Source organism: Brachybacterium zhongshanense (assembly GCF_055385755.1).
On the sequence record NZ_AP043790.1, the window covers coordinates 1,297,959 to 1,354,078 of the forward strand.

The following is a 56,120-nucleotide window of genomic DNA, read 5'->3' on the forward strand; positions in this document are numbered from 1 at the left end:
GGGCAGCACCTTGGCGGCACCCGCCTGCTCCGCCTGCCCGGGGACCCCCGTCGCGGGATCTACACCGCCGCGCGATCCGGCCGATCCGCCCATCCGGCGATCCGCGCCTTCCGCAGCGCCCTCCAGGAGGCCGCGCGCCGGGAGCGCCCGGCCGTGCGCATCGACCGCCTCGACCGCTGAACGCGGCGCCCGTCGAGGTGCGGGGCGGTGAGGGCGATCATGCTCCGAGCGGGATCTCGGCGAGCACGTCGTGCAGCGGACCTCCGGACCGTCCCGCACCCGGTCGCGAGGAGACCAGCTCGAGAGAGCGCGCCCGCCATGCGGGACCGCGGTACACGCTCAGAGCGCCGACCGCCTCGGCGAGCATGAGCTGGGCCGGATCGGGGAGCTGCTCCTCCCCGCGCCGGCGGCGGGGCGGCCGTGGCGCCCTGGCGGAGACCCGAGCGACCGTCAGATGCGCCCTTCGGCGCTCCTGCTCCCTCGCTGCCCCGGCTCGAGGTCCGGGACGGCCCTGGTCCAGCAGATCCTCGCGCATCAGCGCGCCCAGCGGCGCGGTGTCGCCACCCACGCCCATCCACAGGGTCCGGCTGCTGAAGGCTCCGGCCCCGCTCAGATGGAGGGACGGGCCCTCGTGGAGCGGTGCGAGATGCTCGAGGTCGGCGACGACGTCCTCGAGAGAGCCCTCGGGAACGCTCGGTGAGAAGGCGAGGGTGATGTGCCACTGCTCGGGGTCCGTCCAGCGCAGGGTCAGGCCCGAGCCCGCACGGATCGGGGCGAGGGCGAGGGCGAGATGATCGGCCGCCTCGGGCGAGGGACGCAGAGCGACGAACAGGCGCATGGCTCCAGTGTGTCCCGGTCCGCCGACGAGATATCTTGATCTCGAGACGAACCGGTCCGTCGACGGCGAGGAGCCTGCATCCATGAGCACGCACAGCTGGGACCCCCAGCAGTACCTTCGCTTCGGCGACGAGCGCTCCCGTCCGTTCGACGATCTGCTCGCCCGGGTCGAGCCGCACATGCCGGAGGAGCCCCGGATGATCGTGGACCTCGGGGCCGGACCTGGGACGCTCACGGTGCGGCTCGCCCGCCGCTGGCCCTCGGCCCGGGTCATCGCCGTCGACGCCAGTCCCGAGATGGTCGAGGCCGCCGCCGAGCTGCCGGGCATCGAGGCGCAGCTCGCGGACCTGCGCACATGGGAGGCGCCGGACCCCGTCGACCTGCTGATCGCCCATGCGAGCCTGCAGTGGGTGCCCGAGCATCTCGCGCTGCTCGAGCGCCTGGTGGGGATGCTCGCACCGGGCGGCACGATCGCGCTGCAGGTGCCCGGCAACTTCGCCGAGCCCAGCCATGCGCTTCTGCGCGAGCTCTCCTCCCGGGAGCCCTATGCGAGCGCGGCCGCGGGCGTCGCCCATCCCGATGCCCATGACGCGCTCGACTATCTGCGCGCGCTGCAGGACCTCGGCTGCGCGGCCGACGCCTGGGAGACCACCTACCTGCACGTCCTGCATGGACCCGATCCCGTCTTCGAGTGGATCAGCGGGACCGGTGCCCGTCCGCTCCTGCAGAGGCTCGAGGGCCCGCTGCGGGAGCGCTTCATCGCGGAGTACAAGCAGCTCCTGCGGGAGGCGTATCCCGATGACGGACGCGGCGTGGTGCTTCCCTTCCGCCGGGTCTTCGCCGTCGGCCGTCGGCCGTAGACTCGGAGCACCATGCAGCAGAAGCTCTATCGGGACGACGCGATCGTCCTGCGCACCCATCCGCTCGGCGAGGCGGACCGCATCATCACGCTGCTCACCCGCCGGCACGGCAAGGTGCGGGCCGTCGCCAAGGGCGTCCGTCGCACCGGCAGCCGCTTCGGTGCGCGACTGGAGCCCTTCACCCTCGTCGACGCGCAGCTCCACGCGGGCCGCTCCCTGCACACCGTCACCCAGGTGATGACGATCGAGGCGTTCGCCGCGCCGATCAGCGCCGACTACTCCCGCTTCACCGCCGCCAGCGCGATGCTCGAGACGGCGGACCGGCTCACCGACGAGGTCGTGGACCCCTCGCAGCGGGGGTTCCTGATGCTCGTCGGGGCGCTGCGCACGATGGCCGCCGGAAGGATCAGCCCCGCGCTCGTGCTCGACTCCTACCTCCTGCGCACCCTCGCCCTCTCGGGCTGGGCGCCCGAGCTGCGCGTCTGCGCCTCCTGCGGCGCGCCCGGCCCTCACCACGCCCTCGACATCCGCGCCGGGGGGCTGGTGTGCACGCCCTGCCGTCGGCCGGGCGCGATCGCCGTGCGGCAGAGCGCGATCGAGCACATGATCTTCCTGCTCGCCGGGGACTGGGACAATGTGGTGACCGCCGACGACACCGTGGTGCACGAGGCGGGTCGAATCGTCGCGGACACCGTGACCTGGCATCTCGAGCGCTCAGTGCGCTCGCTGAGCTACGTCGAGCGCTGACCGCCCCACCGCCGCGCCGCGCGCGCCCGATCCCGGAGGACCCCATGCCCGGCGCTCCCGCCCACGGCCATCTCGAGCCCTACGACCACCCCAGCGGACAGCGGCCCCCCTCGCTGCCGGCCGAGCTGGTGCCCGGTCACGTGGCCGTCGTCATGGACGGCAACGGACGCTGGGCCAACCAGCGGGGCCTTCCGCGCACTGCCGGCCACGAGGCCGGTGAGGCCGCCCTGCTGGATGTGGTGGCCGGGGCGCTCCAGATCGGCGTGACGCATCTGTCGGCCTATGCCTTCTCCACCGAGAACTGGAAGCGCTCACCGGAGGAGGTGCGCTTCCTGATGGGCTTCTCCCGCTCCGTGCTGCGCCGACAGCGCGACACCCTGCACTCCTGGGGCGTCCGGATCCGATGGATCGGGCGCGAGCAGCGCCTGTGGGGCTCCGTCATCAAGGAGCTGAAGGAGGCGGAGGAGCTCACCCGGAGCAACACCCGCATGACCCTGTACATGTGCGTCAACCATGGGGGGCGCGCCGAGATCGTCGACGCGGTGCGCGAGATCGCCGAGCTGGCGCGCGCGGGGCGCATCCGGGGCCGCGGCATCACCGAGGCCAGCTTCGCCAGGCACCTCACCGATCCGGACATGCCGGATGTGGACCTGTTCCTGCGCACCAGCGGTGAGCAGCGCACGTCCAACTTCCTGCTCTGGCAGGCGGCCTATGCCGAGCTCGTGTTCGTGCCGGAGCTGTGGCCCGATGTCGATCGGGTGGTCCTGTGGAGAGCGATCACGGAGTATGCCCGCCGTGACCGCCGCTACGGCGGAGCCGTCGACGCGCCGACCGCGGAGTCCTGACACCGGGTCCTGGCACCGACTCCTGGCACAGGGGCCGGCCGACGGCGCGGAGGCGACGGCGCGCGGCCGACGAGCGCACCGCGGGCACGAGCTCAGGCGGTCGTGGGCTCGCCCTCCGTCTGCTCCCTGCTCTCCTCGGCGCGCCGTCGTCCTGCTCTGCGCCGTCGCACCAGCAGGACGATCGCCAGGACGGCCAGCACGGTCACCGCGGCCGCGACCCAGGGCTCGAACAGGAACAGCCTGATCCAGGCCAGAGCGACGGCGAGGCCGACCGTCGCGTGGATCACCGCCCAGGCGAACCCGCCGACGGCCAGGGCCGGAAGATATCGGCGCAGCGGCATCGCGTTCATGCCGGCGGCGGCGTTGACCGCGGTCTGGAAGCCGACGGTCAGGAAGCTCACGGCGACCACCGGCGCACCCCAGCGGTTGACCGTGTCGGTCGCCCGGACGACCCGATCCGAGGACAGGAATGCGGCGATCCGGCTGCGCATCCCCGTGGGCGCATCGCCTCCGTCGACCTGCCCGCCCTGGGCCGCGAGGGCCTCCGGGCCCGTCGCCAGCCGGCGGAATCCGCGGCCGACGGAGTAGGTGCCGCCTGCGCGCATGATGATCACGCCGTAGAAGAAGATCGTCGCGGGGACGAGAGGGAGGGACTGGATCCAGTCGATCATCGTGCGGCATGCTCCGTGCACAGACCGAAGACCTCGAGGGTGTGGTCGAGGTCGGTGAAGCCGTGCTGCCCGGCGATCGCGGTCATCGCCGCCTCCAGCTCGGGAGCCAGGAACTCGACGGTGTGCCCGCATTCGCGGCAGACGAGGTGGTGATGGTGGCCGCTGGCCTCGCACTGCCGGTAGAGGGACTCGCCCTCATCGGTCACCAGCACGTCCAGGCGGTCGTCCTTGGCCAGCGCCTGGAGGTTCCGGTACACGGTGGCCAGGCCCACGGTCTCGCCCACCGCCCGCAGCTGCTCATGGATCTGCTGGGCGCTGCGGAAGTCGTCCTGCTGCGCGAGAGCCTCGAGGATCGCCGAACGCTGCCGTGTGTTCCGTTGCATAGGCCGATTGTCCCCTGACCCGCTCCTGCCCGCCATGATCGACATCTCCTCCCTCCAGGCGCGCCGATGCGCGCTCACCTCTGCGCAGCCGACCCCGTGCCGGTCCTCGCGCCCGCAGTCCCGGACGCCTCTGCGGTCCCGGGAGCATCCGTCGCGAGAGCTCCTCGGGTGCGGACAGCCCTGACGACCATCCCGAGCACGTACGCCGCGATGGTCAGCAGGACGATCACGCCTCCCGGCGGAAGGTCCACGTACACCGTGATGACGAGCCCGGAGATGGCGCACACCACGGCGATCGCCATGGCCGTGCGCATCGTCCGGGCGAAGCCGACGACCATCTGCTGGGCCGCCGCGACGGGCACGATCATCAGCGCCGAGACCATCAGCGCGCCGACGATGCGCATCGACAGCGTCACCGTCAGGGCGGCGATGATCGCGACGAGCACGTTGGCCGCCCGCACCGGCAGGCCGGAGGCGAGGGCGAACTCCTCGTCGCCGGTGACGGCCGACAGGAGGCCGCCGAGGCCGAGGCCGATGCCGAGCACCACCACGGCGAGCACGACGGTGATCGCGAGGTCTGAGCGGGTCACCGTGGACAGCGAGCCGAAGAGGTACCCCATGAGGTTCTGGGAGGTGCCGCCGGCCAGCTTGATGATGACGACGCCGCCGGCGATGCCGCCGTAGAACAGGATGGCCAGGGCGACATCGCGGCTGGTGTGCCCGATCTCCCGCACGTACTCGATGGCCAGCGCACCGATCACCGAGGCGGCGAGGGCGCCGGGGATCGCGAGCAGGTCTGCCGGTGAGGCGCTGATCCAGGCGCCGACGAGCCAGCCGATCGCCACTCCCGTGAGGGCCACGTGCCCGAGGCCGTCGCCCAGCAGAGACAGCCGCTTCTGCACCAGGAAGGTGCCGACGACGGGGGCGGTCAGTCCGATCAGCACCGCGATGATCAGCGGGTATCGGAGAACGTCCGAGGTGAGGAGGTCCAGGGGAGAGATCATGCGGGGTGGATCTCCTGTCCGAGGCACTCGTCGATCTCGTCGACGGGGCCGAGGTGGTCATGGCCGGGGTCCAGGTGCGGTCGCTGCGCGGGCGGACCGTCGTGCACGACCCTCCCGTGGTCGAGGACCACGGCGCGGGTGATGTCGCCGGCCAGCGCGCCGGTCTCGTGGAGTACCACGAGGATGGTCGTCCCCCGGGCGCTGAGCTCCCGGAAGAGGTCGGCGATGAGCTCCTGCGTGATCAGATCGATCCCGGCGAAGGGCTCGTCGAGCACCAGCAGCTCGGGCTCGCGCACGAGCGCGCGGGCGATCATCACCCGTCGGCGCTGCCCGCCGGACATGCGGGTGATGGGACGGTCGGCGAGATCGGCCATGCCCACCGCCTCGAGGGCCCGCAGGATCCGCGGGTCCCTCCTGCGCAGGATCCACGAGCGGGATCCCAGCAGCCCCGTCGCGACGGTCTCGCGTGCGGTGGTGGGGATCGATCCGGGGGCGGGGTTGTCCTGGGGGACGAAGCCCAGACGGTCGTGCGCCGTCAGACGCCTCGAGGGCGAGGAGAACAGCAGCGCGGTGCCCGAGGACAGCGGCAGGATGCCCAGCACGGCGCGGAGCAGGGTCGACTTGCCCGAGCCGTTGGCGCCCATGAGCGCGACCAGCTCCCCGGGGCGCACCGTGAGGTCGACCCCGTGGAGGATCTCGGAGCCTCCGAGATGGACGTGCGCGTCCTCGACGACGATCAGCGGCGTCGGACGGTCGGCGCCGCTCACGACCAGCTCTCCACGAGCTTCTGCGCGTTCTCCCTCATGACCTGGAGGTAGTCCGCGGATTCGTCGAGCTGGGTCTCGAGGTTGTCGAGCTCCTCCGAGGCGACGCCGACGGTGTCGGCGAGGGTCTGGGCGACCTTCGGCGAGGCGGTGGTCTCGAAGAAGATCGTCGTCACCCCTTCCTCTTCGATGATCGCCTCGAGCTGGAGCAGCCGCTGGGGAGAGGGCTCGGTCTCCGGGTCGACGCCCGTGATGCCGACCTGCTCGAGGTCGAAGCGGTCGGCGAGATAGGCGAAGGCCGTGTGGCTGGTGACGAAGGTGCGGCTGCCATCGACTGCGCCGAAGGACTCCTCGAGCTCGGCGCTCAGCGCCTCGAGGTCCGAGCGGAGCTCCGCAGCGGCGGCGGCGAAGTCCTCGGCTCCGTCGGGATCGATCTCGGCGAGCCGGTCGGCGATCGCATCGCCGATCTGCGCCATCCGGTCCGGATCATGCCAGACATGCGGATCGGTGCCGGAGATGCCGTGGTCGTGAACGTCCTCCGAGCCCTCGCCGCCGCCATCGCTCTGCTCGGCGTCGGCCTCCTCGGCGGTGTCCTCGTGATCATGGTCGTGCTCGTCCTCGCCGGAGGAGGCGAGCATCGTGATCACCGCGGAGACATCGAGCACATTGTCGGTTCCGTGGGAGGAGATCGCGTCGTCGACGGCGGTCTGCAGCCCCGGGATCTGGAGGACCAGGTCCGCCTCCTGGACCTCGAGGACCTGCTTGACGGAGAGCTCGAGGCCATGGGCGTCGGCTCCGGGCGTGGAGTAGTCGGTCACGGCGACGCGCTCGCCGCCGATGCGGGAGGCCAGGAAGCTCATGGGATAGCAGGTGGTCACGATGGAGACGCCGTCCGCCCCGGAGCCCCCGGAGCCGGAGCAGGCGGCCAGCAGCCCGGTGCCGGCTCCGAGGCCGATCAGGGTGAGCAGGGTCCGTCGGGTGGGGGAGTGCGGGAGCGACATGACAATCATTCTCACCAGTGTGGTCCTCCGCCGCAAGCGGGCGAGCGTCGGGCGGCGCTGTTCGTGGGGACCGTCACAGGATCGGCGTCGGTATGCTGGTGCAGTTCCGTTCGACCCGTCACCAGGAGAATCCCCGTGGCCAAGGCCCCCGCCAGCACGCTGGACAACGTCATCGCCCTCGCCAAGAAGCGCGGCTTCGTGTTCCCTGCCGGTGAGATCTATGGCGGAACCCGATCGGCATGGGACTACGGGCCGCTCGGCGTGGAGATCAAGGAGAACATCAAGAAGCAGTGGTGGCGCACCTTCGTGCAGTCGCGCGCGGACATGGTGGGCCTGGACTCCTCGATCATCCTCCCCAAGCGCGTGTGGGAGGCCTCCGGTCATGTCGCGACGTTCACCGATCCGCTGGTCGAGTGCCGTCAGTGCCACAACCGCTACCGCGAGGACCACCTCATCGAGGCCTTCACGGAGAAGAAGGGGCGCGCTCCCGAGGGCGGCCTGGCGGAGATCGTCTGCCCCCATTGCGGCACCCGGGGCGAGTTCACCGAGCCGCAGCAGTTCTCGGGCCTGATGAAGACCTTCCTGGGAGCCGTCGACAACGAGGCGGGGCTCCACTACCTGCGTCCGGAGACCGCGCAGGGCATCTTCGTGAACTTCAACAACGTGGTCACGGCGGCGCGGATGAAGCCCCCGTTCGGCATCGGCCAGGTCGGCAAGGCCTTCCGCAACGAGATCACGCCCGGCAACTTCATCTTCCGGACCCGCGAGTTCGAGCAGATGGAGATCGAGTTCTTCACCCCGCCGTCGGAGGCGGACGAGCACTTCAGGACCTGGGTCGAGGACTGCTGGAACTGGTTCGTCGACCTGGGCATCGACCCGGCGAACCTGCGACGCTTCGACGTCCCGGAGGATGAGCGCGCCCACTACAGCGCCGGCACCATCGACCTGGAGTACCGCTTCGGCTTCCAGGGCTCGGAGTGGGGAGAGCTCATGGGCATCGCCAACCGGACGGACTTCGATCTGGGCAGCCACACCGATGCCTCCGGCACGAAGCTCCAGTACTTCGACCAGGCCGCCAACGAGCGCTACACGCCGTACGTCATCGAGCCGAGCTTCGGCCTGACCCGGTCGATGATGGCCTTCCTCGTGGACGCCTACACCGAGGACGAGGCTCCCAACACCAAGGGCGGCGTCGACGTGCGCACGGTCCTCAAGCTCGATCCGCGGCTGGCCCCGGTCAAGGCGGCGGTGCTCCCGCTGTCCAAGAGCGAGGACCTCGTTCCGCGGGCCGAGTCGCTCGCCGCCCGGCTGCGGAAGCACTGGAACGTCGACATGGACGTCTCCCAGGCGATCGGCCGCCGCTACCGCCGCCAGGACGAGATCGGCACCCCGTTCTGCATCACCGTCGACTTCGAGACGCAGGACGATCAGTCCGTGACCATCCGGGAGCGCGACACGATGGCGCAGGAGCGGGTGGCCCTCGACCAGGTCGAGTCGTATCTCGCGTCTCGCCTGATCGGCGCCTGATCCCGCGTCCTCCGCCCTGCGCTGATCAGCGCAGGGCGGAGGACGGCCCGGGGGACGGCCGGGCCGATGATGCTGGATGCATGTCTGCTGAACCCGCCCATCCCGTCGTCGACAACACCGCCGCCCACCTGCTGCACCATCGGACCCTGCTGCTGGATCGGGAGCTCGATCAGGACAACGGCGCTCGCCTCTGGTCCCAGCTGATCCTCCTCGCCGCGGAGGATCCCCGCACGGACATCACCCTCCTGATCAGCTCACCGGGAGGGCTGGTGCCCGCGATGCTCGCGATCAGCGATCTGATGGATCTGATCCCCTGCGATGTGCGCACCGTGGCTCTGGGGATGGCCTACAGCGCCGGACAGTTCCTGCTCACCCACGGCACGCCGGGCAAGCGCCTGATCCTGCCCCACGGGCGTGTGCTCATGCATCAGGGATCGGCCGGCTTCGGGGGCAGCGCCCCAGACATCGAGCTGCAGGCCGAGGACCTTCGTCGGAACCGTGATCTGCTGATCCGCATCACGGCGCAGCGCACAGGGCAGAGCGTGGAGACGATCGCCCGGGACTCCGAGCGGGACCGCATGTGGGATGCGCAGTCGGCGGTCGACTACGGCTTCTGCGACGGGATCGTGACCTCGCTCGAGGAGATCCTCCCGCAGCCTCCGTCGGGGAGCGTCGCGACGTCGATCGGGTACGTCGGTCAAGGGGCCGTCCCTCCGCAGGGGCCTCTCGGATCGCCGACGGGCGGACCGACGAGCGGATCGACGGGCGGGCTGCGATGAGCACCTACACCATCCCCAGCGTGATCGAGCGCACCCGCACGGGCATGGAGCGCAGCTCGGACGTCTACTCGCGGCTGCTCTCGGACCGGATCGTCTACCTCGGCACCCCCGTGGACGACGGCGTCGCGAACACCGTGATCGCCCAGATCCTGCATCTGGAGAACGAGGCCCCGGACGCTCCGATCCACCTGTACCTCAACTCCAGCGGCGGTGACGCGCAGTCCGTGCTCGCCATCTACGACACCCTCGCGTATGTGCGCTCGACCGTCTCGGTGACCTGCGTGGGACAGGCCGTCGCCGCTCCGGTCGTGCTCCTCGCAGCCGGCTCCCCGGGGCTCCGCTCCGTCCTCCCGCACACGCGCATCGTCCTGCACCCGCTCGAGGCGGAGGGCCGCGGCGCGGTGCCGGACCTGATCCTCGCGACCGAGGAGGTCCAGCGGATCCGCCGGGCGCTCGAGACGCTGATCGCCGAGCGCACCGGGCGATCCCTCGACGAGGTCCGTCGGGACCTGGAGAGGGAGCGGGTGCTCGATGCTCAGGAGGCGGTGGCCTACGGGCTCGCCGACGAGGTGCTGATCAGGCGGCCGACAGCAGCGTGAGCCCGGCCTGCACGGAGGCCGACGTCCGACGGCCGCCGCTCAGCTCACGCAGCCTCGCCGGTGCTGGTGCCGTCTCCGACGTCGAGGTCAGCTCGAGCATCGTCGCAGAGGCGATACGCGCGAGCAGCCGCGGGACTGTCGTGCCGAGCGCACCGGCGATCGCGGCCAGCAGCTCCGAGGAGGGATCCTTGCGCCCGCGCTCCACGTCGGACAGGTGCTGCATGCTGACTCCGGCCTGGGCGGCGACCTGAGCGAGGGTCCGCCGCTGTCCCTGCCGCGCCGCCCGCAGCTCGGCGCCGATCAGCTCGCGCAGCAGCGGTTCCAGGTGCTCCGGGTGCTCCGGATATCCTTCCATGTCGGGAGCGTACCGATGTCCTGGCGGGCGCGCGCCGGCCTCTGCTGTGAGCGGAAGGCCGCCGCGCGCCGACGGACAGGGGCGGCGGTCATGCGCCGACGAGCGGATCAGGGGGTGCGGAGCTCCAGGCGATCGCCCGGCTGGACGCGGACGACGGCGACTGCGCCGGCGGCGAGGACGATCCCCCCATCCGTGCGCTGCCCGGAGACCAGATCGAGCCCGTCCCCCTGCACGGTGACGTCGTCCGCGCCGTGGTGGAGCAGGAAGAGATGGTCGGCCGAAGCACTGCGCCGACGCACCGCCTCGACACCGAGCTCCGCCGCCCCGGCGAGGACGGGAGAGACTCCGGCGGCCCTGGCCTCGGCATCGAGGAACGCGTCCTTGGAGGCCTGGTCCAGTCGTGCCGAGAGGTAGATCGCCCGGCCCGACCCACGGGCGGCACCGGTGATCGCGGGCAGTCCCGCCACCGCACCGTCCGCATAGGTGGCGATGACCTCGGCGTCGTCGACGCGGACCCGCTCGATCCACTGGACGGCGATCGAGCCGTCGGAGAGGGCGACGGCCTCGTCGTCGGCGAGGGGGAGGTGCTGGGTCACGCGGATGCCCAGCAGATCACGCAGCGCTGCCGGGTATCCGCCGAGGCCGACGCGCTGATGCTCGTCGACGAGACCGGACAGGTAGGTGACCACGAGCCGCCCGCCCGCCTCGACGTACTCGCGCAGCCAGGAGGCCGTCTCCTCGGTGACGACGATGAGCGCGGGCACCACCAGCAGCGGATACCGGGAGACGTCGGCCAGCGGGCGGACGAAGTCCGTGGCGTAGCCCGCACGCCAGAAGGCGCGGTGAGCGGCCCGCACCTCCTCGCGGTAGGTGAGACCGTCATGCGGCATGGTCGGGGTCTCCATGGTCCACCACGAGTCCGCATGCCACAGGATGCCGATCTCCGCAGGGTTCAGCACTCCGTCGGCCGGGGGAGCGGTCACCTCGGAGATGTCCTCGAGGATGCGTCCGAGCTCGACGACGCTCTCGAACTGCTCGTCGTCGCCGCCGGCATGGGGGACCAGGGCGCCGTGCCACTGCTCCGCGCCGCCGGCGGAGGCCCGCCACTGGAAGAACAGCGCCGACTGCGAGCCGCGGGCGATGTATCCCAGTGCGTTGCGGATCATCCGATCAGCGGTCTTCGCGAAGGTCCGATCGGCGGTGATGATGCCGCGGGCGTTCTGCTCCATCAGCACCCAGGGCCCGCCAGCCCAGGAGCGGGTGAGATCGGAGCCGTAGGCGACATGCGTCTCGCCGTCGGGACCGGGAGTGTCGAGGTAGTGGTCGATGGACACGACGTCGAGCTCCTCGGCCCAGGACCACTGCTCCAGGTGGTTCCAGGTGGGGAGCATGAAGTTCGTGGTGACGGGGGCGGTGGACCCGGAGGCGCGGATCTCCTCTCGCTGCTCTCGCATCGCAGCGAGCATCTCGTCGGAGCTGAAGCGGCGGAAGTCGACGGCCTGGGCGGGGTTGTGCAGGTACTGGGTGTCCCGCGGAGGGAGGATCTGCTCGAAGTCGCTGTAGCGCTGGGACCAGAAGGCGGTCGTCCAGGCATCGTTGAGTGCCTCGATGTCGTGGTAGCGGGCTCGCAGCCAGGTGCGGAAGGCGGCTGCGGCATGAGGGCCGTGGTCGAGGGTCCCGTACTCGTTGTGCACGTGCCAGCCCCGCAGCCCGGGATGGTCCCCGAAATGCTCCGCGAGAGCACGGGCGATGCGGCGCGATGCCTCGCGGTACGACGGGGCGGAGATCGCATAGGTGTCGCGGGAGCCATGGGAGAGGACGGCTCCGTCGGGTCGCACCGGCATGGCATCGGGGTGAGCGAGGGTGAACCATGGCGGCGGGGATGCCGTCGGGGTGGACAGGAGGAATCCGACGCCGGCCTCTGTCAGCATCTCGATGGCCTCGTCGAGCCAGGCGAAGTCGTAGGTCCCCTCGGAGGGCTCGAGCTTCGACCAGGAGAAGACTCCGAGGGTGACGGTGTTGATGCGCGCACGGCGCATCAGCTCCATGTCCTCGGCCCAGATCTCCCGGGGCCACTGCTCGGGGTTGTAGTCGCCGCCGAAGAGCAGCTGCGTCGGGGCGAAGGGCTGGGAGGTCATCGTGGCTCCTGGGATCCGGTGGAAGGACTGGTCGGTCGTCTCTGTGATCATGCCGTCATACCTCGGGGATCACCCCTTGAGACCGCCGCTGACGAGATCGAGCCGCCAGTAGCGCTGGAGCACCAGCATCATGATGATCAGCGGGATCACGGACACCGCGGCGCCGACGATCGCGAGGCTGTAGAGCGAGGGAGTGCCCGAGCCCTTGGAGAGCAGCGTGTACAGGCCCACGGTCAGCGGGTAACGGCTCTCGTCGGAGAGCATGATGAACGGCAGCAGGAAGTTGTTCCAGGTGCCGACGAACTGCAGCAGGAAGATGGTCACCATGCCGGGCACCATCATCGGCAGCACCATGGATCCGAAGATCCGGGCCTCTCCCGCGCCGTCGAGGCGCGCCGCCTCGAGCAGCTGGGTGGGGATGGCGCTCGCGGCGAAGACCCGCGCGAGGAAGATGCCGAAGGGGTTGATCAGCGACGGCAGCAGGACCGACCAGTAGGAGCCCGCGAGACCGATCTTCGCGAGCAGCAGGTACTGGGGGACGGCGAGGATGATCCCGGGAAGGAGGACGCCGGCGAGGATCGCGACCATCCAGATCCGCTGTCCGGGGAACTGGAACATGGCCAGCGCATATCCCGCCATCGTCGAGACCAGCGTGGCGACGACCGACCCCAGTCCGGCGTAGATGACGCTGTTGAGGACCCACATCAGGAACTGGCCGTCGTTGTAGGCGAACAGGTCGCGCAGGTTGTCCAGGAGCGCTGTGCCGGGCGCGAAGGTGAAGGTGCTGAACAGCTCGCTGTTGGACTTCGTGGAGGCGATGACGACCCAGGCGACCGGGACCAGGCAGTAGATGGCGCCGAGCAGCAGGATCCCGCTCGCGACGAGCGGACGGCGTGCGGGTCGGCGCTGTCCGTCCGAGGCGGGGGCACCGGGCGACGGCAGAGGACGCGAGGGCTGTGTCGTGGTCGGGCTGAGGGCGGTCATGCGCGGTCATCTCCTCCGAAGGCGCTGCGCTGGGTGGCGCGCAGCAGGATGACGGACAGGATCAGGGTGCCGACGGCCAGCAGCACCGACGAGGCGGAGGCGAGCCAGATGTCGTCCCGCGCGAAGGCGTCGCGGTAGATCTTCATGAGGGGGACCCAGGTCTGCGAGATCTCGGTGGTCATGGGCCGGAGCGTGGTGGGCTCGCCGTAGAGCTGGAGGGTCCCGATCAGGGAGAACAGCCCCGTCAGCACGAGCGCAGGGGCCACCAGGGGGATCTTGATGCGCCAGGCGATCGTCCGCTCCCCGGCTCCGTCGAGTCGAGCGGCCTCGTAGATCTCGTCCGGGATGCCTCGCAGCGAGGTGTAGATGATGATCATGTTGAACCCGATTCCCGACCAGATCGCGATGTTCGCGATGGCCGGATAGAGCGTTCCCCCAGTCAGGACGGAGACCCCGTCGAGCCCCAGCTGCTCGAGGATCCAGTTCAGAGGACTCGTCGAGGGGAGACAGAGGAAGCCCCAGAGCAGGGAGGCGATGACACCGGGCACCGCGTAGGGGATGAAGATGGCGGTGCGGGAGAACTGCGCCGCCCGCACCCGGGGGAGGTCGAGCAGCAGCGCGAACAGGAGCGCGCCGCCCAGAGTCAGGGGGACGGCGATGACGCCGTAGACGAGCAGACGCCCGAAGCCCGCGAGGAACTCGGCGTCGGTGATCGCCTGGAGGTAGTTGGTCAGGCCCACCCAGGTCTCCGTCTGGAGGCCGAAGGGGCCGACGTCCTCGATGCGCATCCCGCGCACGCTCAGATACAGCGCGTAGACGATCGGGATCGCCAGGAAGGCCAGGAAGAGCAGTCCGGCGGGGAGCAGGAAGAGGTGCGGTGCGAGCCAGCGACGGGAGCTGGCGCGTCCGGAGGTCGCGCGTCGTGACCGTGCGGCTGTCGGCAGTGTGCTCATCGTCCGGTCACCTCGTATCCGTCGTCCTGCATATCGGCGACGACGGCTTCCTGCACCGTCTCCAGCGCATCGGTCAGCGGAGCTCCAGCGGTCACCGCTGCGGACATCGCATCCTCGAAGGCCGTGGAGGCGACGTTGACGTTGGGGCCCCATGTGCTCTCGGGAAGGGTGCTCGCCGCGATCTGCGCCGCGATCTCCCAGTAGTCCTCCTGGTCGGTCATGAAGTCCGGAGGGTCGCCCTCGAGGGCGATCTCCTGTCCGACGGTGGCGGCCGGATAGTTCCCCTCCCGGATCTGGATCCGACAGGCCTCCTCGGCGGTGCCGATCCAGGTCGCGAAGGCTGCGGCCTCGGCCGGATGCTCGCAGTCGGTCGTGACGACCACGGCGGAACCGCCCTGGAAGGCGACATCGGCATCTCCGGGAGTCCACTGCGGGAGCGGTGCGATCGCCCAGTCGCCCGCCATGTCGGCGGCCACTCCCGCGATCACACCGGGTGCCCACATGCCTGCGGGGAAGGAGAGCACCTGGCCCTTGATGAGCTTCGAGTTCCATTCGGGGGTGAGGATGGGCTCCGCGGTCACCAGATCGCGGTCGACCAGGTCGCCCCAGAACTCCGCCACGGCGACGGACTCGGCACCGGCGATGTCGACGTCCCAGGAGATCCCTGAGCCGTCCCACCAGGTCGCTCCGGACTGCTGGGCGAGGCCGGCGAAGGCTCCGAACTCGGCAGGGGCGAAGGTCGCCAGGCGGGTGGTCGGATCGGCGTCCTTCACCTGCTCGGCCGCGTCGGCGAACTCCGTCCAGGTGCTGGGCAGGTCGATGCCGAGCTCGTCGAGGCGGGCGCGGTTGTAGGTGAAGCACTGCGGTCCGGCGTCCTGCGGGATCCCGTAGGTCTGCCCGCCGAACGTCGCCTGGTTCCAGATCCCCTGGCCGTACTCGGCCTCCACCCCTGCCACGTGGTCGCTGATGTCGGCGGCCACACCGGCGACGATGAGCGAGGGGAGGGTGGGGTACTCGACCAGGGCGAGATCGGGCGAGTTGCCGGCACGCGTGGTCGTGATGAGCTTGGCGGCCGAATCGTCGCCGCCGCCGGCATCGGTGTGGACGACCTGGATCTCCGGGTGCGCGGCGTTCCACGCCTCCACCAGGGGCTTCTGCGTGGCCCCCCAGCCCCAGAACTCGAGGGTCACGGGTCCCTCCCCGGTTCCGGTGCCGCAAGCGGCCAATGATGCCGACGCGATCGGCGCTCCCGCGAGGGCAGCGAGCAGCGTCCTGCGCTTCATGGTGCAACTCCTTCGGTGCCGTGCGCGGAGGGTGGACTGGGACCGCGCGGCCGTTCCGGGACGCAGTTTGTAGCAGTATGAAACAAAGTGTCAAGCCGACGGGATCGTCGGGCGTCGGGGAGGGCCCCAGGACGCCTTCCCGACGGGCCGATCAGACAGCGGGCCGGCCAGGAGAGGGGGCGGCCGGATGAGGCGGCGGTCAGATGAGGCTGTGCACCGCTGTCACCGCAGCACCCCATGCGTAGTCGGTGAACTCGAAGTCCGCGCAGACGATCCGGGGGACGACGGAGGCCGGGTCCAGTCGTGCACGGACCGCCTCCTCGACCAGCTCGGGCTGCCAGCGGGCGACGTCCAGCGCCTCCCCGGTGACGACGACGCGCTCGGGGTCGATGAGGTTCGCCAGCGCGGCGATCACGGCGCCGAGCGCGATGCTGGCACGGCGCAGAGCCGAGAGCGCACGCTCATCGCGTGCGGCGGCGGCATCCATCGCGGCCCTGAAGTCCGGCGCACCGGAGTTCCGGAGGATGGCCGGGACAGTCACATAGGAGGAGACGCAGCCGGGATGCCCAGCGTCGCAGAGGGTCTCGTCCAGGCCCATGGGGAGATGCCCGACCTTGCCGGGATGCCCGTTCGCGCCGTCGATCCGCACGTCGCCCAGCACCAGTCCGCAGCCGATGCCGGCACCCATGCCGATGACCGCGAGCGAGCTCGCGCCGTTGCCTGCGCCGAACCAGTGGTGGGCCGCCGTCAGGGCCTGCACATCATTGCTCACGGTCACCGGAAGCCCGGTGGCCTCCTCCAGCAGAGCCTGCAGCGGAGTGTCGTCCCACCCCAGGAAGGCCGACCCGGAGACCACCGCACCGTCACCGGGGACCCGACGCACGTCGCCCGCGAGGCACACCCCGATCGCGGGGAGCCGCTCGAAGCGGGCCTGAAGGCGTCGGGTCGTCGTCGCCATCAGCGCGACGACGTCCGGCACCTCTCTGCTGGGCAGCTCCTCGCCCTCGGTGTGCAGGACGCGCGCCGACAGATCCGTCACCGCGGTGTAGAGCGCGTCCCCGGTCAGCTTGAACCCCAGGAAACGGGCGCCGTCCTCGTCGATCTCCAGCATGTCGGACGGCCTTCCGCGCCCGCCATCGGGCACGGCAGCTCGCTCGCGCACGAGGCCCAGCTCGGTGAGCTCCCGGGTGAGCCGGCTCAGGCTCGCCCGGGACAGTCCGGAGCGCCGACCCAGATCAGCCCGGGAGCGGCTGCCGTGGACGAGGACGTCGAGCAGGATGGTGCGCTGCGCCTCCCGCAGCGTCGGCCACGCCCAGGGTGCGCCGACGCCCGACTCGCTGACCTGCGCGCTCGCCCCCGGTGCGCCGACGCCCGATCCGTCGAGGCCCGGAGTCGTCCCCACTGCGCTCACAGGGCGACGGCCAGATGCGGGACCACGTCCGCGGCGAACGCCTCGAGGACCGAGCACTGCTCCTCGACGCCGGCGCCGAACGGGAGCACCAGCACCAGCTCATCGGCCGCCCGGACCACGGGATCGGCGAGCAGAGAGCGAGCGACCGCCCCGGGGTCGTCGATCACCGCCTGGCCGAACACCGCTCCGCGTCCGCCGATCTCCTGGGCACGGAACTCACCGGTCGTGCCCGGAGAGGCGGAGCGCTCCCGCGGGATCAGTGAGACGTACCGCTCCAGGTCGCTCTCGGTGCGCACCGGGATCGCCTGTCGGCTCACTATCACATGCCCGTCGCCATGGCCCGCGGCGCGCGACGCCTCGCGGTACGCCTCGAGCACCTCGAGCTGGAGCACCTCGAAGGAGCGGCACGAGCCGTCGTCGGGCGCCATGGTCGCCAGCTGCAGCCCAAGCCCCAGCGAGCCCGCGAGCGCCGCGCGCTCGCTGCTGGCCGCGCCGTAGGCGAGGCGGGATCGCAGACCCGGTGACTGCGGCTGCACCCGCAGCGGCGCACCCTGCTCCACGCCCTCGATGTGGACATCCGCCCGGGCCACGATCTCTCCGTCCAGCAGACGGCACAGCTCGTGCAGCACCCTCTCGCTGTGCGCGGACACCTCGCCCTGGACCGCCCCGAAAGTCTCCGCGTAGATCGCGTCCTTGGCCGAGTACCCGGGGGCCACCCCGGGCCGGAGGCGTCCTGACAGGAGCAGGTCCGCTGTCGCGAGGTCCTCGGCCAGCCGTCCGGCGTTCTCGAAGCGCAGGGGGATCACCGCGGTGCCCAGCTCGATGCGCTCGAGGTGCTGCCCCAGTGCGGCGAGGAACACCAGCGGCGAGGACAGCGCGTCCTGGAGGTGCCGTGTGCGGACATATGCGACGTCGTATCCCAGGCTCTCCGCCTGACCGAGGATCTCGCGGCCCGCCTCCAGACCGGAGCTGCGGACCGAGCCGCTCTCGTCGAGGGCCACCCCCGTATGGTCGATCTGCGCCGCGACTCCGATGCGCGGGGGCCCGGGCGCATCGGCAGAGGCGGAGGAGAAGGGGCGGGGACTGGGCGTCGAGGTCATGGTCGTGCTCCTGATGCTGAGGACGGCCCCCGCGAATCCGGGAGCGACTCGCCGTCGGGGCTTCCCTGTCGTGGCTCCAGTGTGCCAGCGCGAACCCTCCCCTGTGACGACGCACGTCCCTCGGACACGCCGTCGGCGACCCCTGCGTCGCTCCTCCCCACTGGGCGAGGATCCACATCACGGTCGCACCTGCTCCCGTGCGAGCTCGTCGGATGGGATGATCGAGGGACGATGACCCTCCTCGACAGCGCACCCCTCGACAGCGCAGCGCAGAACCCCGACCACCCGGCACCGTCCGACCGCGGTGGGGCGGTCGGCGCCGCGCCGCATCGCCGCGGCCTCACCATCGGTCCCTACACGATCGATACTCCCGTCGTGCTGGCTCCCATGGCGGGGATCACCAACATGGCGTTCCGCCTGCTGTGCCGGGAGTTCGGTGCGCTCCACAGCGATGACGACGGCGGCCTCTACGTCTCCGAGATGGTCACCACCCGTGCCCTCGTGGAGGACCACCGCGAATCCTGGCGCCTGGTCACCATGGGGGAGAGGGAGACCCCTCGCTCCGTGCAGCTCTACGGGGTGGACCCGGCGACCGTGCGCCGCGCTGTCGAGATGCTCGTCGAGCGCGACAGGGCCGATCACATCGACCTGAACTTCGGCTGCCCGGTCCCCAAGGTCACCCGCCGCGGAGGCGGCGGCATCCTGCCCTGGAAGACCGAGCTGTTCACGCGCATCGTGTCGGCCGCGGTCGAGGCCGCCGACGGTCGGCCCGTCACGGTCAAGACCCGCATCGGCATCGACGAGGATCACCAGACGTTCCGGGACGCCGGTCTGATCGCCCAGGAGGTCGGCGCAGCTGCGATCGCCCTGCACGGGCGCACCGTCCAGCAGCACTATTCCGGCCAAGCTCGCTGGGACGCCATCGCCGAGCTCAAGCAGCTGGTGACCGGCATCCCTGTGCTCGGCAACGGCGACATCTGGTCCGCGGAGGACGCGATCCGGATGATGGAGGAGACGGGCTGCGACGGCGTCGTCGTCGGGCGCGGATGCCAGGGACGCCCCTGGCTCTTCGCCGATCTCGCCGCAGGCTTCGCCGGCAGGGATGACCGCGTCCGGCCCTCCCTCGGCGATGTCTCGCGCATCCTGCGCCGCCATGCCGAGCTCCTGATCGAGTTCTACGACGACGAGGGCCGCGCCCTGCGGGACCTGCGCAAGCACGTGGCCTGGTACTTCAAGGGGTATCCCGTCGGCGGCGAGATGCGTCACCGGCTGGCCACGATGGAGTCCCTCGCCGACCTCGACGCGAAGCTCGCCGAGCTGGACCCGGACGTCCCCTACCCGGGAGCCGCCGTCGAGGGCCCCCGAGGCCGTGCAGGCACGCCCAAGAAGGCCGTCTGCCCCGAGGGATGGATGGACTCCCGCGACCTGTCCGACGAGCATCGGGCTCGGCTCCATGAGGCCGAGCTCGACACCTCCGGGGGCTGATGGACCCCATGACCTCCTCCCGCACTGCATCGCGCGCCTCGGCCCGCGGAGCCGCACCGTCCGACGCCGACCCCGCACGCCCGCCGGCCGGCTATCGCCGAGAGGATCTCGACCGCTGGGCTCCGGAGCCGCCGAAGTCGCAGTCCCGCACGCCCTTCCAGCGCGATCGCGCGCGGGTCCTGCACTCTTCGGCCCTGCGCCGCCTGGGCGCGAAGACCCAGGTCCTCGGCGCCGGAGCCAACGACTTCGTCCGCACGCGTCTGACCCATTCCCTCGAGGTCGCCCAGGTGGGCCGTGACATCGGCCTCGAGCTCGGCTGCGATCCCGATGTCGTCGACGCAGCCTGCCTCTCCCACGATCTCGGGCACCCTCCCTTCGGCCACAACGGGGAGAAGGTGCTGGACGACATCGCCGCGGACTTCGGAGGCTTCGAGGGCAATGCGCAGACCCTGCGGCTGCTCACCAGGCTCGAGCCGAAGGTGATCGGCGAGGATCGGCCCTTCGGACTGAACCTCACGCGCGCCGTCGTCGACGCCGCGATCAAGTACCCCTGGGCTCGCGGCGAGGGACCGGACCCGTCGTCGCCGAAGTTCGGTGCCTATGCCGACGACCTCGACGTGTACGCCTGGGCCCGCGAGGGCGCCGTGCCCGGGCGGAAGTGCTTCGAGGCGCAGGTCATGGACCTCTCCGACGACATCGCCTACTCAGTGCACGACGTGGAGGATGCGGTCACCGGCGGCACCCTGGACCTGGGTCTGCTCGCCGACCCGATGGAGCGCGCCGCCGCGCTCTACGTCGTCCAGGACTGGTACATGCCGGGGGAGAGCATCGACGCGCTGGACGAGGCCCTGCGACGGCTCGAGGGGGAGCCCTACTGGATGCTCGGCTTCACCGGCACCATGCGCTCCGCCGCGGCGCTCAAGGACATGACCAGTCAGCTCATCGGCCGCTTCACCCGCTCGGTCATCAGCGCGACGCGCGCCGCTCACGGGCAGGATCCGCTCTCCCGCTACAGCGGTGACGCGGTGGTTCCGGAGGAGACCCGCCTCGAGATCGCGGTGCTCAAGGGGCTCGCGGCCGCGTACGTCATGTCCTCCGCGTCCCAGCAGCCGGTCTACGAGCAGCAGGAGGAGATCATCCGCGACCTCTTCGCGCAGCTGTGGAACACCGGCACCACGCACCTCAGCCCTCTGTTCGCCGAGCTGTGGGAGAGCGCCGTCGACGACGACGCCCGGCGACGGGTGGTCGTCGACCAGATCGCCTCCTTCACCGACGTCACCGCCCGGCGACTGCACGAGATGCTCTTCAAGGGCGGCATCACCCATGTCACGGCCGCGGACACCCCCCTGCCGGGGCTCGGATCGGAGCTGTGATCCGATGGCACCGGGTCTGATCCGCCGCGCCGACGTCGACCTGGTGCGCGAGCGCGCGCGCCTGGACGAGGTGGTGGGGGAGCACGTCACCCTGCGCACGGCAGGGATCGGATCGATGAAGGGCCTGTGCCCGTTCCACGACGAGAAGACGCCGTCGTTCCACATCCGTCCCCAGCTCGGTCACTGGCACTGCTTCGGATGCGGCGAAGGCGGGGACGTCATCTCCTTCGTCCAGAAGATCGACCATCTCAGCTTCGTCGAGGCCGTCGAGATGCTCGCCGGACGCTACGGGGTCCAGCTCCACTACGAGGAGGGCGGGCGGGACGCGGACCGGCCGGACTTCGGGACCCGCCGACGCCTGCTGGACGCCCATGCGATCGCCGAGGAGTTCTATCGCGAGCAGCTCGACGGGGCCGAGGCCGAGATCGGTCGACGGTTCCTCATGGAGCGGGGATTCGACCAGGACGCCGCCGAGCGCTTCGGCGTGGGCTACGCGCCCCAGGGCTGGGACGCGATCACCTCGGTCCTCAGGAAGCGCGGCTTCACGGACGAGGAGCTCGTCGCCAGCGGCATCGTCTCGCAGGGGCAGAGGGGGATCTACGACCGCTTCCGCGGCCGTCTGATCTGGCCGATCAGGGACATCACCGGGAACACCATCGGCTTCGGGGCTCGCAAGCTGCTGGAGAGCGACCAGGGTCCGAAGTACCTCAACACCCCCGAGACGGCGATCTACCGCAAGTCCCATGTGCTGTACGGACTGGACCTCGCGCGCAAGGCGATCGCGGCGGAGCACAGAGTGGTCGTCGTCGAGGGGTACACCGACGTGATGGCGGCCCACCTCGCGGGCGTGACGACCGCCGTCGCATCATGCGGCACCGCCTTCGGCTCCGAGCACGTCAAGATCGTCCGCCGGGTCATGGGGGACACCAACCCGTCGGCCGGTCTGCGGCTGAACTCCGACGGCCGAGGACTCGCCGGAGAGGTCGTCTTCACCTTCGACGGCGATGCGGCGGGGCAGAAGGCGGCGCTGCGAGCCTTCGAGGAGGACCAGCGGTTCGTCGCGCAGACCTACGTCGCCGTCGAACCCAGCGGCATGGATCCCTGCGAGCTGCGCATCGCTCGCGGCGACCAGGCGATCGTCGACCTCATCGCCTCCCGTCGCCCCCTGTTCGAGTTCGCCATCCGATCCGCGATCTCCCAGGTCGATCTCGACACCGTCGAAGGACAGGTGACGGCCCTGCGGATGGCGGCGCCGGTGGTCGCTCGCATCCGTGACCGAGCGATGCGTCCCGAGTACGCACGCCGCCTGTCCGGCTGGCTCGGCATGGATGAGCGGACCGTGCTGCGCGCCGTCCACGACGCCGCACGCAGCGCCGGACGCGGGGCTCCCGAGGCCGCGGCCGCGGAGCGCGGCACCCGGCAGCAGGCGGACGGCTCCGGTCCGGAGGGGGCGGATGGCGGGCCCGCGGTGCCCGTCGTGCGGATCGCCGACGTCGTCAGCCCCCGCGACCCCGTCGGCCAGGTCGAGGTCCAGTCGCTCGCCGTCATGATGCAGGCTCCTCAGCTGCTGGATGCCACCAAGGTCGGCGCGCTCCCCGACGACGCCTTCCACGTTCCTGCGCTCCAGGGGGTCTGGGATGTCATGCTCGCCGCCGGCACGCTGCTCGACGCCGTCGAGGGCACGCTGCACCCTGCCCGCTACCTCGACCAGGTCCTCGAGATCGCGGGCGAGACCGTGCGGCCGCTGATCGTCGAGATCGCCAACCTCTCCCTCCCCGCCCGCGACGAGAGCGGACTCGCCCGGCTCGCCGACTCGCTGCTGGACCGCCTCACCGAGCTGTCGATCACCCGCGAGTACTCGGTCCTCAAGCAGCGGCTCCAGCGCACCGACCCCTCCGACCCGGAGCGCTATCAGGAGATCCTCAGCCGCCTCGCGGAGGTTCAGGAGAAGCGGCGCGCTCTGCGTGCGCTGGACGACTGACGGTCCGACGGCGGCGCCGACCGCGCGACGGCCCCGTTGCCCGTGCCTCGTCGCACAGATCTCAGCAGGCTCCGTCGCGGCAGGTCAGCGCCGCTTCCCGTGATAGATTCTGTCGCGCCCTCCCTGCGGAGGACGCGGGCCAGTAGCTCAGCCGGTCAGAGCAGCGGACTCATAATCCGTCGGTCGCGGGTTCAAGCCCCGCCTGGCCTACCCACCAGCACCCGCTCCGAGCGGTGCTCCCGCTCCGCCCGCCGTCGACGGCCGGCCACGAGCGCTCAGCAGCATCCAGCGGCTCTCCGCCGTCGCGCCGGCCGAGGCTCAGGGGCTCCGACCCTCATCGCGACCGTCCTCTCGGCGGACACCCCTGTGACGTCGGCCCCGATTGCGCGATCCTGGTCCCCGCACCTGCGCAGTCCCGTCGACGCACGGGCCCGTGCGATCGTCCGGGGCCGACGGCGACTGACCGCGCAGATTGCTACTGTAACGCTCAAGTCCTTTGATCGCAGGATCGTCGACGGAGAGGCCCGTTCCATGGACAGCACACCGACAGCCGGCACCATCGGGACGCCGCGGGGAACCGGACGCGCCAAGCGCGTGACCATCGCGGACATCGCCCGACAGGCCGGAGTCACCGCTGCCGCCGTGTCCCTCGCGGTGAACGGACGTCCCGGCGTGTCGGACGCGACGCGCGCCAGGATCGTGAAGATCGCCAAGGAGCTGGACTGGGAGCCCTCCCATGCGGCTCGCGCGCTCGCCGGCGCCCCGGTGCTCACCGCGGGCATGGTCCTGGCGCGTCCTGCGGACGTGCTGGGCGCTGAAGCGTTCTTCGGCGCCTTCGTGGCTGGACTCCAGGAGGTCCTGAGCCAGGCCGACTACTCCCTGCAGATGAAGATCGTCGAGTCCACCGACGCAGAGATCGACACGTACCGCAGGTGGTTCGGTCAGCGCCGGGTCGATGGCGTGGTCCTCGTTGATCTGCGGGTCGATGACCCCCGCATCGCCGCGCTCGAGCAGCTCGGCGAGCCGGCACTCGTGATCGGCGGCCCGGGGCATCACGGCTCCCTCCCCGCGGTGTACGTCGACGACGCCCAGGCGACGCGCCTTCTCGTCGAGCACCTCGCCGATCGTGGGCACCGCCGGATCGCGCGCATCGCCGGCAACACCGAGTACCTGCACACCGCTCAGCGCGATGAGGCGTTCGAGGCGCTGTGCGCCGAGCTCGGGGTCGAAGGCAGCATCGAGGGCGCCGGCTTCGCGGCCGACGGCTCCGCGCGCGCGACGGAGGAGCTGCTGGTCCGCTCCGATCGGCCCACTGCGATCATCTACGACAGCGACGAGATGGCTCTCGCCGGTGCCGGAGTGCTGCAGGACCACGGCATCGCCCTGCCCGGCGGCATGGCGATCGCCAGCTTCGAGGACTCTCCGCTCGCCGCTGCGCATCGCCCGGCGATCACCGCCATCGGTCGATCCGCCGTCGAGTACGGACGGGTCGCGGCCGCTCGACTGCTGGAGATCGTCGGTGCGAAGGAGGGCGCGGGACCTTCCGAGGACCGTGTGATCGAGCCTCGTCTCCTGGTTCGCGCATCGACCTCCGAACCGCCCCAGGGGCATGAGGGGAACGACGCCTGAAGGGTTATCTAGGTCATATTCGCCGGTGAGAGCCGGTTTCGGTGTGCGGGGCCCGGGAGTCCTCTGATAGAGTCCTTCTCGTTGATCCCGCGTAGCTCAATCGGCAGAGCATTCGACTGTTAATCGAACGGTTACTGGTTCAAGTCCAGTCGCGGGAGCCCAGCAGGACTCGTCAGCCCCGGGAGAGCTCCCCGGGGCTGACCTGTTTCCCGGGCCGTACCGTCGGCCCTGCCCACCACAGCGCCCGAGGAGCCGGCCATGCCTGTCACGCCCGACGATCGCTTCGAGACCCCGGAGGCCTTCGGCCCCGGCAGCGTCTGGGCGGACCGCACAGGACCTCGCACCCTCATCGGCCGCAACCAGCGCGGCGTGGAGATCCCGATCGGGAAGGGCGAGGGGGAGATCGATCCCGGAGAGCTTCTCAAGCTCGCACTGATCGGATGCGCAGGCATGTCCTCCGATGTGAACCTCGCCCGCCGGCTCGGCGACGACTTCCCTCTGCGGCTCTGGGCCCACGGACAGTCCGACCCCGACCAGAACCGGTACGAGCGGATCGTCGAGCAGGTCCAGCTCGATCTCGAGGGCCTGACCGAGACCGAGGCCGCAGCCGCGGTGAAGGTCTTCTCGCGGGCAGTGGCCGCGGGATGCACCGTCGAGCGGTCCGTCGTCCCCGGCCTCGAGGTGTCCCACGAGATCCTCGGTCAGCCTGCTGCTCCCTCGGCTGCCGGTGCGTCCGAGGAGCCGAGACCCGCCGAGGGCACCGACGGCGCAGCCGGCGCAGAGGCAGAAGGAGCAGAGGCAGAAGAAGCAGAGGCAGAAGAAGCAGAGGCAGAGGGGGACCGTCGATGACCGTCCGTCCGATCCGCATCGTCGGGGATCCGGTGCTCCGGACGCCCTGCGACCCCGTCGGGGAGATCACCGATGCCACGCGCCGACTGGTCCAGGACCTCATCGACACCGTCGACGACGACGGCCGTGCCGGCGTCGCCGCGAACCAGATCGGCGTCACCCGCCGGGCCTTCTCCTGGAACCTCGAGGACCTCGGGGTCGGCTGCATCCTCGATCCGGTCATCGTCGAGCTGTCCGACGAGCTCCAGGAAGGGGAAGAGGGATGCCTGTCCGTCCCCGGTCTCTGGTTCCCGCGGACCCGCGCCGCCTTCGCGCGCTGCGTGGGACGCGATGTGGACGGCCACGAGATCGAGCTCGCGGGGGAGGGGATCACCGCGCGCCTCATCCAGCATGAGGTTGGTCATCTGGACGGCGCCCTGTACATCGACGGCCTCGAGCGCTCGGTCAGGAAGCAGGCGTTGCGCAGGATCAGGGAGAGCCTCTAGGCTCAGCACGCACCCGGTCGAGCATCTCGCGACCGGGCCGGCCACCGTTCGTTGGGGAAGACGCATCGGAGACCGGAAGGAACGAGATGACTCAGGGTGTTCTTCACATCCACTCAGCTCCGCGCGCCCTGACTCCGCACATCGAATGGGCGGCAGGCGGCGTTCTGGGCGTGCCGTGCCGACTGCGCTGGCAGGAGCAGCACGTCGGCCGTGCGCTGCTGCGCGCAGAGACGACCTGGCGCGGCCGGCCGGAGACGGGCGCTCTGCTTGCCAGCGCACTGCGCGGCATGCACGAGGTGCGCTTCGAGATCACCCAGCACGGGACCGCGACCTCCGACGGATCCCGGTGGTGCGGGACCCCGGACCTCGGCATCCACCACGCCGTCATCGACCATGCCGGCAACACCATGCTCACCGAGGATCACGTGCGCGCCTGCATGGACCGCGCAGATGGCGATCCTCGCGATCTGCGCAGGCAGCTCGGCATCGCGCTCGGGGAGCCGTGGGACGATGAGCTCGAGATCTATCGCCATGCTGCGGAGGGCGCTCCGATGCGCTGGCTCCACCGCGTCGGCTGATCGCAGAATGCGGAAGGGCCGCCCCCTGAGAGGCGGCCCTTCCGCAGTGCGGTCGGTGCGGTCGGGGACCGGTCAGGCGCTGGTGAAGACCACCGCGACATCGTGACCGCCGAAGCCGAAGGCGTTGTTCAGCACGGCGATGTCGCCCGTGGGCAGCTCGACCGGGGCATTCTGCGCGATCCTCATCGGCGTCTCCGGATCGAGGGTCTCGATGTTGATCGTCGGAGGTGCGACCCGGTGGTGGGCGGCGAGCACGGCGAACACCGACTCGAGCGCTCCGGCACCGCCGAGGAGATGACCGGTCATGGACTTGGTCGAGGTGACCACCAGCTGGTCGGTCTGGCCGTCGAGCGCCTGCGAGACCGCATTGAGCTCGCCGATGTCCCCGAGCGGGGTGGAGGTTCCATGGGCGTTCACGTGGACGAGGTCCTTCGCTCCGATGCCCGCGTCGTCGACGGCCTCCCGGATGGCGCGCGCCTGCCCGTCCTGGGAAGGCGCCGAGATGTGATGCGCATCCGAGGCCATGCCGCGACCGGAGACGTAGCCGTAGACCCGGGCTCCGCGCGCCTTCGCGTGCTCCTCGGTCTCGAGGACGAGGATCGCCGCTCCCTCGCCGAGCACGAAGCCGTCGCGGTCGACGTCATAGGGACGCGATGCACGCTCAGGATCATCGGTGCGGGTCGACAGCGCGCGGATGTTCGCGAAGCCGGCGAGCGGCAGCGGGTGCACGCAGGACTCCGTGCCGCCCACGACGACGACGTCCGCCCGACCGGCCCGGATCATGTCGAAGCCCTGGGCGACGGCCTCCGCACCGGATGCGCAGGCCGACACGGGGGTGTGGGCTCCCGCCTTCGCCCCCAGCTCGATCTCGATGTGCGCGCTCGAGGAGTTCGCCATGAGCATGGGCACGGTGAAGGGGTTCACACGGCGCGCGCCCTTCTCGCGGACCACGTCCCACTGATCGAGGATCGTCCATACGCCGCCGATGCCGGTGCCGATCACGACGCCCAGACGATCGCCGTCGACCTCCGGGGAACCAGCATCCTTCCACGCCTCGCGCGCGGCGATGAGGGAGAACCGACCCGAAGGGTCCAGCTTCTTGGCCTCGGGCCGGGAGAGCACGTCGAGAGGATCGATGCGGACCTCGCACGCGAAGTCGACGGAGAGGCCGTAGCGGTCCTTCCAGTCATTGTCGAGAGTGCGTGCCGTCGACGTGCCGGCGAGGGCGGCCTCCCATGTGCTGGGGATGTCACCGCCCAGGGGGTTGACGGTGCCGAGGCCGGTCACGGCGACACGGGGACGAGGAGCGGTCATGGCGGACCTCCGGTGCGTCGGGTCAGGGGGAGGAATGCATGACGCCCGGGACGCTGGGTCCCGGGCGCCTGGCGGACTTCAGGACTGGGCGCCCGCGATGAACGAGACGGCGTCGCCGACGGTGGCCAGGTTCTTGACCTCCTCGTCGGGGATGCGCACGTCGAACTTCTCCTCCGCGTTGACGACGATCGTCATCATCGAGATGGAGTCGATGTCCAGGTCGTCGGTGAAGGACTTGTCGAGCTTGACGTCCTCCGTGGCGACACCGGTCTCCTCGTTGACGATCTCGGCGAGGCCCTCGAGGATCTCGTTCTCGGTGTGTGCCATGGGGTTCTCCTTCGTGGAAACGGTGGTGTGGCGGTCACAGACTACCCGCGCCGCCCGGTGCGGCAGGGGAGCATGCCCGGAATGTCCGAGCGAGGTGACGAGGCCTACATGCCCCGTCGTCGTGATCGGTCCTCAGGGGAGCACGATCACCTGACCGGCGTAGGCGAGGCCCGCGCCGAAGCCGAACTGGACGAGGACGTCACCGCTGCGGGCGGCGCCCTCCTCGATCAGACGATGGGTGGCCAGCGGGATGGAGGCCGCCGAGGTGTTCCCCGTCTCGGCGATGTCCCGGGCGATGACCACGTCCTCGCCGAGGCCGAGCTGCTTGGCCAGCTCGTCGACGATGCGCATGTTGGCCTGATGGGGCACGAACACGTCGATGTCCTCGACGGTGAGCCCGGACTGTGCGAGCATCTCGCGGATCTTCTTCGCCGTGTGCCAGACCGCCCAGCGGAATACCGTGCGGCCGTCCTGCTCGAGCGTGGGCCACTCGCCCCTGCCGTCGCGGAAGTCGATGAGCGACCCGGTCATCCGGATGGTGCTCCAGCTGTCGCCGTCGCTGCCCCACACGGTCGGCCCGACGAGGGGCTCATCGCTGGGGCCGACGATCGCGGCACCGGCGCCGTCGCCCAGCAGGAACGAGATAGACCGATCGGTGGGCGAGACGAAGTCGGACAGCTTCTCGGCGCCGATCACGAGCACGTTGCGGGCGCTGCCCGACCGGATGAGGGCGTCGGCCTGGCCGATGCCGTAGCAGAACCCTGCGCAGGCGGCGGAGATGTCGTAGGCGATGACGTCGGGCCGACCGAGCTCCCCGGCGAGCAGCGTCGCGAGGGATGGGGTCGGGTAGGGGAAGGAGATCGTCGAGACGATGATCGCGTCGAGGGTCTCGAGGTCGATGCCGGAGCGCTCCACGGCCTCCCGCCCCGCCGCGAGGGCGAGGTCCTTCACCCCGACGTCCTCGCTCGCGCGGGTGCGCGTGATGATGCCGGTGCGCTGGCGGATCCACTCGTCGGAGGAGTCGATCGGTCCGACGAGATCGTCGTTGGGGACCGAGAGGTCGCCGCGGGCCGCACCGTAGGCGAGGACCTTGGAGCCCGCGACGGTGGGATGCGGACGCAGGGAGATCGCCATGGTCAGTCCTCCTCGACGGTCGGGGCGGCGGAGTCGTCGGAGGAGCCGAGGTGCTCGGTGACCAGTGCTCGGGCGGCCTCGAGATCGTCGGGAGAGTTCAGAGCGAGCGTCGCCACACCCTTGAGTTCGCGCTTGGCCAGACCCGTCAGCGTGCCGGCGGGAGCGAGCTCGATCAGGGCGGTCACGCCCCGGTCGCGGAGCGCTCCCGAGCAAGCCTCCCAGTCGACGGGCGAGGCCACCTGGTCGACGATCAGCTCGAGATACCGCGCACCGGAGCCGATCACCTCGCCACCGGCGTTGGAGATCAGCGGCAGGACGGGATCGACAGGGGAGAGCGAGGGGGCGAAGCCGGCGAGCTCCTCCCGTGCGTCGGCCATGAACGGCGTGTGGAACGCACCCGCGACCTGGAGCGGGATTACGCGGGCGCGGGCCGGCGCATCCTCTCCGAGCGCGGCGAGGGCATCGAGGGAGCCCGCCGCGACGACCTGGGCGGCGGAGTTGATGTTCGCCGGATGGAGGCCATGTCGCTCGATCGCCGAGATGACCTCGTCGCGGACTCCGCCGACGACGGCGGCCATGCCGGTGGGGGTCTCGGCCGCGGCCTTCGCCATCGCCCGCGAGCGGACGGCCACCAGACGCATGGCGTCCTCGTCGGACAGCACCCCGGTCAGGGCCGCTGCGGTGACCTCGCCGACGCTGTGCCCGGCGACGACATCCGCGCGGGGGGCGGAGGCGTCCTCGCGCAGCGCGGCTTCCGCCACGATGCCGGCGGCCACCAGCAGCGGCTGCGCCACGGCGGTGTCGCGGATGGTGTCAGCGTCCGAAGCGGTGCCGTGGCGGAGGAGATCGACGCCCGCGGCGTCGGAGAGGACGGCGAGGGTGTCGGCGACCCCGGGCAGCTCGAGCCACGGGGACAGGAAACCGGGCTTCTGCGAGCCTTGTCCGGGGCAGACGATGGCGAGCACGGGGACCTCCAGGGAGATGGACGGACGGGCGGGCGACCGGACTGCGGTGAGCTGCGGACGTGAGAGCGTCGCACACCCGATGAGGGAATGGGGGGGACGATCCGGCCACCGCGCAGGGTACCGGAACGCCGTCGGGACGCAGCGAGGTCCGCCCGTCCCGCGGGACGGGCGGACCTCGCTGGATCAGGAGTCGCCGCCGAAGGAGCCGGACTCACCGGCGTTGACGTTGGACAGGTCGTACTTGTCGATGGCCTGGCGCACGAGGGACGGATCGACCTTGCCCTCCCGCGCCAGCAGCTGCAGGGTCTTCACGACCATGGAGTGCGCGTCGATCTTCAGGTGGCGGCGGGCGGCCGGACGGGTGTCGGAGAAGCCCCATCCGTCTGCGCCCAGCACGCCGTACTGGCCCGGGATCCACTCGCGGATCATGTCGGGCACCAGGAAGTCGTAGTCGCTGGTCGCGATGAACGGGCCCTGGACGCCCTGCAGGCGCTGGGAGATCCACGGGGTGCGGAGATCCTCCGGGTGCAGGAGGTTGTGCTTCTCCGCCTCCAGGGCCTCCTTGCGCATCTCGGTCCACGAGGTGACGGACCAGACCGCGGCGCGCACGCCCCAGTCCTCGAGCAGCAGCTCGCGAGCATGGCGGGCCCACGGCACGCCGACGCCGGAAGCCAGCAGCTGCGCCTCGGGGCCCTCGCCCTCAGGGGCTGCGTCGAGCTCGTACATGCCCTTGAGCAGGCCCTCGACGTCGAGCCCCTCGGGCTCGGCCGGGTGCACGATCGGCTCGTTGTAGACGGTGATGTAGTAGAAGACCTCCTGGAGGCGGTCATCCTCTCCGTACATGCGCTGGAGGCCGTCACGGATGATGTGGCCGATCTCGTAGCCGTAGGCGGGGTCGTAGATCACGGAGCCCGGGTTGGTGTAGGCCAGGATCGGCGAGTGGCCGTCCATGTGCTGCAGGCCCTCCCCGGCGAGCGTGGTCTTGCCCGCGGTCGCACCGATGACGAAGCCCTTCGCCATCTGGTCGCCGGCGGCCCAGAAGAAGTCGCCGGTGCGCTGAAACCCGAACATCGAGTAGAAGATGTAGAACGGGATCATCGGGAAGTCATGGGTGGAGTACGAGGTGCCCGCGGCGGTGAACGCCGAGGTCGAGCTGATCTCGTTGATGCCCATGTGCTTGATCTGGCCGGAGGTCGACTCCTTGTAGGCCAGCAGCAGATCGCGGTCGACGGACAGATAGTTCTGACCGTCGGGGTTGTAGATCTTCGCCGAGGGGAACAGCGAGTCCATGCCGAAGGTGCGGGCCTCGTCGGGGATGATCGGGACCCATCGGTTCCCCGTCGCCTTGTCGCGCATGAGGTCCTTGACGAGCCGGACGAGCGCCATGGTCGTGGCGATCTCCTGCTTGCCGGAGCCTCGGCGGGCGACCTCGTAGGCCTTCTCGCCCGGGAGCTCGAGGGCCTTGTGGGTCGTGCGGCGGGAGGGCACTCCGCCGCCGAGCTCGCGACGCCGGCGCTTGAGGTACTGCATGACGGGGGCGTCGTCGGCCGGCTTGTACAGCGGGGCGTCGTAGACGCTGCCGGACTCGAGCTGCTCGTCGCTCACGGGGATCTGCAGCGTGTCGCGCAGGTCCTTGAGGTCCTCGAGGGTGAACTTCTTCATCTGGTGGGTCGCGTTGCGGCCCGCGAAGCTCTTGCCCAGACGGTAGCCCTTGATGGTGTGGGCGAGGATCACGGTGGGCTGGCCCTTGTGCTCCATCGCCGCCTTGAACGCCGCGAAGATCTTGCGGGTGTCATGGCCGCCGCGGTTGAGCTTCCACCAGATGTCGTCGTCCGACATGTCCTCGACCATGGCCTTGGTGCGAGGATCGCGGCCGAAGAAGTTGTCGCGGATGAAGCCGCCGGACTCGGCGCGGTAGGTCTGGAAGTCGCCGTCGGGCGTCATGTTCATGAGGTCCACGAGCGCGCCGTCGGAGTCCGCGTCGAACAGCGGATCCCAGCCCGAGCCCCAGATGACCTTGATGACGTTCCAGCCCGCTCCGCGGAACTGCGCCTCGAGCTCCTGGATGATCTTGCCGTTGCCTCGCACCGGTCCGTCCAGGCGCTGGAGGTTGCAGTTGACGACGAAGGTCAGGTTGTCCAGGTGCTCCTTCGCGGCGATGTGCAGCGCGCCGCGCGACTCGACCTCATCCATCTCGCCGTCGCCGAGGAACGCCCAGGTGTGCTGCTGGGAGGTGTCCTTCAGGCCGCGGTTGTGGAGGTACCTGTCGAAGGAGGCCTGCTCGATCGCGTTGACCGGGCCGATGCCCATGGAGACGGTGGGGAACTCCCAGAAGTCCTGCATCGCGCGCGGGTGCGGGTACGACGGCATGCCGCCCTCGTGGGAGAACTCCTGGCGGAACCCGTCCAGACGGGTCTGGTCCAGGCGCCCCATGAGGTAGGCGCGGGCGTAGATGCCGGGGGAGGCATGGCCCTGGAAGAAGACGTGGTCGCCGCCGCCCTCGTGGTCGCGGCCGCGGAAGAAGTGGTTGAAGCCCACCTCGTACATGTTCGCGATCGACGCGTAGCTGGAGAGATGGCCGCCGACGGACACGCCGGGGCGCTGAGCGCGGTGCACGAGCATCGCGGCGTTCCAGCGCAGGAGGTTGCGCAGCTCCCGCTCCATCGCCAGATCGCCGGGGTACTCCGGCTGCTCCTGCGCGGAGATGGTGTTCACGTAGTCCGTGGTGAGGGACTCCGGCAGGTCCAGCTCCTGATGGCGGGCATGCTGGATGAGGTTCTGGACGATCGTCGCTGCGCGCTCATCGCCGCGGTGCTCGACGAGGCCGTCGAACGAATCCAGCCACTCGCGCGTCTCCTCCGGATCAGGGTCCTGCGCATGGCTGGGCAGGTTGATGCCGATGGGACGAGGTGTCTCCTGCGAACTCACTCTGTCCTTCTCTCTATGGGAGGCGACGGACCGGCCCCCGGGGGGAGCAGGTGCACATCGCTGGACGCGCTCCGGGTGCCGTGGTTCCGCCCAGACTACAAGCACAGGAGCACGACCAGCAGGCAGAGGAGGCGTGGTGTGAGTGAGACCCCAGACACGCCCCGACGGCGCCCCGTACGAGGTCGTGACGCCCTCCCGATCCCGATGGTGCTCGTCCTCGGGCATCATCGGGCATCCGCGGGCGCCCGATGACCGGGGCCCTGCGCGCATCCCGCGGCCACGGCACGGCAACGGGATTCCTGCCCGCGGCGGCCCGACGGTGCGCGGCCTGCGGGCGTGGCATACAATCGGCCGCGCGCCGAACCGCTCGGACCCGGGGACCCGACGCCCGATGGGAGCGGCGCCGAAGATCGAGCCCTGCCCCCTTCTGAAGGAGTCCTTTCTTGTCACCGTCGGCCGACGCCCATCCGTCCAGCTCCATCGCGGAGGTGCTGGCTCTCGCCTCGGGTCAGATCGTCCAGGAGCTCGGATACGACGACGACGTCGATCTCGACCTGCGCGACGCCATCGAGGACTCCATCGGCGAGGACCTGGAGGACGAGGACTGCCAGGAGATCGTCGACGCCGTGATCATGTGGTGGCGGGAGGGTGACGGCGACCTCACGGACGCCCTGGTCGACGCTCCCACGACCCTGGCCGCCGGCGGCCCCATCTGGCTGCTGCTGCCCAAGGCCGGTCGCGACGGCCATGTGCCGCCGGGCGAGGTGCAGGAGGCCGCCGACATCGCGGGCCTGCGTGTGATGAGCACGATCAGCCTCGCCGCGGACTGGACGGGCACGCGCCTGTCGACCCGCAGCTGAAACCCGCGGTTCCGCTCCGCGGGCCCGCTCGGGGCGTTAGCTCAGCTGGTCAGAGCGTCTGGTTTACACCCAGAAGGTCGGGGGTTCGAGCCCCTCACGCCCCACTCACTGACACCTGATATCTCTGTGACCTGCATCGATAGGTCGTGGAGGCCCTCCTCGACGGAGACCCGAGCACGTTCTGGGCTCGATCATCCCGGCGTCGGTGGGTCGGTCATCGGGCATCTCCGGGCGGCCTATGGTCCTCCGGTGCTGCTTCGGTGGATCCTAGGATGGACGCGCGCCCTGGCGCGAGCTTCAGCCCGTCGCCCCTAGGAGGACCTCTTGTGGTCACCGATCAGCTCTCCCGCACTGACTTCTCCGCCCACTCCCACCCCGTAGGAGAGGTGCTCGAGCACCTCGACTCGTCGCCGGACGGCCTGAGCGCCGCCCAGGCCGAGGAGCGTCTGCGCCGCCATGGCCGCAACGCTCTTCCCGAGGGGGAGAAGCGGCCGCTCTGGAAGCGGTACCTCTCGCACTTCCAGGACATCCTGATCTACATCCTGCTCGCGGCGGCCGCCCTCAAGGCGATCACCGGCGACTGGGTGGACTTCGCGGTGATCGCCGTCGCAGCGGTCGCGATCGCGACCGTCGGCTTCATCCAGGAGGGCCGCGCCGAGGAGGCGCTCGAGTCCATCCGGTCGATGATGTCCCTGGACGCGCAGGCCCGCCGGGACGGCAACTGGGTCGTCGTGGATGCGGAGGAGCTCGTGCCGGGCGACGTGGTCCGCCTCCGGTCGGGGGATCGGGTGCCTGCGGATCTCCGGGTGCTGCGCGCGACCAACCTGCAGGCAGACGAGGCGGCGCTGACCGGAGAGTCCGTGCCCACGGCGAAGAGCACCCAGGAGGTCGGGGAGGACGCGGGCGTCGGGGATCGCTCCTCGATGCTGTTCTCGGGCACGATCGTCACGGCCGGGAACGGCATCGGAGTGGTCGCGGCGACGGGCGCCGAGACCGAGCTCGGCCACATCACCTCGATGGTCAGCGGCGTCGAGAAGCTCATGACCCCGCTCGCCGTGCAGCTGCAGCAGCTGGCGACCCGCATCTCCATCCTCATCGGCGTCCTCGCCTTCGTCATCATCGTCGTCGGCCGCCTGATCCACGGCTTCCCCCGCGCCGAGCTGCTCTCGGCCGCCATCGGCTTCGCCGTCGCCGCAGTCCCCGAGGGGCTGCCTGCACTGGTGACCATCACCCTCGCGCTCGGTGTGCAGCAGATGGCTCGCCGGCGCGCGATCACGCGGCGCATGAGCGCGGTCGAGACGCTCGGAGCGGTCACCGTGATCTGCTCGGACAAGACGGGCACCCTCACCCAGAACGAGATGACAGCCTCCGTCGTGATGACACGGGAGCGGACCGCTCGTGTCGAGGGCACGGGCTATGCGCCCGAGGGCACGATCAGGGTGGACGGCGATGCCGCGGATCTCTCGACGATTCCCGATCTCCGGGATCTCGTGGTCGCCTCCGCCCTGTGCAACGACGCCCGCCTGGAGCAGGGCGAGCAGGGCTGGGGGATCGTCGGCCAGCCGACGGAGGGCGCTCTCACGGTCCTCGCGGCGAAGGCGGGCCTCGAGCATCCGGGCCGACGCATCGCGCAGGTCCCCTTCGAGTCCGCCCACAAGTTCGCCGTCACGCTCGACGAGACGGACGACGGCACCCGGATGGTCCATGTGGTCGGGGCTCCGGACCGTCTGCTGGATCGCTCCGTCGCGGAGCGGACGGCCGACGGCGGAGAGGTCCCGCTCGACCGGCAGGCCTGGGACCGACGCATCGAGGAGCTCTCCGCACAGGGTCTGCGCGTGCTCGCCGCGGCGGGCCGCCCGAGCAGAGGGCCTCGTGACGGCTCCGTCGTGCTCGATGACGCAGCGGACCTGGTCATGCTGGGCATCGTGGGCATCATCGATCCGCCCCGGCCGGAGGTCTGCGATGCGATCGCCGAGGCGCACGGCGCCGGGATCCGCGTCAAGATGATCACCGGCGACCATGTCGGCACCGCCGTGGCCATCGCCCGTGATCTCGGCATCGCTCCGGCCCAGGGGGAGGTCCGGGCGCTGACCGGGCCCGAGCTCGAGGCCATGTCCCAGGAGGAGCTGCGGGTCGCCGCGCCCGATGTCGACGTCTACGCCCGGACGAGCCCCGAGCACAAGATCCGCATCGTCAAGGCGCTGCAGTCCCGCCGCGAGGTCGTGGCGATGACCGGCGACGGCGTGAACGATGCGCCGTCGATCACCCGCGCAGACGTCGGTGTGGCGATGGGCATCAAGGGCACCGAGGCCACCAAGGAGGCCGCCGACATCGTCCTGGCCGATGACAACTTCGCGACCATCGAGCGCGCGGTCGAGGAGGGGCGACGGATCTACGACAACATCCGCAAGTCCGTCGTCTTCCTGCTGCCGACCAACGGGGCGCAGGCACTGGTCATCCTCGTGGCGGTCATGGCGGGCCTCGCGCTGCCGCTGTCGCCGGTGCAGATCCTGTGGATCAACCTCGTCACCGCGGTCACCCTGTCGCTGCCTCTGGCGACCGAGCCGGTGGAGCCCGGGACGATGAGCCGACCGCCGCGGGATCGCGACGAGCCGGTGCTGGTGGGCCGGTCGTGGGCGCTCATCGCGTTCGCCTCGGTGCTGATCGGCGGGTCCACGCTGCTGCTGTTCCTGCATGAGCGCGGGACCGGGGCCGGCTATGCGCAGGCGCAGACGACGGCGGTGGCGATGCTCGCCTTCGGTCAGCTGGCCTTCCTCTTCTCCTGCCGCATCCTCGGGGGCTCCTCGCTCCGGCTGCGTGCGCTGCGCGGGAACCGGATGGTCTGGATCGCAGCGGGAGCGCTGCTGGTGCTCCAGCTCATCTTCACCTACGCCCCGTTCATGCACGTGTGGTTCGGATCGGCTCCGATCGGGCTGGCCGAATGGGGCAAGGTGCTCGGCTGCGCCGTCGTGGTATTCCTGCTCGCCGAGGTCTGGAAGGCGCTGCTGCGCCTCATCGCTCCTCAGCGCGGTACCGGTGGGGAGTCCGTCCGGGCGGCCGAGCGCACGCCGGAGCTCACTCTCCCGTCCGCGTGAGCAGATAGGTCAGGGCGAGCAGACAGGGGACCGCCAGAGCGGCGACGATCCAGATGAGCGCCGTCCGGGCATCTCGCGTCCGCTCGAGCGAGGTGCGCGGGCGGCGCTGCTGCGCGGCATCCTGGTCCCGGCGCCGCGCGGCGATCATCTGCATCACGGCGACCAGCAGGATCGCGGCGATCGCGAGGGCGAACAGCAGCAGGATCAGCGTGTCGATGTCTCTCACTCCCCAGCGTCACGGTCTGCCCGGACATGTCGGTCGGGGCCATGACAGGGTCTCACGGGCCCTCTGCCGAGCCTGGATGCTTCCTATACTGGCAGGGCCCGGTGCCGCCCGCCCGGCCGCGCCCGTCGAAGGAGGACATCCGCCTGTGAGCACTCCGATCAGCACGTTCGATGTGGAGGCCGTGCGCGCGGACTTCCCGATCCTCTCCCGCCGGCTCGACGAGGACACCCCGCTGGTCTATCTGGACTCCGGTGCCACCTCCCAGCGGCCCCGGCAGGTCATCGATGCCGAGATCGCCTTCCTCACGCACGACAACGCAGCGGTCAAGCGCGGCGCCCATCGCATGGCGGAGGCTGCGACGGACGCGTATGAGGGTGCTCGCGAGACCGTCGCCCGCTTCCTGGGAGCGCCGCGCTCCGAGGAGATCGTCTTCACGCGCAATGCGACCGAGGCGCTGAACATCGTCGCCGGTTCGCTGGGGTACGGGGGCAGGGAGACTCCCGCGCATCTGCGCGTCGGCGAGGGTGACGAGATCCTCGTGACCGAGATGGAGCATCACGCGAACCTGGTGCCCTGGCAGGAGCTCGCCCGTCGCACCGGAGCCACCCTCCGCTGGATCCCGCTCGCCGATGACTTCGCCCTGGACCTCTCCGGTCTCGGCGACCTGCTCACCGAGCGCACCCGGGTCCTGGCCTTCACGCATCAGTCCAACGTGCTGGGGACCGTGAACCCGGTGGAGACGCTGGTCGACGCGGCGCGCTCGGTGGGCGCGCTGACCGTGCTGGACATGGCCCAGTCAGCGCCCCACATGCCGGTCGACCTCGCCGCGCTGGGGATCGACTTCGCCGCGCTGTCCGGGCACAAGATGCTCGGACCCACCGGAATCGGTGTGCTGTGGGGTCGCAGCGAGCTTCTGTCCGCAATGCCGCCGTTCCTCACCGGCGGGTCGATGATCGAGCTGGTCACGATGGAGCGCACCACCTTCGCGGAGCCGCCCGCCCGCTTCGAGGCCGGCACTCCGCCGATCTCGCAGGCCGTCGGGCTCGCCGCGGCCTGCGACTACCTGTCGGCGCTCGGCATGGACGCCGTCGCCGCGCATGAGCGAGCACTCGTGGACCGCGCTCTCGCGGGTCTGGAGGAGATCGAAGGACTGCGGCTCATCGGTCCCGGACGGTCTCCCGAGCGCGCCGGTGCGATCGCCTTCTCCCTCGAGGGCCGCCATCCGCACGACGTCGGGCAGGTCCTCGACTCGCTCGGCATCGAGGTGCGGGTCGGCCACCACTGCGCGTGGCCGCTGCACCGCCGCTACGGCCTCCACGGGACCACGCGCGCCTCCGTCGCCGTCCACACCACCGCCGCCGAGATCGACGCCCTCATCGAGGGCGTCTCCCGCACCGCCGACTTCTTCCGAGGACTCTCGTGACCCCGCTTCCCAGCAATCCGCTCAGCTCGCTGTACACCGAGCTGGTGATGGACCATGACCGCAATCCTCTCCACGCGGGCCTGCGCGAGCCCTTCGACGCGGAGGTCCATCACGTCAACCCCACCTGCGGGGACGAGATCACGCTGCGCCTCTCCCTAGACGGTGCAGGCGAGGGGCTGCGGATCGCGGACGTCTCCTACGACGCCGTCGGCTGCGCCATGAGCCGGGCGTCCGCATCGATCATGGCGGACCTGCTGATCGGGCGGACCGTGGCGGAGGTCGAGCCGGTGCGTGAGCACTTCGAGCAGGTCATGGGATCCCGGGGCCGGATGGAAGGTGATGAGGACCTGATCGGCGACGGCGTCGCGCTGCTGGGTGCCGCGAAGTTCCCGGCGCGTGTGAAGTGCGTCCTGATGCCGTGGAAGGCCTACCGCGCCGCGCTGATCGAAGCGCAGACGCTGGGGGAGCGATGACCGCGGTCGGCGAGGTCCTCTCCGTTCTCGAGGGGGCCTATCCGCTGGGCTGGGCGGAGAGCTGGGACCGCGTCGGCCTCGTGCTGGGGGAGCGGGATGCGTCGGTCGATCGGGTGCTGCTGGCCGTCGACCCGACGGTCGCCGTCGCGCGCGAAGCGGTGAGGAGCGGCGCCGGGCTGCTCATCACCCATCACCCCCTCCTGCTGCGGGGCGCGAGCCTCCTGCCGGCCGACCAGGGCAAGGGCCAGGTGGTCACCTCCCTGCTCCGCTCCGGCATCGCGCTGTGGTGCGGCCACACCAATGCGGACCGCTCCACCCGGGGCACCGTCGGGGCCTGGGTGCGCGCCCTCGCTCTGCGCGATCACCGTCCGCTGGTCCCGCCCGCCCGGGACGCGACCGGCGCGCACGGTTCGACCCTCCATGGGCTGGGCGCCATCGGTGAGCTGGCCGAGCCGACGACCGTCGGCGATCTCACCGCACGGATCGCCGAGATCGTGCCGAGGACCGCGCGCGGGATCCTGCACTCCGGCGATTCCCGTCGGCAGGTCCGCACCGTGGCCGTGTGCCCCGGAGCCGGCGACTCCCTTCTGGAGACCGTCGCCGAGACCGGGGCCGACGTGTACATCACCTCCGATCTCCGCCACCATCCGGCACTCGAGCATCTCGAGTCCGCCGCCGACCCGACGGCGGTCCCGGCGCTCATCGACGTCCCCCATGCCGCGAGCGAGGCGCTGTGGCTGCCGGAGCTGTCGCGGCTGCTCGAGGAGGCACTCCCGCACCTGGAGATTCTGCGGAGCAGCCTGGTGACGGACCCCTGGCGCGGGCGCGCCTGAAGGCGTCCGAGGGGGCGACGGGCGAGATGACGGATGCGATGACGGACCCGCCCGACGGACGGATCCCTCGGCTGGTGCTGATCAACGGCGGAGCACGTGAGCGGGGCCGGAAGCCGGGCGAGGGAGCTGGCCCTCGTGCTCGTCGAGGAGCAGATCGGCCGTCGGGGAGACGTCGTGCTGGGCCAGTACCTCGCGCGGCCGGAGTTCGCGGTCGCGCTCGAAGCGCTCGCGGTCCGCTGCGGGGTGGAGTTCCGGGAGGTGATGCTCGAGACGGAGGCGGGCGTCCTGCGGGAGCGCCTCGCCGCTCGAGCACGGCACCCGGATCGGCCGGAGCACGCGGTCAACAGCGCCCTCGTGGGACCTGAGGACGCGGAGGCGCTGATCGCGTCCCTCGAGCGGGTGCGCCGACGACGTCCGGGAGCACTCGTCGTCGACGCCGACGGGACGGTGGAGCAGACGCTCGCGGCGCTCCTCGATGCCCTCCGCGCGACGTGAGGGGCGCCGTCGCCGTCGGCCGAGCTCAGGCCGTCAGCCGATCCGGTCGACGATCACGAGACGGTCGCCGTCGATCTCGACGCGCAGCCGCTCCTGGCCGCGGGTGCCATGAGGGCCTGCGTCGCGCAGTCCCTCCCGCAGGCTGTCGACGAGCTCATCCGGGTCCGACGGCGGGGTGGGCGCGGCGAGCAGCAGGTCGGTGACGATGCCGCGATAGCGCTTCGCGTCATGGGAGATGACCTTCCGGCGACCGTCCTTCTCCTGCACAGGGGCGACGTCGAGGACGGTCACGTGGCCCCCGCCGCGCACGCGCATCATCGAGCGATAGGAGCCCGAGCGGCAGTCGACGACGACAGGGGAGTCGCCCTCGGCCTGCTCGGCCACCAGGCGCTCCGCATGGGCGGCGAGCCGCGGACCCCACCAGGACCCTGCCCTGCCCAGCCGCGAGACCTCGGAGGTCGCAGAGAGCCGGTAGGCGGGGATGCGATCGGTCGCGGCGTCCACCACGCCGAACAGGGCGCTCTGGACGAGGACCCGGCGATCTGCCGGGATCGGGCGGCCGGGGTCCAGCTGGTCGTAGAGGACTCCGGAGTAGACGCTCAGCGGAGCCGAGGCGGGCTCCTGGTCGATCTCGGCCATCCGGTCGACGAGCTCCGGAGAGGACGGGGGAACCCCGAGACGGGCGGCGCCCTCGGGCGTGCGAGCGGTGCGGATCGCGGCTCGCAGCATGGTGGCGCGGTCGGCACTGAGGGCCGGCTCCGCAAGAGCGTCGAGGTCGAAGCGCTCTGCGGTGTCGGGTCGGGTCTTGGTCTCCGAGGGCGGAAGCAGGATCAGCACGCCCTCATTCTCGGGCGTCGAGCCGGCGGCTCCCGGGACGGACGCAGGAGAGGTTGCGCACGTCACCGCTCAGGTCCCGCCGGACGCGGGCGCTTGGCTCCGCAGCAGCGGCGTCGGCGAGCCATGGCATCGGCGAGGGTAGGATGTGCCAGGACCAGTCGGCCGAGCAGTCGCGTCCTCGGGGCCTGCCCCGAGGCCGAGGAAAGTCCGGGCTCCGTCCGGCACGGTGGTGGGCAACACCCACCCGGAGCGATCCGCGGGACAGTGCCACAGAGAGTAGACCGCCTCCTCGCCCTCGGGCGGGGCGGCAAGGGTGAAAGGGTGGTGCAAGAGACCACCGCGGCCCCGGTGACGGGGTCGGCAGGGCAAACCCCACCGGGAGCAAGGCCAGACAGGGAACGTCCGAGGGTGCCGGCCCGAGTTCCCGGGTAGGCCGCTGGAGGTCGTCGGCGACGGCGATCCGAGATGGATGACTGCTGATCACAGAACCCGGCTTACAGGCCGGCTGGTCCCCGATCGTGAGGACGGGCCCGGGGAGCGCATGCTCCCTGGGCCCGTCGCGGTCGTTCCCGGATCGTCGCGATCAGCCGACCAGCCGATCAGCCCTTGCCCTTCGCGGCGGCCTTGGCCTGGCGCTTGGCCTCGTGACGGGCGAGGGCCGCGGCGCCGATGATGCCTGCCTCGTTGCGCAGCTTGGCCGGCACGATGGGCGCCCGCAGCTCGAGCAGCGGCAGGAACCTCTCATGCTTCTTGGAGACGCCTCCGCCGACGATCATCAGGTCGGGGCTGAAGAGGAACTCGAGGAGGGCGTAGTACTCCTGGAGCCTCTCGGCCCATGCCTCCCAGTCGAGATCGTCGCGCTCGCGTGCGGAGTCGGCGACATGCTTCTCGTAGTCGGAGTCGCCGAAGGGGATATGGCCCAGCTCGGTGTTGGGCACGAGCTCACCGTCGTTGAACAGCGCGCTTCCGACGCCTGTGCCGAGCGTGGTCACGAGCACGACGCCCTTCTGCTTGCGGCCCGCGCCGAACTCCATCTCGGCGATGCCCGCGGCGTCGGCGTCGTTGACCACGAAGACATCGTGTCCGGTCCGCTCGGTGAACAGCGCGTCGGCATCGGTGCCGATCCAGGCGTCGTCGACGTTTGCCGCGGTCTGGGCGATCCCGCCCTGGATGACCGCAGGGAAGGTGACGCCCACGGGCATGCCCTGCTCGATGCCGAAGCTGTCGATGAGGTCGCGGACGGTGTCGGCGACCGCATCCGGCGTGGAGGGCTGAGGGGTGGGGATGCGCAGCCGGTCGTCGGCCAGCTTGCCCTTCCTGAGGTCGACCGGGGCGCCCTTGATGCCGCTGCCACCGATGTCGATGCCGAACGCCAGCTTCTGCTTCGCCTTGCTCATCGCATGTCCTCGTCCCGGTCCGCCGGGTTCGGGGTCGCCCGTACGGCCGACCTGCGCACAGTGTGCCAAAGATCGCGCCTCGGGACTGCAGCGGTTCATCGGAGGGCGCGCGCACGGGCGACCGCCGGTCCCTCTGGATCAGGAGACCGCATCAGGAGGCCGCCGCTCCGGAGGACCGGGAGCGCTCACACGACGGTGAGGATCTCCGGTCCCTCGGCGGTGATGACCATGGTGTGCTCGAACTGGGCCGTGAAGCCGCGGTCCTTGGTGACGACGGTCCAGCCGTCGTCCCACTGCTCCCAGTCCTGGGACCCGATCGTGACCATCGGCTCGATCGTGAAGGTCATCCCCTCGGCGATCACGTCGTCGAACATCGGAGCGGAGTCGTAGTGGGGGATGACCAGCCCGTTGTGGAAGCCCTCGGCGACGCCGTGGCCGGTGTAGTCATGCACCGACTCGTAGCCGTGGCGGGCGAGGAACTTCTCGATGACGCGGCCGATGACGTTGACCTCGCGGCCCGGCTTCGCGGCCCGGATCCCGCGGTGCATCGACTCCTCGGCGCGCTCGACGAGGGCCTGCGCACGGGGATCGACGTCGCCGACCAGGAACGTCGCGTTGCAGTCGCCGTGGACGCCGTGCACGTACGCGGTGACGTCGACGTTCAGGATGTCGCCGTCCTGCATGACGGTGGAGTCGGGGATCCCGTGGCAGATGACCTCGTTCAGGCTCGTGCAGCAGGACTTCTGGAAGCCCAGGTATCCGAGGGTCGAGGGATAGGCGCCGTTGTCGATCAGCACCTCGTGGACGACCTCGTCGATGCGGTCGGTGGTCACCCCCGGTGCCGCCGCCTCGCCCGCCGCCCGGAGAGCGAGCGCAGCGATGCGGGAGGCCTCACGCACCCGCTCGATGATCTCGGGAGTCTGGATGCGGGGTCCGGAGTCGGAGACCGCCTCGTCCTTGTCGACGTACTCGGGCCGCTCGATCCGTGCCGGGACGGCGCGGCGGGGCGAGAGGGTGCCGGGCACCAGCAGCTCGCGGCCTTCAGGACGGATCCACACCTGCTCTACAGTCATACCCACCAGTGTCTCACCGACGAGGGAAGGAGCCCGCCATGAGCGAGCCCACGCAGTTCTTCTACAACCTCGCGACCGGCAGCGTCGAGGAGGGCGCGCAGTCACCGGGCAAGGACCTCATGGGCCCGTATGCCACGCGCGCCGAGGCGGAGAGGGCGCTCGAGAACGCTGCGACCCGCAACGAGGAGTGGGACGAGGAGGACGCAGCCTGGGACGAGTGACAGCGTCCTGTCGGCGGCGATCCGGCCGTCCTGCACCCCTCACTCGAAGGTGTGCTCCGGACCCGGGTAGGTGCGGGCGACGACCTCCTCGCGGTATGCCTCCGCCGCCTGCTGTAGCTCGCGACCGAGGTTCCCGAAGGCCTTGACGAACTTCCCCTCGAACCCCGAGAGGCCCGCCATGTCCTGCCAGACGAGCACCTGCCCGTCGCAGTGCGCACCGGCACCGATGCCGATGGTCGGGATCGCGAGCACCTCGGTGATGCGCTCGGCGACCGGCGCGGAGACCAGCTCGAGGACGATCGCGGAGGCGCCCGCCTCCTGCACGGCCAGGGCCTCCTCCGCCAGATGGTCGGCCGCGGAGGCCTCGCGTCCCTGGACGCGGTGCCCCGAGAGCGCGTTGACCGACTGCGGCGTGAAGCCGAGGTGGCCCATCACCGGGATGCCGGCGTCGACCAGGGCGCGGATCTGCGGGGCGATGGCCCTGCCGCCCTCGAGCTTGACCATCTCGGCTCCTGCGCGGACCAGCTCGACACCGTGGCGGACGGCGTCGACGGGACCGGTCTCGTAGCTTCCGAAGGCCAGGTCGGCGACGATCAGGGGGCGGGTGACGCTGCGGGCCACGGCACCGGTGAAGGTCAGCATGTCCTGATGGGTGGTGGCGGTAGTGCTGGAGTGGCCGAGCACGGTGGTGCCGACGCTGTCGCCGATCAGCAGCGCATCGATGCCGGCGGCCTCGAACGCGCGAGCGGAGTACTGGTCGTATGCGGTGAGCATCGTGAACGGACGGTGGCGCTCCTTGGCGTCCTGCAGATGGCGCAGGCGCACCTTCCTGGTGCCGACGGAGCCGCTGCCGGGGGATGAGGTCACGATGTCCTCCTGGGATGGATCGACGAGGGCGGCCCGTGCCGGACCGCCCGTCCATTGTGGTGCATCAGGGCCTCGTCGGCGCCGACGAGGCGCCGACGAGGCCCTGACGAGGCGTCGACGCGTGCGCGCCGATCGGAGGGCGCACCCAGGGGAGACCTGAGATGATCGAGGGGTGAGCAGCTCTCCTCGACACCTCATCCGGACCGCGGCCCTCGGGCTCGGCTCCCTCGTCCTCGCTGCGGCCGCGGCAGGGTGCAGCACCGACGGCGGCGGAGCGTCGTCCACCGGGAGCTCGTCCGAGAGCGACTCCGCAGCATACGACGGCTCCGCGGCCTCGGACTCCGGATCCGGAGACCCCTCCGCCGACCCGTCGGACCGGACCGAGGACGCAGAGGGTGGCGATCCGGATCTCGCCGCGGCCGAGCAGCAGGTGATCAGCTACTTCCGTGCTCTCGGCGACCAGGATGCCGAGGCGGCCTGCGGGCTCCTCCTGGACGAGTCCACCGGTGAGCCGCTGGCCGGCGACGCGCTGAGCTCCTGCGCGTCGTATCTCGAGGAGAGCGGATCGATGGATGCCTTCACCCCAGAGATCGTCGAGCAGATCACCCCGGAGGCGCTGACCTCCGTGCATCAGGACGATGGCACGATCGCGGTCTCGGTCGAGGGGTCGACCGCACTCGCTCTGGCTCAGGCCGCCGACGGCGAGTGGTACATCGATGCCGAGGACAGCTGACCGATCGGGAGGTCGGGCACAGGAGATGACGGTGACGCCGGAGGCTGTCCCCAAACCCGGGAAGATTCTTTCCTGATTCCGTTTTCGCCCGTTTCCCGCGTTGGTGTGGGGAGACGGCTTATGGCAGGGTCTTCCTCCAGGGGGAAACGCATTCAGCTTTGCCCATGAGAGAAGGAAACGCTCATGAAGACTCGCATCCGCAGGACAGGCCGTGCTCTCGCCGTCGGCCTCGGGGCCCTTGCACTGTCCGTCGGCGCGACGGCCTGCAGCCTCGGCGGCGACGAGGAGTCCAGCACCGACACCGAGGTCGCGTCGGAGGACACCGGCGCCGATGAGGACGAGGCGGCCTCGGACGACGGGGCCGATGACAGCACGGCCGACGACACCGCAGCCGACGACACCGCCGAGGACGATGCCGCGGCCTCCGATGACGGCGCTGATGGTGCGGCGGCGGACGATGCAGCGGCCGATGACGCGGCCGATGACGAGGAATCGTCCGACGGCGCCACGGAGGCCTCCGACGAGGACCTCCAGGCGGCGACGGATCAGGTGATGGGCTTCTTCCAGGCTCTCGGCGATCAGGACCCGGAGGCCGCCTGCGGGTTCATGCTGGACCCGACCACGGGCGAGGCGATGGACGGCCAGATGCTGGACCTCTGCGTCTCCTCGATCGAGGAGTCGGGTCAGCTGGACCAGTTCACGCCCGAGATGATGGACCTGATCACCGAGGACATGATGGAGGCGAAGGACAACGGTGACGGGACCATCACGGTCACCATGGCCGGGGCCTCCTCGGTCACCATGGAGCAGGGCTCCGACGGCGAGTGGTACATCGCCGACAGCTCCATGGGGTGATAGCGGGCTGAGACGGAGAATCGCGTGACGGGCGGTCCTGCTGCGAGCGGGGCCGCCCGTCGCCGTCTGCGTCCCTGAGCGCATCGCAGCTGTGACCGCGCCGTGACGTCTCCGGCGCGCCGGCTCGCTGTGTTGCAGACTGTGCGCATGGAACAACTCCACGACGACGTCATCCGCCGCGTCTCCGATCATGACGTGCGCTTCATCCGCCTGTGGTTCTGCGACATCGCCGGGACGCTGAAGTCCATCGCGATCTCCCCGTCGGACCTGGAGACGGCGTTCACCGAGGGCATCGGCATCGACGGCTCGACGATCGAGGGCCTCACGCGCAGCTACGAGTCGGACATGCTGCTGCGCCCGGACCCGGCGACCTTCGAGATGCTGGGCTGGCGGGGCACCACCAATGCCACCGCCCGCATGATGTGCGACGTGCTCACGCCCGACGGCGAGCCCGCGGCCTCCGATCCGCGCCGGGTGCTGCGCGACGCGCTCGCGAAGGCTGAGGCCAAGGGCCTCGAGCTGTTCGTCCACCCCGAGATCGAGTTCTATCTCTTCCACGAGCCCTACCACGTCGGAGAGCCCCTGCGCCCGATCGATCAGGCGGGCTACTTCGATCACGTCCACCGGGGCAACGGCCAGGACTTCCGGCGCACCGCCATCCAGCACCTGGAGGCGATGAACATCCAAGTCGAGTACTCCCATCACGAGAACGGTCCGGGGCAGAACGAGATCGACCTCCGCTATGCCGATGCGCTCACCACCGCGGACAACATCATCACGCTGCGCACGGTGGTCAAGGAGGTCGCCCTGACGATGGACCAGGTCGCGAGCTTCATGCCGAAGCCGATGATCGAGCAGCCCGGCTCGGGCATGCACACCCATCTCTCTCTGTTCCAGGGCGGGCGCAACGCCTTCCACGAGCCGGGAGCCGAGTTCGGCCTCTCGCGCACCGGTCGGCAGTTCATCGCGGGACTGCTGCGCCATGCTCCCGAGTACTGCGCGGTGACGAACCAGTGGGTGAACTCCTACAAGCGGCTGTGGGGCGCGCAGGAGGCGCCGAGCTACATCTGCTGGGGCCACAACAACCGCTCCGCCCTCGTGCGCGTGCCCTTCCACAAGCCCACCAAGGGCACGAGCTCGCGCGTCGAGTTCCGCGGCGCGGACTCCGCGACCAACCCGTATCTCGCCTTCGCGGTGCTGCTCGCGGCAGGGATGAAGGGCATCGAGGAGGAGTACGAGCTGCCCGAGGGAGCTGAGGACGCCGTCTGGGAGCTGACCGATCGCGAGCGCCAGGCGATGGGGATCGAGCCGCTGCCCACGGACCTCTTCCGTGCGCTCGAGCGCTTCGAGTCCAGCGAGCTGATGGCCGAGACCCTCGGCGAGCAGGTGTTCGAGTTCTTCCTGCGCGACAAGCGGGATGAGTGGTCCCGCTACCGCGAGCAGGTGACCCGCTACGAGCTCGAGTCCACCTTCGGGCGGGTCTGAGCGCCGGCCCGGCACAGCATCAGCCGCGCCGCAGGAACCCGAAGGAACCAGGAAGGCCCTCCCGCATGACCGAACCGCCCACCACCACCGGCTCGCTCGCCCGCCTGGGGTTCAGCCGCACCGACCGCGTCCAGCGCTTCCTGGCCGAGCCCGTCCTGTCGGCGCTCGGGCCGGGCGCCGCCCGCGCGATCGGGGCGACGCCCGACGGCGACGACGCCGTGCTGGGACTGCTGCGCCTGGCGGAGGCCGCCCACGCCTCGGGGCACGGACGGCTCGTCGACGAGTTCCTCGCCGGCGTCGGCACGGATGGCACGCCCGGACAGAGGCTCGTGCGGCTGCTGGGGACTTCGGTCGCGCTCGGCGACTTCCTGACCCGCCATCCCGATCGCCTGTCCGCCCTGCGCACCGGGGACGACGCTCTGACGACACCGGGCGAGCAGGTCCGATCGGATCTGCTCCGGGCCGTCGGCGCAGATCCTTCGGCCGACGTCGCCGTGGCCGCCGTGGTCGGTCGGGAAGGCCGCGACGCTCTGCGCACGGCCTATCACGAGAGGCTCCTGCAGATCGCTGCAGCGGATGTCGCCGCCAGCGATCCGTCATCCCTGCAGCCCCAGGTCTCCGCAGCGATCAGCGATCTCGCCGACGCGTCCCTCGAGGCGGCCGGGGCGATCGCCCGCGCCGCCGTCGACGGGCACGGGGCAGTGCGGTGGTCCGTCATCGCCATGGGCAAGACGGGTGCTCGGGAGCTCAACTACATCTCTGACGTCGATGTCATGCACATCGTCGGACCGGCCGACGAGTCCGACCCCTGCGACGAGACCGAGCTGGTCAGGATCGGATCGGCGCTCGCGCGAGAGCTCGCGCGCGTGTGCTCGGACCGCACCGCGGAGGGCTCCCTGTGGCAGGTGGATGCGAACCTGCGGCCGGAGGGGAAGGACGGGCCCCTGGTCCGCACGATCGACTCCTATCACCGGTACTACGTGAAATGGGCGCTCTCCTGGGAGTTCCAGGCCCTGCTCAAGGCCCGCCCCGCCGCGGGCGACCGGGATCTCGGACGACGCTTCGAGGAGATGGTCCAGCCGTGGGTGTGGCAGGCGTCCACCCGTGAGGGCTTCGTCGAGGACACCCGGGCGATGCGTCGCCGGGTGATCGCCCACATCCCGCGCGGCGAGGCCGATCGCAACATCAAGCTCGGCCCGGGCGGACTCCGCGACGTCGAGTTCACCGTCCAGCTGCTGCAGATGGTCCATGGACGGGTCGATGACCGTCTCCATGCCCGCACCACGCTGGAGGCGCTCGCGCGGCTGGGGGAGGGCGGCTACATCTCCCGCCGGCACGTCGACGAGATGGATGCGGCCTACCGCTTCCTGCGCAGCGTCGAGCATCGCATGCAGCTGCACCGTCTGCGGCGGACCCAGGTGCTGCCGACCTCCGAGACGGATCTGCGCCGGCTCGCGCGCACGATGCGCCTGGGCGAGGAGGAGTTCGAGAGGACCTACCACCGGATCCGACGGCGGGTGCGCCAGCTGCACGAGGAGATCTTCTACCGCCCGCTCCTGGTGACCTCGTCGTCCCTGAGCGACGACGAGATCCGTCTGACCCCCGAGGCCGCCGCGGAGCGGCTCGCGGCGATCGGCTATCGCGACGGGGCGAGGGCCCTCGGGCACATCAGGGCCCTCACCGAGGGGATCTCTCGCCGCGCCGCGATCCAGCGCCAGCTCCTCCCGGCGATGCTGCAGTGGTTCGCCGACGGCACCGACCCCGATCTGGGGCTGCTGATGTTCCGCCGCCTCTCGGACACGATCGGCTCCGCCCACTGGTATCTCGGGATGCTGCGGGACTCCGGGACCGCCGCCAAGCGCCTCACAGCGGTCCTCTCGGGCAGCCGCTTCGCGGGCGAGCAGCTCGAGCAGATCCCCGAGGCGGTGCGCTGGCTCTCGCGCGACGAGGAGCTGCGCCCGCTGACCCGTGAGGTCCTGGGGCGGGAGTTCCTCGCCGTGATCCGTCGCGTGGAGACCGTGGGGACGGCCCGGGACGTGCTGCGCCGCACCCGCGGCCGGGAGCTGCTGCGAGTGGCGCTGGCCCAGCTGACCGGGATGATCACCCCTCGCGAGTGCGCCCGGGCCCTGACCGACATCGCCGAGGCCGTGCTGGAGGCCGGTCTGCTGGTCGCCTACCATGCTGTCGCCCGCGAGCGCGGCGTGATCAGCTCCGGGACCGGCACCCTCGACGGCAGCGATGTGGTCGATCTCGAGACCGCGCACCGCCTGCGCGAGAACCGCTCGGATCCGGCGAGGGCGCTCGGGATCGAGATGGCGATCCTCGCGATGGGGAGCTTCGGCGCCGCCGAGATGGGCTACGCCTCCGACGCCGACGTGCAGTTCCTCGTCATCGACCGCGGAGCGGGGGAGGAGGCCGGCGCGATCGGCGTGGCCGTCGCCACAGAGGTGCAGAAGCTCCTGAACGCACCGGCCTCCGGAACGGACATGAGAGTCAATGCGGACCTCCGGCCCGAAGGGCGCAACGGTCTGCTCGCACGCAGCCTCGAGGGCTGGCGGGACTACTACCGGCGGGATGCCCTGACGTGGGAGCGGCAGGCGCTCCTGCGGGCGCGTCCGGTGGTGGCCTCGGAGGCGGTCGCCGCAGAGCTGATCGCCGAGATGGACAGGCACCGCTATCCCGAGGGCGGTCTCGACCCGACGCAGCGTCGCGAGATCGCGCGCATGAAGGCGCGCGTCGAATCGGAGCGCCTGCCCCGCGGCGCCGATCCCTCTCGCCACCTCAAACTGGGCCGCGGTGCCATGACCGATGTCGAGTGGTGCGCCCAGCTGATCGCGCTGGACCATGGTCATGAGGTCGCCCCGCTGCGCACCACGGGCACTCTGCGGGTGCTCGAGGCCGCTGCGGAGCACGACCTGCTGTCCGACCACCAGGCTCGGGAGCTCGCGGACGCCTGGAGCCTGGCATGGCTCATCCGGCGCGCGACACTGCTGTGGAAGGGCCGGGAGACCGATGTCCTGCCGACGGACCGCACGGATCTTCGGGCCGTCGCGCTGCTGATCGACGGAGAGGAGGCCTCCGCGGCGGAGCTCGAGGAGAGGTACCTGCGGCTGACCCGACGGGCGCGCAACGTCGCCGAGGAGATCATCTTCGGAGACGGCGGCTGATGACCGGCGCCGGGCACGCCGCCCGCCCCCGCCCTGCCCGGAGCGGGTGGCCGGCGCCTCCGGATCCGGTCCGCAGCCGCGCGCAGCGGGCGGTCATCCCCGGTCCGGACCGCGTACCCTGGTCCGCGTGACCACCCCCCGATTGAGCGCGGACACCCCGCGCGGCCGCATGTACCGCCTGGAGCCCGACGGGCCGCTGATGTATCCCTCGATCACGACGGTAGCCGGGGCGCGCGCCAAGGATCACCTGCAGGGGTGGTACGCGACGATGGCCTCGAAGCGCGCACTGGAGATGTACGCCTGGCTGGACCGCAACCCGGACCGCGCGCTGGCGGAGATCTCCCGGGTGTCCCGTGACCGCTGGGGGACCCAGAAGCGGATCGCCGCCGCGGCCGAGGAGTACACGCGGGCCGCCTCGGACTTCGGGACGCTCGTCCATGCCGCCTGCGAGCGCTGGGCGATCGACGGAGCTCGACCCGGGCGGGATGACGTCGGGCAGATCGCCGCCGACATGCGCACATCCCAGGGCGCCTTCGCGAAGGAGGGGGACATGGACGTCCTCCTGGACCGAGCCGCGGTCCGGCTCGACGGGTACGACGCGTTCCTGCAGGACTATCAGCCGGAGTTCGTCGAGATCGAGCAGACGGTCGTCAACCATTCCGTGGGCTATGCCGGCACGACCGACGCGATCGTGCGCATCGGCGGGACGCTGCTCAGCGCCGACATCAAGACCTCCAAGAAGGTCCGCGGCGACTACGCCCTGCAGGGCGTCGCCGTCACCCGAGCCGAGCAGCTGCTCGACGATGACGGGACGATCCGCGAGATGCCTGAGCTCACCGGGGCGTTCATCATCCATCTGCCGGAGGCGGGCGGCTATGCGGTCGTTCCGCTGCGGACCGGCGATGCGGAGTTCGAGGTCTTCCGCTCGCTGCGTGCGGCGTGGGGCTTCGAGCCCGACGAGTGCGCCCTCGCGTCCGCGGACGGCCCCAAGGACCTGCTCGTCTCTCTGCTGCGGGCCAAGGGCGGGCTCGACGGGATCGGCTGACGCGATATCCCGACCGCCGGATCCCGACGGTCGGGCTGGCTGTCGGACGGCGCGACTGTCGGACGGCGCAGCTGTCGGACGTAGCGACGGTCCGGCGGTCCGACGGCGCGACCGTGGACTTCCGTGGGCAGTCGGCCTAGTGTGGGCCTCTCAGAGTGCACAAGCCGATGGCGGCCGACCCCGGCTCCAGGCCCGCGAAGGGGGAGCGCACATGCCAGCATCAGATGATGCCGTGATGGTGCGGAGCCTGACCAAGACCTTCGGAGCGGTCAGGGCACTGGACGGATTCTCTCTCGATGTCCCCACGGGACAGGTCACCGGGTTCCTGGGGCCCAACGGCGCCGGGAAGTCGACGACGCTGAGGATCCTGCTGGGAATGCTGCGGCGCACCTCCGGTGATGTCCGAGTCCTCGGCATGGATCCGTGGCGAGACGCGGTCGCCATCCATCGGCGCCTCGCGTACGTGCCCGGTGACACGACTCTGTGGCCCGGGCTCACCGGCGGCGAAGCCATCGATGTCCTCACCCGCGCTGAGAGCGGAGCACGGGGCGCGTCGCACGGCGGATCGGACGGAAGGCAGGAGCTGCAACGTCGCCGCGATCGTCTCCTGGAGCGCTTCGACCTGGATCCGACCAAGCGCTGCCGCACCTACTCGAAGGGCAACCGGCAGAAGGTCGCGCTCGTGGCGGCGCTGGCGCGGGATGCGGACCTCTATCTCATGGACGAGCCGACCTCCGGCCTGGACCCGCTGATGGAGGAGGTCTTCACCGAGGAGGTCAGGGATCTGCGTCGGAGGGGGCGCACGGTCCTCCTGTCCAGCCACATCCTCGGCGAGGTCGAGAAGCTCTGCGACACCGTCACGATCATCCGCGCCGGCCGTGACGTCGAGAGCGGCACCCTCGCTCAGCTGCGCCATCTGACGCGCTCCGCCGTGACTGCGCTGCTGCCCACCGGTGACCCGAGCGCCACCGGTCGGTCCGAGGCGGGCGCCGACAGTGCCACGGATGAGCCCGCGCGCGCCTTCGAGGAGCTGGCGTCGCTTCCCGGTGTGCACGACCCGTCCTCGGACGGGGCGAGGATCCGTTTCGACATCGACGACGACGCCGTCTCCCATGTCCTGCCGGTCCTCCTGCGTCTCGGAGCGACCGGCATCTCCATCTCCCCGCCGTCCCTCGAGGAGCTCTTCCTGCGCCACTACGGCGATGCCCGCGACTCTGCAGCGAGCACGGCAGGCGGACGACATCGCGCCGACACCCCCGACGCCCCCGATGACTCAGACAGCTCAGACGGCTCCGACGGTCCCTCGACTTCGCGCTCAGCCTCGCTCTCGGCCTCAACTTCAACCTCACGTTCAGATGAAGGGATGTCCGCCCAGCAGCACTCGTCCCTGCCTTCCCGTCGAACCTCAGCCTCAACCACAGCTCGAGGGTCACACCGAGCGGATCGGCCATGAGCACGGCATCGGAAGGTGCCCTGGCAGGGGTGGGGACGGCCATCCGTCTGGGACTGCGGCTGACACGGCGGCAGATCACGATCTGGGCGGTCTGCTTCCTCGCCCTGATCCCCGCGTCGGTGCTCGCCATGGAAGAGGCCTACCCGGATCAGACCGCCCTCGACGCCCGTGCGATGCTGCTGGACAATCCAGCGGCGGTGATGATGACCGGGCCTGCGTTCGCCATGGAGCACTACACCTTCTGGGCGATGGTCGCCAACGAGCTGCTCCTGTACCTGCTGCTCCCGTCGGCCATCATGAGCGTCCTGCTCGCCGTTCGGCTCACTCGCACGGAGGAGGAGTCCGGCCGTCTCGAGCTGCTGCGCTCCCTGCCGATGGGCCGTCTGGCCTCTCCGCTTGCTGCTGTCATCGTGGTCCTGATCGCGGATGCCGGTCTTGCGCTCGCCACCACCGTCGGTGTGCTCGTCGTCGGGGCACCCACGGCCGACGCCGTCGTTCTGGGCCTCGCCGTCGGCATCACAGGGGCGGTCTTCGGAGCGGTCGCGGCCGTCTGGGCCCAGATCACGGAGCACGCGGGAGCAGCTTCGGGCGGAGCCCTCGGCGGCGTGGCGCTCGCCTTCGTGCTGCGCGGCTTCGGTGACGTGATGGATCGGCAGGGGAGCTGGCTGTCGTGGACCTCCCCATTCGCCTGGGCCCAGCAGACCCGCGTCTTCGTGGATCTCCGGACCTGGCCCCTCCTGGTCGGTCTGGGTGCGACCGCCGTCCTGCTCGTGCTGGCTGCCGTCCTCGCACGTCGGCGCGATCTCGGCGCCGGCCTGCGTCCGGCCCGACCCGGACGCTCCCGGGCCCGTGCCGCGCTCCTGTCCCCTCAGGGGGTGGCAGCGCGTCTGCTCGCGCCCGTCATGGTCTCCTGGGGTGCAGGCCTGGCACTGTTCGGCGTCGGCTTCGGGATGCTCGCCTCATCGATCGAGGACATGGTCGAGAGCATCCCGGGGATCGGCGAGTGGGTGCCCCTCGACATGGACGACATAGTCGCGTCCTTCGCCGGGTACGCCCTGGCGATGGTCGCTCTCGGACCTGCCGGGCTCCTCATCGCGGGGATCCTGCGGATGCGCACGGAGGAGACCGCCGGTCGGCTGGCCTGGCTTCTCCTGGGCGGCGGTCCCCGCATCGCTCTCGCACTGCGATGGAGCGCGGTGGTGCTGGTGGCGACTGTCGGGATCCAGCTGCTGCTGGGCCTCGCCGTCGGCCTGGGAGTGCAGGTCGCGACGGGAGACTCGCACTGGGTGGGTGACCTGCTCAAGCTCTCGGCAGCTCAGCTGCCCGGCCTCGCCGTCTACGGCGCTCTCGGTCTCGCCCTGTATGGCGTGCTGCCGCGCTGGACTTCCATGGCCTGGGTGCTGCTGATCTGGAGCGCGGTCGTCCTGTTCCTGGGCGACCTGCTCGGTCTGCCTGAGGGTCTGCGGGCGCTGTCTCCGTTCGACCACGTGCCGGCGAGTCCCGGAGCCGAGATCGAGGTCCTGCCTCTGGCCGTGATGAGCGCCATGGCACTCGTCCTGGCGACAATCGGCCTCGTGAGCCTGCGCCGACGTGATCTCGTCGCCGCGTGAAGCGAGGCGGGCGGATCGGCGGTGTCGCGTCGTATCCTTGACCGGGTGAGGGGACTGCGATGATCTCGATGCGGCAGGTGGCCGAGAGGGCCGGGGTGTCGGTATCGACCGTCTCCAAGGTCATGAACGACTATCCCGACGTCAGCCGTGAGACCCGGGAGCGGGTCAACCGCACCATCCAGGAGCTCGACTACCGCCCGAACGTCGTCGCACGCAGTCTCGTCAAGCGAAGGTCGTGGACGATGGGCCTGTTCCTCCTGGACTCCGTGACCACACCTTTCATCGCTCATCTGGTCGAAGGGCTGCGCCGATCGCTCGAGAGCACCGGGTACGACCTGCTGATCCTCTCCCCGAACCGTGACGACGAGAACTACTCCTTCGCTCGGCACTGCGTCAGCCGCAGCGTCGACGGCGTGGCCGTCTTCGGCATCGACCCCGACGACCCTTCGCTGCGCGAGCTCGTGCAGACGAACATCCCGCTCGTGCTGATCGACAGCGCCGTGCTGGGCCCCCGCACCGGATACGTCACCTCGGACAACCGCCAGGGCACCCACCTCGCAGTCGACCATCTGGTCGCGCTCGGCCACCGCCGGATCGCCTTCCTGTCCGGTGACCAGTCCTATCTGGTGGGCCGCCATCGCACCGAGGGCTATCGGACCGCTATGGCGGAGCACGGCATCGAG

General features: G+C 70.4%; 52 protein-coding genes, 3 tRNA genes and 1 other RNA gene (2 of these 56 cut by a window edge). 33 read left to right on the top strand and 23 right to left on the bottom strand.

The features are described from left to right. On the top strand, positions 1-180 hold the 3' end of the coding sequence (locus ACZ5AJ_RS05900; RefSeq protein ID WP_464137946.1) for a LysR substrate-binding domain-containing protein. 747 nt of this gene lie to the left of the window's left edge; only the last 180 of its 927 coding nucleotides appear in the window; its start codon lies off the left edge, out of view; its stop codon occupies positions 178-180. A 37-nt stretch (positions 181-217) separates the two neighbouring features. Here the strand turns inward: ACZ5AJ_RS05900 and thpR are convergent, their stop codons facing one another. After that, positions 218-838 (bottom strand): RNA 2',3'-cyclic phosphodiesterase, encoded by a 621-nt coding sequence (thpR, locus tag ACZ5AJ_RS05905; protein WP_464137948.1) that lies wholly within the window; start codon positions 836-838, stop codon positions 218-220. A gap of 82 nt (positions 839-920) precedes the next feature. Between thpR and ACZ5AJ_RS05910 the strand changes: the two genes are divergently transcribed. From ACZ5AJ_RS05910 to ACZ5AJ_RS05920, 3 genes are read left to right on the top strand one after another with little or no spacing between them, the layout of a single operon-like run. Beyond that, positions 921-1,697, top strand: coding sequence for a methyltransferase domain-containing protein (locus ACZ5AJ_RS05910; RefSeq protein WP_464137950.1), 777 nt, complete (start codon positions 921-923; stop codon positions 1,695-1,697). Between the two features lie 12 nt (positions 1,698-1,709). Beyond that, on the top strand, positions 1,710-2,444 hold the full coding sequence (recO, locus tag ACZ5AJ_RS05915; protein ID WP_464137951.1) for a DNA repair protein RecO: 735 nt from the start codon (positions 1,710-1,712) through the stop codon (positions 2,442-2,444). A 44-nt stretch (positions 2,445-2,488) separates the two neighbouring features. Then, on the top strand, positions 2,489-3,289 hold the full coding sequence (locus ACZ5AJ_RS05920) for an isoprenyl transferase (protein WP_464137953.1): 801 nt from the start codon (positions 2,489-2,491) through the stop codon (positions 3,287-3,289). A gap of 92 nt (positions 3,290-3,381) precedes the next feature. Here the strand turns inward: ACZ5AJ_RS05920 and ACZ5AJ_RS05925 are convergent, their stop codons facing one another. The 5 genes from ACZ5AJ_RS05925 to ACZ5AJ_RS05945 form a co-directional block, all read right to left on the bottom strand. Next, positions 3,382-3,960 carry a DedA family protein gene (locus ACZ5AJ_RS05925; RefSeq protein ID WP_464137955.1) on the bottom strand — a complete coding sequence of 193 codons (579 nt, stop codon included), beginning with the start codon at positions 3,958-3,960 and terminating at the stop codon, positions 3,382-3,384. After that, positions 3,957-4,343 (bottom strand): Fur family transcriptional regulator, encoded by a 387-nt coding sequence (locus ACZ5AJ_RS05930; protein ID WP_464137957.1) that lies wholly within the window; start codon positions 4,341-4,343, stop codon positions 3,957-3,959. The genes ACZ5AJ_RS05925 and ACZ5AJ_RS05930 overlap by 4 nt, the downstream gene beginning before the upstream one ends. 74 nt (positions 4,344-4,417) lie before the next feature. Beyond that, a complete protein-coding gene (locus ACZ5AJ_RS05935) occupies positions 4,418-5,347 on the bottom strand; it encodes a metal ABC transporter permease (protein ID WP_464137959.1) in 930 nt (309 codons plus the stop codon). After that, positions 5,344-6,114 carry a metal ABC transporter ATP-binding protein gene (locus tag ACZ5AJ_RS05940; RefSeq protein ID WP_464137961.1) on the bottom strand — a complete coding sequence of 257 codons (771 nt, stop codon included), beginning with the start codon at positions 6,112-6,114 and terminating at the stop codon, positions 5,344-5,346. The genes ACZ5AJ_RS05935 and ACZ5AJ_RS05940 overlap by 4 nt, the downstream gene beginning before the upstream one ends. Continuing rightward, on the bottom strand, positions 6,111-7,112 hold the full coding sequence (locus ACZ5AJ_RS05945) for a metal ABC transporter substrate-binding protein (protein WP_464137963.1): 1,002 nt from the start codon (positions 7,110-7,112) through the stop codon (positions 6,111-6,113). The genes ACZ5AJ_RS05940 and ACZ5AJ_RS05945 overlap by 4 nt, the downstream gene beginning before the upstream one ends. 135 nt (positions 7,113-7,247) lie before the next feature. Between ACZ5AJ_RS05945 and ACZ5AJ_RS05950 the strand changes: the two genes are divergently transcribed. The 3 genes from ACZ5AJ_RS05950 to ACZ5AJ_RS05960 all read left to right on the top strand — a co-directional run bounded on the left by ACZ5AJ_RS05950 (position 7,248) and on the right by ACZ5AJ_RS05960 (position 10,017). After that, positions 7,248-8,639: a glycine--tRNA ligase gene (locus ACZ5AJ_RS05950; RefSeq protein WP_464137966.1), complete on the top strand. Its 1,392-nt coding sequence runs from the start codon at positions 7,248-7,250 to the stop codon at positions 8,637-8,639. An 80-nt stretch (positions 8,640-8,719) separates the two neighbouring features. Then, entirely contained in the window at positions 8,720-9,418 is a 699-nt protein-coding gene (locus ACZ5AJ_RS05955) for a ClpP family protease (RefSeq protein ID WP_464137967.1), read from the top strand. Further along, complete coding sequence (locus tag ACZ5AJ_RS05960) at positions 9,415-10,017, top strand: ClpP family protease (protein ID WP_464137970.1); 603 nt, start codon at positions 9,415-9,417, stop codon at positions 10,015-10,017. Before ACZ5AJ_RS05955 ends, ACZ5AJ_RS05960 begins: the two co-directional genes overlap by 4 nt. Here ACZ5AJ_RS05960 and ACZ5AJ_RS05965 read toward each other — a convergent pair. The 7 genes from ACZ5AJ_RS05965 to ACZ5AJ_RS05995 all read right to left on the bottom strand — a co-directional run bounded on the left by ACZ5AJ_RS05965 (position 9,995) and on the right by ACZ5AJ_RS05995 (position 18,241). Further along, positions 9,995-10,372: a helix-turn-helix domain-containing protein gene (locus ACZ5AJ_RS05965; protein ID WP_464137971.1), complete on the bottom strand. Its 378-nt coding sequence runs from the start codon at positions 10,370-10,372 to the stop codon at positions 9,995-9,997. The genes ACZ5AJ_RS05960 and ACZ5AJ_RS05965 overlap by 23 nt on opposite strands. 107 nt (positions 10,373-10,479) lie before the next feature. After that, positions 10,480-12,510, bottom strand: coding sequence for a beta-galactosidase (locus tag ACZ5AJ_RS05970; RefSeq protein WP_464137972.1), 2,031 nt, complete (start codon positions 12,508-12,510; stop codon positions 10,480-10,482). 69 nt (positions 12,511-12,579) lie between these two features. Beyond that, positions 12,580-13,494 carry a carbohydrate ABC transporter permease gene (locus ACZ5AJ_RS05975; RefSeq protein WP_464137974.1) on the bottom strand — a complete coding sequence of 305 codons (915 nt, stop codon included), beginning with the start codon at positions 13,492-13,494 and terminating at the stop codon, positions 12,580-12,582. Next, entirely contained in the window at positions 13,491-14,447 is a 957-nt protein-coding gene (locus ACZ5AJ_RS05980; protein WP_464137976.1) for a carbohydrate ABC transporter permease, read from the bottom strand. Before ACZ5AJ_RS05980 ends, ACZ5AJ_RS05975 begins: the two co-directional genes overlap by 4 nt. After that, complete coding sequence (locus ACZ5AJ_RS05985; protein WP_464137977.1) at positions 14,444-15,730, bottom strand: ABC transporter substrate-binding protein; 1,287 nt, start codon at positions 15,728-15,730, stop codon at positions 14,444-14,446. The genes ACZ5AJ_RS05980 and ACZ5AJ_RS05985 overlap by 4 nt, the downstream gene beginning before the upstream one ends. Before the next feature lie 199 nt (positions 15,731-15,929). Continuing rightward, complete coding sequence (locus tag ACZ5AJ_RS05990) at positions 15,930-17,141, bottom strand: ROK family transcriptional regulator (RefSeq protein ID WP_464137979.1); 1,212 nt, start codon at positions 17,139-17,141, stop codon at positions 15,930-15,932. Continuing rightward, a complete protein-coding gene (locus tag ACZ5AJ_RS05995) occupies positions 17,138-18,241 on the bottom strand; it encodes an LLM class flavin-dependent oxidoreductase (protein WP_464137981.1) in 1,104 nt (367 codons plus the stop codon). Before ACZ5AJ_RS05995 ends, ACZ5AJ_RS05990 begins: the two co-directional genes overlap by 4 nt. 231 nt (positions 18,242-18,472) lie before the next feature. On the opposite strand from ACZ5AJ_RS05995, the gene dusB reads away from it, so the two are divergent. The 9 genes from dusB to ACZ5AJ_RS06040 all read left to right on the top strand — a co-directional run bounded on the left by dusB (position 18,473) and on the right by ACZ5AJ_RS06040 (position 26,621). After that, complete coding sequence (gene dusB / locus ACZ5AJ_RS06000; protein ID WP_464137983.1) at positions 18,473-19,726, top strand: tRNA dihydrouridine synthase DusB; 1,254 nt, start codon at positions 18,473-18,475, stop codon at positions 19,724-19,726. A gap of 8 nt (positions 19,727-19,734) precedes the next feature. Further along, a complete protein-coding gene (locus ACZ5AJ_RS06005; RefSeq protein WP_464137986.1) occupies positions 19,735-21,099 on the top strand; it encodes a deoxyguanosinetriphosphate triphosphohydrolase in 1,365 nt (454 codons plus the stop codon). A gap of 4 nt (positions 21,100-21,103) precedes the next feature. Continuing rightward, entirely contained in the window at positions 21,104-23,080 is a 1,977-nt protein-coding gene (gene dnaG / locus ACZ5AJ_RS06010) for a DNA primase (protein ID WP_464137988.1), read from the top strand. 136 nt (positions 23,081-23,216) lie between these two features. Continuing rightward, positions 23,217-23,290, top strand: a tRNA-Ile gene (locus tag ACZ5AJ_RS06015). A gap of 321 nt (positions 23,291-23,611) precedes the next feature. Beyond that, positions 23,612-24,709, top strand: coding sequence for a LacI family DNA-binding transcriptional regulator (locus tag ACZ5AJ_RS06020; protein ID WP_464137990.1), 1,098 nt, complete (start codon positions 23,612-23,614; stop codon positions 24,707-24,709). A gap of 85 nt (positions 24,710-24,794) precedes the next feature. Then, a tRNA-Asn gene (locus tag ACZ5AJ_RS06025) sits at positions 24,795-24,867 on the top strand. A 100-nt stretch (positions 24,868-24,967) separates the two neighbouring features. Next, the gene (locus ACZ5AJ_RS06030) at positions 24,968-25,558 is read left to right on the top strand and encodes an OsmC family protein (protein WP_464137992.1); all 591 of its coding nucleotides are present in this window, start codon (positions 24,968-24,970) and stop codon (positions 25,556-25,558) included. Then, positions 25,555-26,043 carry a peptide deformylase gene (locus ACZ5AJ_RS06035; protein ID WP_464137994.1) on the top strand — a complete coding sequence of 163 codons (489 nt, stop codon included), beginning with the start codon at positions 25,555-25,557 and terminating at the stop codon, positions 26,041-26,043. Before ACZ5AJ_RS06030 ends, ACZ5AJ_RS06035 begins: the two co-directional genes overlap by 4 nt. An 86-nt stretch (positions 26,044-26,129) precedes the next feature. Beyond that, positions 26,130-26,621, top strand: coding sequence for a DUF3145 domain-containing protein (locus ACZ5AJ_RS06040; RefSeq protein ID WP_464137996.1), 492 nt, complete (start codon positions 26,130-26,132; stop codon positions 26,619-26,621). Between the two features lie 72 nt (positions 26,622-26,693). On the opposite strand, the gene ACZ5AJ_RS06045 is transcribed toward ACZ5AJ_RS06040, so the two are convergent. The 5 genes from ACZ5AJ_RS06045 to aceE form a co-directional block, all read right to left on the bottom strand. Beyond that, the gene (locus ACZ5AJ_RS06045; RefSeq protein ID WP_464137998.1) at positions 26,694-27,935 is read right to left on the bottom strand and encodes a beta-ketoacyl-[acyl-carrier-protein] synthase family protein; all 1,242 of its coding nucleotides are present in this window, start codon (positions 27,933-27,935) and stop codon (positions 26,694-26,696) included. A gap of 78 nt (positions 27,936-28,013) precedes the next feature. Further along, entirely contained in the window at positions 28,014-28,262 is a 249-nt protein-coding gene (locus ACZ5AJ_RS06050; RefSeq protein ID WP_464138000.1) for an acyl carrier protein, read from the bottom strand. Positions 28,263-28,394: 132 nt separating this feature from the next. Then, entirely contained in the window at positions 28,395-29,396 is a 1,002-nt protein-coding gene (locus tag ACZ5AJ_RS06055) for a beta-ketoacyl-ACP synthase III (RefSeq protein ID WP_464138002.1), read from the bottom strand. A 2-nt stretch (positions 29,397-29,398) separates the two neighbouring features. Next, positions 29,399-30,361 (bottom strand): ACP S-malonyltransferase, encoded by a 963-nt coding sequence (locus tag ACZ5AJ_RS06060; RefSeq protein WP_464138004.1) that lies wholly within the window; start codon positions 30,359-30,361, stop codon positions 29,399-29,401. Between the two features lie 183 nt (positions 30,362-30,544). Next, positions 30,545-33,289, bottom strand: coding sequence for a pyruvate dehydrogenase (acetyl-transferring), homodimeric type (gene aceE / locus ACZ5AJ_RS06065; RefSeq protein ID WP_464138006.1), 2,745 nt, complete (start codon positions 33,287-33,289; stop codon positions 30,545-30,547). A 443-nt stretch (positions 33,290-33,732) separates the two neighbouring features. Between aceE and ACZ5AJ_RS06070 the strand changes: the two genes are divergently transcribed. The 3 genes from ACZ5AJ_RS06070 (at position 33,733) to ACZ5AJ_RS06080 (ending at position 37,244) form a co-directional block, all read left to right on the top strand. Beyond that, entirely contained in the window at positions 33,733-34,149 is a 417-nt protein-coding gene (locus ACZ5AJ_RS06070) for a DUF3052 domain-containing protein (RefSeq protein ID WP_464138008.1), read from the top strand. A 30-nt stretch (positions 34,150-34,179) separates the two neighbouring features. Then, a tRNA-Val gene (locus ACZ5AJ_RS06075) sits at positions 34,180-34,253 on the top strand. A 168-nt stretch (positions 34,254-34,421) separates the two neighbouring features. Next, a complete protein-coding gene (locus ACZ5AJ_RS06080) occupies positions 34,422-37,244 on the top strand; it encodes a cation-translocating P-type ATPase (protein ID WP_464138010.1) in 2,823 nt (940 codons plus the stop codon). Here ACZ5AJ_RS06080 and ACZ5AJ_RS06085 read toward each other — a convergent pair. Next, positions 37,225-37,470, bottom strand: a complete 246-nt coding sequence (locus ACZ5AJ_RS06085; RefSeq protein ID WP_464138012.1) for a hypothetical protein — start codon at positions 37,468-37,470, stop codon at positions 37,225-37,227. The genes ACZ5AJ_RS06080 and ACZ5AJ_RS06085 overlap by 20 nt on opposite strands. A gap of 145 nt (positions 37,471-37,615) precedes the next feature. On the opposite strand from ACZ5AJ_RS06085, the gene ACZ5AJ_RS06090 reads away from it, so the two are divergent. The 4 genes from ACZ5AJ_RS06090 (at position 37,616) to ACZ5AJ_RS06105 (ending at position 40,694) form a co-directional block, all read left to right on the top strand. Continuing rightward, positions 37,616-38,893 (top strand): aminotransferase class V-fold PLP-dependent enzyme, encoded by a 1,278-nt coding sequence (locus tag ACZ5AJ_RS06090; RefSeq protein ID WP_464138014.1) that lies wholly within the window; start codon positions 37,616-37,618, stop codon positions 38,891-38,893. Positions 38,894-38,940: 47 nt separating this feature from the next. Continuing rightward, on the top strand, positions 38,941-39,366 hold the full coding sequence (gene sufU / locus ACZ5AJ_RS06095) for a Fe-S cluster assembly sulfur transfer protein SufU (RefSeq protein WP_464138703.1): 426 nt from the start codon (positions 38,941-38,943) through the stop codon (positions 39,364-39,366). After that, positions 39,363-40,199: a Nif3-like dinuclear metal center hexameric protein gene (locus ACZ5AJ_RS06100; protein ID WP_464138016.1), complete on the top strand. Its 837-nt coding sequence runs from the start codon at positions 39,363-39,365 to the stop codon at positions 40,197-40,199. The genes sufU and ACZ5AJ_RS06100 overlap by 4 nt, the downstream gene beginning before the upstream one ends. A 96-nt stretch (positions 40,200-40,295) precedes the next feature. Then, positions 40,296-40,694, top strand: a complete 399-nt coding sequence (locus tag ACZ5AJ_RS06105; RefSeq protein ID WP_464138017.1) for an AAA family ATPase — start codon at positions 40,296-40,298, stop codon at positions 40,692-40,694. A gap of 33 nt (positions 40,695-40,727) precedes the next feature. On the opposite strand, the gene ACZ5AJ_RS06110 is transcribed toward ACZ5AJ_RS06105, so the two are convergent. Beyond that, entirely contained in the window at positions 40,728-41,531 is an 804-nt protein-coding gene (locus tag ACZ5AJ_RS06110) for a YaaA family protein (protein ID WP_464138019.1), read from the bottom strand. A 154-nt stretch (positions 41,532-41,685) separates the two neighbouring features. Here ACZ5AJ_RS06110 and rnpB point away from each other — a divergent pair. Next, an RNA gene (gene rnpB, locus ACZ5AJ_RS06115) (RNase P RNA component class A) lies at positions 41,686-42,044 on the top strand. Between the two features lie 86 nt (positions 42,045-42,130). On the opposite strand, the gene ppgK is transcribed toward rnpB, so the two are convergent. Together ppgK and map are read right to left on the bottom strand one after the other, a co-directional pair. Further along, positions 42,131-42,928: a polyphosphate--glucose phosphotransferase gene (gene ppgK / locus ACZ5AJ_RS06120; RefSeq protein ID WP_464138021.1), complete on the bottom strand. Its 798-nt coding sequence runs from the start codon at positions 42,926-42,928 to the stop codon at positions 42,131-42,133. A 185-nt stretch (positions 42,929-43,113) separates the two neighbouring features. Further along, on the bottom strand, positions 43,114-44,001 hold the full coding sequence (gene map, locus ACZ5AJ_RS06125; protein WP_464138023.1) for a type I methionyl aminopeptidase: 888 nt from the start codon (positions 43,999-44,001) through the stop codon (positions 43,114-43,116). Between the two features lie 38 nt (positions 44,002-44,039). Between map and ACZ5AJ_RS06130 the strand changes: the two genes are divergently transcribed. Next, a complete protein-coding gene (locus ACZ5AJ_RS06130) occupies positions 44,040-44,222 on the top strand; it encodes an SPOR domain-containing protein (RefSeq protein ID WP_464138025.1) in 183 nt (60 codons plus the stop codon). Between the two features lie 39 nt (positions 44,223-44,261). Here ACZ5AJ_RS06130 and panB read toward each other — a convergent pair whose 3' ends face one another. After that, positions 44,262-45,089 (bottom strand): 3-methyl-2-oxobutanoate hydroxymethyltransferase, encoded by an 828-nt coding sequence (gene panB / locus ACZ5AJ_RS06135; protein ID WP_464138027.1) that lies wholly within the window; start codon positions 45,087-45,089, stop codon positions 44,262-44,264. 172 nt (positions 45,090-45,261) lie between these two features. Here panB and ACZ5AJ_RS06140 point away from each other — a divergent pair, with 172 nt between their 5' ends. The 8 genes from ACZ5AJ_RS06140 to ACZ5AJ_RS06175 form a co-directional block, all read left to right on the top strand. Beyond that, positions 45,262-45,822 carry a hypothetical protein gene (locus tag ACZ5AJ_RS06140; RefSeq protein ID WP_464138031.1) on the top strand — a complete coding sequence of 187 codons (561 nt, stop codon included), beginning with the start codon at positions 45,262-45,264 and terminating at the stop codon, positions 45,820-45,822. Positions 45,823-46,005: 183 nt separating this feature from the next. After that, complete coding sequence (locus tag ACZ5AJ_RS06145) at positions 46,006-46,677, top strand: hypothetical protein (protein ID WP_464138034.1); 672 nt, start codon at positions 46,006-46,008, stop codon at positions 46,675-46,677. A gap of 147 nt (positions 46,678-46,824) precedes the next feature. Continuing rightward, on the top strand, positions 46,825-48,162 hold the full coding sequence (locus tag ACZ5AJ_RS06150; RefSeq protein WP_464138037.1) for a glutamine synthetase family protein: 1,338 nt from the start codon (positions 46,825-46,827) through the stop codon (positions 48,160-48,162). Between the two features lie 65 nt (positions 48,163-48,227). Further along, positions 48,228-51,329 carry a bifunctional [glutamine synthetase] adenylyltransferase/[glutamine synthetase]-adenylyl-L-tyrosine phosphorylase gene (locus tag ACZ5AJ_RS06155; protein WP_464138038.1) on the top strand — a complete coding sequence of 1,034 codons (3,102 nt, stop codon included), beginning with the start codon at positions 48,228-48,230 and terminating at the stop codon, positions 51,327-51,329. 127 nt (positions 51,330-51,456) lie between these two features. Next, positions 51,457-52,374 (top strand): hypothetical protein, encoded by a 918-nt coding sequence (locus tag ACZ5AJ_RS06160; protein WP_464138040.1) that lies wholly within the window; start codon positions 51,457-51,459, stop codon positions 52,372-52,374. A gap of 211 nt (positions 52,375-52,585) precedes the next feature. Continuing rightward, positions 52,586-53,827: an ABC transporter ATP-binding protein gene (locus tag ACZ5AJ_RS06165; protein WP_464138042.1), complete on the top strand. Its 1,242-nt coding sequence runs from the start codon at positions 52,586-52,588 to the stop codon at positions 53,825-53,827. Next, complete coding sequence (locus ACZ5AJ_RS06170) at positions 53,824-55,437, top strand: ABC transporter permease (RefSeq protein WP_464138044.1); 1,614 nt, start codon at positions 53,824-53,826, stop codon at positions 55,435-55,437. Before ACZ5AJ_RS06165 ends, ACZ5AJ_RS06170 begins: the two co-directional genes overlap by 4 nt. Positions 55,438-55,496: 59 nt before the next feature. Beyond that, a protein-coding gene (locus tag ACZ5AJ_RS06175) for a LacI family DNA-binding transcriptional regulator (protein WP_464138049.1) crosses the window boundary here: on the top strand, positions 55,497-56,120 show its 5' portion. The gene runs 387 nt beyond the window's last position; the window shows 624 of its 1,011 coding nt (coding positions 1-624); the start codon lies at positions 55,497-55,499; the stop codon falls past the right edge of the window.

Coding starts and splice junctions, on each gene's coding strand:
- ACZ5AJ_RS06080 (WP_464138010.1), top strand. CDS start 34,422: ATGGACGCGCGCCCTGGCGCGAGCTTCAGCCCGTCGCCCCTAGGAGGA.
- ACZ5AJ_RS05910 (WP_464137950.1), top strand. CDS start 921: ATGAGCACGCACAGCTGGGACCCCCAGCAGTACCTTCGCTTCGGCGAC.
- sufU (WP_464138703.1), top strand. CDS start 38,941: ATGGACCATGACCGCAATCCTCTCCACGCGGGCCTGCGCGAGCCCTTC.
- map (WP_464138023.1), bottom strand. CDS start 44,001: ATGACTGTAGAGCAGGTGTGGATCCGTCCTGAAGGCCGCGAGCTGCTG.
- ACZ5AJ_RS06030 (WP_464137992.1), top strand. CDS start 24,968: ATGCCTGTCACGCCCGACGATCGCTTCGAGACCCCGGAGGCCTTCGGC.
- recO (WP_464137951.1), top strand. CDS start 1,710: ATGCAGCAGAAGCTCTATCGGGACGACGCGATCGTCCTGCGCACCCAT.
- ACZ5AJ_RS05955 (WP_464137967.1), top strand. CDS start 8,720: ATGTCTGCTGAACCCGCCCATCCCGTCGTCGACAACACCGCCGCCCAC.
- ACZ5AJ_RS05980 (WP_464137976.1), bottom strand. CDS start 14,447: ATGAGCACACTGCCGACAGCCGCACGGTCACGACGCGCGACCTCCGGA.
- ACZ5AJ_RS06145 (WP_464138034.1), top strand. CDS start 46,006: ATGAAGACTCGCATCCGCAGGACAGGCCGTGCTCTCGCCGTCGGCCTC.
- ACZ5AJ_RS05960 (WP_464137970.1), top strand. CDS start 9,415: ATGAGCACCTACACCATCCCCAGCGTGATCGAGCGCACCCGCACGGGC.
- ACZ5AJ_RS05925 (WP_464137955.1), bottom strand. CDS start 3,960: ATGATCGACTGGATCCAGTCCCTCCCTCTCGTCCCCGCGACGATCTTC.
- dnaG (WP_464137988.1), top strand. CDS start 21,104: ATGGCACCGGGTCTGATCCGCCGCGCCGACGTCGACCTGGTGCGCGAG.
- ACZ5AJ_RS06055 (WP_464138002.1), bottom strand. CDS start 29,396: ATGGCGATCTCCCTGCGTCCGCATCCCACCGTCGCGGGCTCCAAGGTC.
- ACZ5AJ_RS05930 (WP_464137957.1), bottom strand. CDS start 4,343: ATGCAACGGAACACACGGCAGCGTTCGGCGATCCTCGAGGCTCTCGCG.
- ACZ5AJ_RS05970 (WP_464137972.1), bottom strand. CDS start 12,510: ATGACCTCCCAGCCCTTCGCCCCGACGCAGCTGCTCTTCGGCGGCGAC.
- ACZ5AJ_RS05935 (WP_464137959.1), bottom strand. CDS start 5,347: ATGATCTCTCCCCTGGACCTCCTCACCTCGGACGTTCTCCGATACCCG.
- ACZ5AJ_RS06040 (WP_464137996.1), top strand. CDS start 26,130: ATGACTCAGGGTGTTCTTCACATCCACTCAGCTCCGCGCGCCCTGACT.
- ACZ5AJ_RS06130 (WP_464138025.1), top strand. CDS start 44,040: ATGAGCGAGCCCACGCAGTTCTTCTACAACCTCGCGACCGGCAGCGTC.
- ACZ5AJ_RS05995 (WP_464137981.1), bottom strand. CDS start 18,241: ATGACCTCGACGCCCAGTCCCCGCCCCTTCTCCTCCGCCTCTGCCGAT.
- ACZ5AJ_RS06100 (WP_464138016.1), top strand. CDS start 39,363: ATGACCGCGGTCGGCGAGGTCCTCTCCGTTCTCGAGGGGGCCTATCCG.
- ACZ5AJ_RS06020 (WP_464137990.1), top strand. CDS start 23,612: ATGGACAGCACACCGACAGCCGGCACCATCGGGACGCCGCGGGGAACC.
- dusB (WP_464137983.1), top strand. CDS start 18,473: ATGACCCTCCTCGACAGCGCACCCCTCGACAGCGCAGCGCAGAACCCC.
- ACZ5AJ_RS06165 (WP_464138042.1), top strand. CDS start 52,586: ATGCCAGCATCAGATGATGCCGTGATGGTGCGGAGCCTGACCAAGACC.
- ACZ5AJ_RS06050 (WP_464138000.1), bottom strand. CDS start 28,262: ATGGCACACACCGAGAACGAGATCCTCGAGGGCCTCGCCGAGATCGTC.
- ACZ5AJ_RS06005 (WP_464137986.1), top strand. CDS start 19,735: ATGACCTCCTCCCGCACTGCATCGCGCGCCTCGGCCCGCGGAGCCGCA.
- ACZ5AJ_RS06150 (WP_464138037.1), top strand. CDS start 46,825: ATGGAACAACTCCACGACGACGTCATCCGCCGCGTCTCCGATCATGAC.
- ACZ5AJ_RS05985 (WP_464137977.1), bottom strand. CDS start 15,730: ATGAAGCGCAGGACGCTGCTCGCTGCCCTCGCGGGAGCGCCGATCGCG.
- ACZ5AJ_RS06155 (WP_464138038.1), top strand. CDS start 48,228: ATGACCGAACCGCCCACCACCACCGGCTCGCTCGCCCGCCTGGGGTTC.
- ACZ5AJ_RS05965 (WP_464137971.1), bottom strand. CDS start 10,372: ATGGAAGGATATCCGGAGCACCCGGAGCACCTGGAACCGCTGCTGCGC.
- ACZ5AJ_RS05920 (WP_464137953.1), top strand. CDS start 2,489: ATGCCCGGCGCTCCCGCCCACGGCCATCTCGAGCCCTACGACCACCCC.
- ACZ5AJ_RS05975 (WP_464137974.1), bottom strand. CDS start 13,494: ATGACCGCCCTCAGCCCGACCACGACACAGCCCTCGCGTCCTCTGCCG.
- ACZ5AJ_RS06045 (WP_464137998.1), bottom strand. CDS start 27,935: ATGACCGCTCCTCGTCCCCGTGTCGCCGTGACCGGCCTCGGCACCGTC.
- ACZ5AJ_RS05945 (WP_464137963.1), bottom strand. CDS start 7,112: ATGTCGCTCCCGCACTCCCCCACCCGACGGACCCTGCTCACCCTGATC.
- ACZ5AJ_RS06035 (WP_464137994.1), top strand. CDS start 25,555: ATGACCGTCCGTCCGATCCGCATCGTCGGGGATCCGGTGCTCCGGACG.
- ACZ5AJ_RS06170 (WP_464138044.1), top strand. CDS start 53,824: ATGAGCACGGCATCGGAAGGTGCCCTGGCAGGGGTGGGGACGGCCATC.
- ppgK (WP_464138021.1), bottom strand. CDS start 42,928: ATGAGCAAGGCGAAGCAGAAGCTGGCGTTCGGCATCGACATCGGTGGC.
- thpR (WP_464137948.1), bottom strand. CDS start 838: ATGCGCCTGTTCGTCGCTCTGCGTCCCTCGCCCGAGGCGGCCGATCAT.